The sequence below is a fragment of the Bacillus sp. F56 genome (assembly GCF_001748205.1).
Classification (GTDB): Bacteria; Bacillota; Bacilli; order Bacillales; family Bacillaceae; genus Bacillus; species Bacillus stercoris.
Genome location: NZ_BDFC01000009.1, coordinates 230,685 through 288,355, shown reverse-complemented (window position 1 = coordinate 288,355; position 57,671 = coordinate 230,685). Strand labels below are relative to the sequence as shown.

General features: G+C 45.1%; 43 protein-coding genes and 2 riboswitches (2 of these 45 cut by a window edge). Of the genes, 40 read left to right on the top strand and 3 right to left on the bottom strand.

The features are described from left to right. From BFW96_RS16770 to purD, 21 genes are all read left to right on the top strand, one after another. Nucleotides 1–1,570, top strand: the 3' portion of a protein-coding gene (locus BFW96_RS16770) for a transglutaminase TgpA family protein (protein WP_069840072.1). 644 nt of this gene lie to the left of the window's left edge; the window shows 1,570 of its 2,214 coding nt (coding positions 645–2,214); its start codon lies beyond the left edge, outside the window; it ends in the stop codon at nucleotides 1,568–1,570. 162 nt (nucleotides 1,571–1,732) lie between these two features. Then, nucleotides 1,733–3,274: a glutamine-hydrolyzing GMP synthase gene (gene guaA, locus BFW96_RS16765; RefSeq protein WP_069840071.1), complete on the top strand. Its 1,542-nt coding sequence runs from the start codon at nucleotides 1,733–1,735 to the stop codon at nucleotides 3,272–3,274. A gap of 108 nt (nucleotides 3,275–3,382) precedes the next feature. Then, a complete protein-coding gene (locus BFW96_RS16760) occupies nucleotides 3,383–3,916 on the top strand; it encodes a sigma-70 family RNA polymerase sigma factor (protein WP_017695646.1) in 534 nt (177 codons plus the stop codon). Continuing rightward, on the top strand, nucleotides 3,898–5,364 hold the full coding sequence (locus tag BFW96_RS16755) for a DUF4179 domain-containing protein (protein WP_069840070.1): 1,467 nt from the start codon (nucleotides 3,898–3,900) through the stop codon (nucleotides 5,362–5,364). The genes BFW96_RS16760 and BFW96_RS16755 overlap by 19 nt, the downstream gene beginning before the upstream one ends. 147 nt (nucleotides 5,365–5,511) lie before the next feature. Further along, nucleotides 5,512–5,613, top strand: a riboswitch (purine riboswitch). Nucleotides 5,614–5,747: 134 nt separating this feature from the next. Next, the gene (pbuG, locus tag BFW96_RS16750) at nucleotides 5,748–7,070 is read left to right on the top strand and encodes a hypoxanthine/guanine permease PbuG (RefSeq protein ID WP_040083966.1); all 1,323 of its coding nucleotides are present in this window, start codon (nucleotides 5,748–5,750) and stop codon (nucleotides 7,068–7,070) included. A gap of 210 nt (nucleotides 7,071–7,280) precedes the next feature. After that, on the top strand, nucleotides 7,281–8,084 hold the full coding sequence (locus tag BFW96_RS16745; protein WP_069840069.1) for a hypothetical protein: 804 nt from the start codon (nucleotides 7,281–7,283) through the stop codon (nucleotides 8,082–8,084). A 158-nt stretch (nucleotides 8,085–8,242) separates the two neighbouring features. Beyond that, nucleotides 8,243–8,410 carry a Fur-regulated basic protein FbpA gene (locus BFW96_RS16740; RefSeq protein WP_014663056.1) on the top strand — a complete coding sequence of 56 codons (168 nt, stop codon included), beginning with the start codon at nucleotides 8,243–8,245 and terminating at the stop codon, nucleotides 8,408–8,410. Between the two features lie 210 nt (nucleotides 8,411–8,620). Further along, nucleotides 8,621–9,175, top strand: coding sequence for a DUF2179 domain-containing protein (locus tag BFW96_RS16735; RefSeq protein WP_009966729.1), 555 nt, complete (start codon nucleotides 8,621–8,623; stop codon nucleotides 9,173–9,175). Beyond that, on the top strand, nucleotides 9,175–9,372 hold the full coding sequence (locus BFW96_RS16730; RefSeq protein ID WP_003219403.1) for an NETI motif-containing protein: 198 nt from the start codon (nucleotides 9,175–9,177) through the stop codon (nucleotides 9,370–9,372). Before BFW96_RS16735 ends, BFW96_RS16730 begins: the two co-directional genes overlap by 1 nt. A 79-nt stretch (nucleotides 9,373–9,451) precedes the next feature. Beyond that, nucleotides 9,452–9,553: riboswitch (purine riboswitch) on the top strand. A 141-nt stretch (nucleotides 9,554–9,694) separates the two neighbouring features. Then, nucleotides 9,695–10,183 carry a 5-(carboxyamino)imidazole ribonucleotide mutase gene (gene purE / locus BFW96_RS16725; RefSeq protein WP_014663058.1) on the top strand — a complete coding sequence of 163 codons (489 nt, stop codon included), beginning with the start codon at nucleotides 9,695–9,697 and terminating at the stop codon, nucleotides 10,181–10,183. Then, nucleotides 10,176–11,318: a 5-(carboxyamino)imidazole ribonucleotide synthase gene (gene purK / locus BFW96_RS16720; protein WP_069840068.1), complete on the top strand. Its 1,143-nt coding sequence runs from the start codon at nucleotides 10,176–10,178 to the stop codon at nucleotides 11,316–11,318. Before purE ends, purK begins: the two co-directional genes overlap by 8 nt. Beyond that, entirely contained in the window at nucleotides 11,315–12,610 is a 1,296-nt protein-coding gene (gene purB / locus BFW96_RS16715) for an adenylosuccinate lyase (RefSeq protein WP_003233955.1), read from the top strand. The genes purK and purB overlap by 4 nt, the downstream gene beginning before the upstream one ends. 73 nt (nucleotides 12,611–12,683) lie before the next feature. After that, nucleotides 12,684–13,409, top strand: a complete 726-nt coding sequence (purC, locus tag BFW96_RS16710) for a phosphoribosylaminoimidazolesuccinocarboxamide synthase (RefSeq protein WP_014663061.1) — start codon at nucleotides 12,684–12,686, stop codon at nucleotides 13,407–13,409. Further along, a complete protein-coding gene (gene purS, locus BFW96_RS16705) occupies nucleotides 13,402–13,656 on the top strand; it encodes a phosphoribosylformylglycinamidine synthase subunit PurS (protein WP_003219409.1) in 255 nt (84 codons plus the stop codon). The genes purC and purS overlap by 8 nt, the downstream gene beginning before the upstream one ends. Further along, nucleotides 13,653–14,336 (top strand): phosphoribosylformylglycinamidine synthase subunit PurQ, encoded by a 684-nt coding sequence (gene purQ / locus BFW96_RS16700; protein WP_014663062.1) that lies wholly within the window; start codon nucleotides 13,653–13,655, stop codon nucleotides 14,334–14,336. The genes purS and purQ overlap by 4 nt, the downstream gene beginning before the upstream one ends. Continuing rightward, nucleotides 14,320–16,548: a phosphoribosylformylglycinamidine synthase subunit PurL gene (purL, locus tag BFW96_RS16695; protein ID WP_069149093.1), complete on the top strand. Its 2,229-nt coding sequence runs from the start codon at nucleotides 14,320–14,322 to the stop codon at nucleotides 16,546–16,548. Before purQ ends, purL begins: the two co-directional genes overlap by 17 nt. After that, nucleotides 16,524–17,954 carry an amidophosphoribosyltransferase gene (gene purF / locus BFW96_RS16690; RefSeq protein ID WP_003233947.1) on the top strand — a complete coding sequence of 477 codons (1,431 nt, stop codon included), beginning with the start codon at nucleotides 16,524–16,526 and terminating at the stop codon, nucleotides 17,952–17,954. Before purL ends, purF begins: the two co-directional genes overlap by 25 nt. Nucleotides 17,955–18,054: 100 nt before the next feature. Then, nucleotides 18,055–19,095, top strand: a complete 1,041-nt coding sequence (purM, locus tag BFW96_RS16685) for a phosphoribosylformylglycinamidine cyclo-ligase (RefSeq protein ID WP_069840067.1) — start codon at nucleotides 18,055–18,057, stop codon at nucleotides 19,093–19,095. Then, entirely contained in the window at nucleotides 19,092–19,679 is a 588-nt protein-coding gene (gene purN, locus BFW96_RS16680) for a phosphoribosylglycinamide formyltransferase (protein WP_069840066.1), read from the top strand. Before purM ends, purN begins: the two co-directional genes overlap by 4 nt. After that, entirely contained in the window at nucleotides 19,676–21,214 is a 1,539-nt protein-coding gene (purH, locus tag BFW96_RS16675; RefSeq protein WP_069840065.1) for a bifunctional phosphoribosylaminoimidazolecarboxamide formyltransferase/IMP cyclohydrolase, read from the top strand. The genes purN and purH overlap by 4 nt, the downstream gene beginning before the upstream one ends. Nucleotides 21,215–21,229: 15 nt before the next feature. After that, nucleotides 21,230–22,498, top strand: a complete 1,269-nt coding sequence (gene purD, locus BFW96_RS16670; protein ID WP_069840064.1) for a phosphoribosylamine--glycine ligase — start codon at nucleotides 21,230–21,232, stop codon at nucleotides 22,496–22,498. A gap of 37 nt (nucleotides 22,499–22,535) precedes the next feature. Here purD and BFW96_RS16665 read toward each other — a convergent pair whose 3' ends face one another. Next, a complete protein-coding gene (locus BFW96_RS16665) occupies nucleotides 22,536–22,958 on the bottom strand; it encodes an Lrp/AsnC family transcriptional regulator (RefSeq protein WP_069840063.1) in 423 nt (140 codons plus the stop codon). Between the two features lie 143 nt (nucleotides 22,959–23,101). Here BFW96_RS16665 and BFW96_RS16660 point away from each other — a divergent pair, with 143 nt between their 5' ends. Continuing rightward, nucleotides 23,102–24,376, top strand: a complete 1,275-nt coding sequence (locus BFW96_RS16660; protein WP_069840062.1) for an APC family permease — start codon at nucleotides 23,102–23,104, stop codon at nucleotides 24,374–24,376. 14 nt (nucleotides 24,377–24,390) lie between these two features. On the opposite strand, the gene BFW96_RS16655 is transcribed toward BFW96_RS16660, so the two are convergent. Next, nucleotides 24,391–24,618 carry a YgaP family membrane protein gene (locus BFW96_RS16655; protein ID WP_040083954.1) on the bottom strand — a complete coding sequence of 76 codons (228 nt, stop codon included), beginning with the start codon at nucleotides 24,616–24,618 and terminating at the stop codon, nucleotides 24,391–24,393. Between the two features lie 129 nt (nucleotides 24,619–24,747). Here BFW96_RS16655 and BFW96_RS16650 point away from each other — a divergent pair, with 129 nt between their 5' ends. Genes BFW96_RS16650 through BFW96_RS16640 form a run of 3 tightly spaced genes read left to right on the top strand, consistent with a single transcriptional unit; the run spans nucleotide 24,748 to nucleotide 27,829 of the window. Next, the gene (locus BFW96_RS16650; protein WP_069840061.1) at nucleotides 24,748–26,490 is read left to right on the top strand and encodes an adenine deaminase; all 1,743 of its coding nucleotides are present in this window, start codon (nucleotides 24,748–24,750) and stop codon (nucleotides 26,488–26,490) included. 26 nt (nucleotides 26,491–26,516) lie between these two features. Further along, a complete protein-coding gene (locus BFW96_RS16645; RefSeq protein ID WP_069840060.1) occupies nucleotides 26,517–27,512 on the top strand; it encodes a DUF3048 domain-containing protein in 996 nt (331 codons plus the stop codon). A 2-nt stretch (nucleotides 27,513–27,514) separates the two neighbouring features. Then, entirely contained in the window at nucleotides 27,515–27,829 is a 315-nt protein-coding gene (locus BFW96_RS16640; RefSeq protein WP_003219429.1) for a YerC/YecD family TrpR-related protein, read from the top strand. Nucleotides 27,830–27,866: 37 nt separating this feature from the next. Here BFW96_RS16640 and BFW96_RS16635 read toward each other — a convergent pair whose 3' ends face one another. Next, complete coding sequence (locus tag BFW96_RS16635; RefSeq protein WP_040083950.1) at nucleotides 27,867–29,444, bottom strand: FMN-binding glutamate synthase family protein; 1,578 nt, start codon at nucleotides 29,442–29,444, stop codon at nucleotides 27,867–27,869. A 264-nt stretch (nucleotides 29,445–29,708) separates the two neighbouring features. On the opposite strand from BFW96_RS16635, the gene pcrB reads away from it, so the two are divergent. From pcrB to BFW96_RS16560, 15 genes are all read left to right on the top strand, one after another. Continuing rightward, nucleotides 29,709–30,395, top strand: a complete 687-nt coding sequence (gene pcrB, locus BFW96_RS16630) for a heptaprenylglyceryl phosphate synthase (protein ID WP_040083949.1) — start codon at nucleotides 29,709–29,711, stop codon at nucleotides 30,393–30,395. 61 nt (nucleotides 30,396–30,456) lie between these two features. Then, on the top strand, nucleotides 30,457–32,676 hold the full coding sequence (gene pcrA, locus BFW96_RS16625; RefSeq protein ID WP_069840059.1) for a DNA helicase PcrA: 2,220 nt from the start codon (nucleotides 30,457–30,459) through the stop codon (nucleotides 32,674–32,676). A gap of 23 nt (nucleotides 32,677–32,699) precedes the next feature. Continuing rightward, complete coding sequence (gene ligA, locus BFW96_RS16620) at nucleotides 32,700–34,706, top strand: NAD-dependent DNA ligase LigA (protein WP_069840058.1); 2,007 nt, start codon at nucleotides 32,700–32,702, stop codon at nucleotides 34,704–34,706. A gap of 15 nt (nucleotides 34,707–34,721) precedes the next feature. Then, nucleotides 34,722–35,912, top strand: coding sequence for a CamS family sex pheromone protein (locus BFW96_RS16615; protein ID WP_014663077.1), 1,191 nt, complete (start codon nucleotides 34,722–34,724; stop codon nucleotides 35,910–35,912). A gap of 125 nt (nucleotides 35,913–36,037) precedes the next feature. Continuing rightward, nucleotides 36,038–37,231 carry an MFS transporter gene (locus tag BFW96_RS16610; protein WP_069840057.1) on the top strand — a complete coding sequence of 398 codons (1,194 nt, stop codon included), beginning with the start codon at nucleotides 36,038–36,040 and terminating at the stop codon, nucleotides 37,229–37,231. An 81-nt stretch (nucleotides 37,232–37,312) separates the two neighbouring features. Next, nucleotides 37,313–41,809 (top strand): non-ribosomal peptide synthetase, encoded by a 4,497-nt coding sequence (locus BFW96_RS16605; protein ID WP_069840056.1) that lies wholly within the window; start codon nucleotides 37,313–37,315, stop codon nucleotides 41,807–41,809. After that, nucleotides 41,806–43,311 (top strand): serine hydrolase domain-containing protein, encoded by a 1,506-nt coding sequence (locus tag BFW96_RS16600; RefSeq protein ID WP_069840055.1) that lies wholly within the window; start codon nucleotides 41,806–41,808, stop codon nucleotides 43,309–43,311. Before BFW96_RS16605 ends, BFW96_RS16600 begins: the two co-directional genes overlap by 4 nt. Continuing rightward, nucleotides 43,301–44,284, top strand: coding sequence for a cysteine peptidase family C39 domain-containing protein (locus tag BFW96_RS16595; RefSeq protein ID WP_069840054.1), 984 nt, complete (start codon nucleotides 43,301–43,303; stop codon nucleotides 44,282–44,284). Before BFW96_RS16600 ends, BFW96_RS16595 begins: the two co-directional genes overlap by 11 nt. Further along, entirely contained in the window at nucleotides 44,281–44,982 is a 702-nt protein-coding gene (locus BFW96_RS16590) for a thioesterase II family protein (RefSeq protein ID WP_014663082.1), read from the top strand. Before BFW96_RS16595 ends, BFW96_RS16590 begins: the two co-directional genes overlap by 4 nt. A gap of 1 nt (nucleotide 44,983) precedes the next feature. Next, nucleotides 44,984–45,838 carry a 3-hydroxyacyl-CoA dehydrogenase family protein gene (locus BFW96_RS16585; protein ID WP_069840053.1) on the top strand — a complete coding sequence of 285 codons (855 nt, stop codon included), beginning with the start codon at nucleotides 44,984–44,986 and terminating at the stop codon, nucleotides 45,836–45,838. A gap of 15 nt (nucleotides 45,839–45,853) precedes the next feature. Beyond that, nucleotides 45,854–46,915 (top strand): HAD-IIIC family phosphatase, encoded by a 1,062-nt coding sequence (locus BFW96_RS16580; protein WP_014663084.1) that lies wholly within the window; start codon nucleotides 45,854–45,856, stop codon nucleotides 46,913–46,915. Nucleotides 46,916–46,940: 25 nt separating this feature from the next. After that, nucleotides 46,941–47,210: an acyl carrier protein gene (locus BFW96_RS16575; RefSeq protein ID WP_003240117.1), complete on the top strand. Its 270-nt coding sequence runs from the start codon at nucleotides 46,941–46,943 to the stop codon at nucleotides 47,208–47,210. After that, the gene (locus BFW96_RS16570; protein WP_069840052.1) at nucleotides 47,197–48,339 is read left to right on the top strand and encodes an acyl-CoA dehydrogenase family protein; all 1,143 of its coding nucleotides are present in this window, start codon (nucleotides 47,197–47,199) and stop codon (nucleotides 48,337–48,339) included. Before BFW96_RS16575 ends, BFW96_RS16570 begins: the two co-directional genes overlap by 14 nt. A 21-nt stretch (nucleotides 48,340–48,360) precedes the next feature. Then, the gene (locus BFW96_RS16565; protein WP_069840051.1) at nucleotides 48,361–57,459 is read left to right on the top strand and encodes a hybrid non-ribosomal peptide synthetase/type I polyketide synthase; all 9,099 of its coding nucleotides are present in this window, start codon (nucleotides 48,361–48,363) and stop codon (nucleotides 57,457–57,459) included. Between the two features lie 19 nt (nucleotides 57,460–57,478). Beyond that, nucleotides 57,479–57,671: the 5' portion of a non-ribosomal peptide synthetase gene (locus BFW96_RS16560; protein ID WP_069840050.1), read on the top strand. It continues 2,477 nt past the right edge of the window; only the first 193 of its 2,670 coding nucleotides appear in the window; it begins with the start codon at nucleotides 57,479–57,481; its stop codon lies beyond the right edge, outside the window.

Sequence of the window (57,671 nt, the reverse complement as noted above, 5' to 3'; positions counted from 1 at the left end):
GGGATTCGGGCTCGCCGCTCCAAAATCAGATCCGGCCTGGCCTGATCCGGTGCCTTTTCTTAAAAAAATCACTCATCAAGACCGGGTGTCTGCAGGGGAAAGCAAAATCGGATACGGGAATCATGATGAATCACTCGGCGGCCCGTTCCAGCAGGATGCTACACCCGTTTTTACATGGCAGGGAAAAGAGCGGACGTATTTCCGTGTGGAAACGAAGGATACGTATACCGGGAAAGGCTGGGTTGAAACAGACACAGGCATGTCATATCAGCTTAGCGGAGGAAAAGTGGAAAATCTGTGGTTTGACCATAAAGTGGCAACAGAGCGCCGCACAGTCCGTGTAAAGGTTGATAAGCACTATGGGTACAACCATTTGATGTATCCGATTGGTGCGGTCACCATTCAGCCAAAGCAGGCTGTCTCACTTGAAATGAACGGCAACACGGAGCAAATTTCTCCGATCAGTGAACAAGCCGGTGAAATCAGAAATATGGGGAATTATAAAGTAGCGTACAATTCCCCGGTCTATAAGCTGGATGAACTGAGAAAGGTAAAAGTGAGAAAAAACAGTGAGGAGTACACATTCAGCGATCGCTACATGCAGCTTCCAGATTCACTGCCAGAGCGGGTGAGAACCCTTGCGATCAAACTGACTCAGGATCACGACAATATGTTTGATAAGGTGAAAGCGGTTGAGGACTATTTAGGGTCAAATGCGTTCACATATGAAACAGAAAACGTGACCATTCCTAAGAATGATGAGGATTATGTCGATCAATTTCTGTTTGAAACGAAAATGGGTTATTGTGATAACTTTTCTTCCGCCATGGTGGTGCTCTTGCGCTCGGCCGGCATTCCGGCCCGCTGGGTAAAGGGTTATACGTCCGGCGAATACAAAGAAGCAGGAAACAAAAATGGCAGCATCTACGAAGTGACAAATAACAATGCCCATTCCTGGGTAGAGGTGTATTTCCCGGAACAGGGCTGGGTTACATTTGAGCCGACTAAAGGGTTTACAAATCCGGCCCAATTTACTTCTTCTGAAACAAAGGACTCCGGCAGCGATAACAGCAGCTCGCTGAAGAAAACAAAAGAGAAACAGAAAGAAGAGAAAAAACAGCCGCAAAAAGAGGTAAACCAAAAGGAAAAGCGGGAGTCGGCTGTTTCTAAAAAGCCGTCCGCTTCGCATACAAATGCCGGTGCAGGCTGGTATGCAGCGCTTGTGGTTCTTGCAGTCCTCCTGGTGGCAGCGGTATTGCTGTATGCTTTCCGTTCGTTATGGATTCCTGTTTTCGCTGTGAGGAAATTGAAGCGGCGCAGCGATCAGCACGCGTTTTTTGAGGCATATGGCGCACTGCTGAAACAACTGAAGAGAAAAGGACTGCCGAAACGAGACAGTGAAACGCTGCGTGATTATGCGAAAAGAATCGATGAAAAATACGACATAGAAGACATGTCAAAGCTGACATTAAGCTATGAAAGGGCGCTTTACAGAAATGAAGATTCTTCGGCGCTATGGAATGATTCGAGAGAGTTATGGGAAAATTTAATTAAAAGAAGATGGTCTTGACCACTTATCGACGTGTTGTTAGAATTAGTGAATATTATCGGAGTCTGGGAGCGAGTTGGCCTGACTCCGGCAAACGGCCTTGCCAAAGAGGGCGGAGCGAGCTTCATATCTGTCCTCGTTTTTTTCTGTGTCAAAAAACTTAGAGGAGATTAGGTGACAACCATGACAAAGTTAGTGAATGAAATGATTCTTGTCCTTGATTTCGGCAGTCAGTATAACCAGCTGATTACACGCCGTATCCGTGAATTCGGTGTATACAGCGAGCTGCATCCACATACATTGACGGCTGAAGAAATTAAAAAAATGAATCCAAAAGGAATTATTTTATCCGGCGGTCCAAACAGTGTGTATGATGAAAACTCTTTCCGCTGTGACGAGAAAATCTTCGAGCTTGATATTCCTGTATTGGGAATTTGCTACGGCATGCAGCTGATGACTCATTACCTTGGCGGTAAAGTTGAAGCGGCAAGCCAGCGTGAATACGGAAAAGCAAACATCCACATCGAAGGCACACCTGATTTGTTCAGAGATCTTCCGAATGAACAAGTGGTTTGGATGAGCCACGGCGATTTGGTTGTAGAAGTTCCTGAAGGCTTCACTGTTGACGCGACAAGCCATCACTGCCCGAACTCAGCAATGAGCAAAGTAGACAAAAAATGGTACGGCGTTCAGTTCCACCCGGAAGTGCGCCACTCTGAATACGGCAATGATCTTCTGAAAAACTTTGTATTCGGTGTTTGCGAATGCGAAGGCGAATGGTCAATGGAGAACTTTATCGAAATCGAAATGCAAAAAATCCGTGAAACGGTCGGAGACAAACAGGTTCTTTGCGCGCTAAGCGGCGGCGTTGATTCCTCTGTTGTTGCTGTTTTGATTCATAAAGCGATCGGCGACCAGCTGACTTGTATCTTTGTAGACCATGGTCTTCTCCGTAAAGGCGAAGCTGAGGGTGTTATGAAAACATTCAGCGAAGGCTTTAACATGAACGTGATTAAAGTAGACGCACAAGATCGATTCTTAAATAAACTAAAAGGCGTTTCTGATCCTGAGCAAAAACGCAAAATCATCGGTAATGAATTCATTTACGTATTCGATGATGAAGCGGACAAGCTCAAAGGCATCGACTACCTTGCACAAGGTACGCTTTACACAGATATCATCGAGAGCGGTACCGCAACGGCGCAAACGATCAAATCTCACCACAATGTCGGCGGGCTTCCTGAAGACATGCAGTTTGAGCTGATCGAGCCGTTAAACACGCTCTTCAAAGACGAAGTGCGCGCGCTTGGCACAGAGCTCGGCATTCCGGATGAAATCGTGTGGCGCCAGCCGTTCCCAGGACCGGGACTCGGAATCCGCGTTCTTGGCGAAGTAACAGAAGAAAAACTAGAAATCGTTCGTGAATCAGATGCAATCTTGCGTGAAGAAATTGCAAATCACGGCTTAGAGCGTGATATCTGGCAATACTTCACTGTTCTTCCTGACATCCGCAGCGTTGGTGTTATGGGTGACGCAAGAACATATGATTACACAATCGGAATCCGCGCCGTTACATCAATCGACGGCATGACATCTGACTGGGCGCGTATCCCGTGGGATGTGCTTGAAGTCATTTCGACACGTATCGTAAACGAAGTGAAGCACATTAACCGCGTGGTGTACGATATTACAAGCAAGCCGCCTGCGACGATTGAGTGGGAATAAGTAAATAACAATGAGAAAAACGTCCCTTTTTCAAAAGGGGCGTTTTTTGTTAACTTTTTGAAACCGTTTCGGCAGTTTTCGTATCTAACAACATAGGAGGTGGATAAGGTGAAGGAAGAAAGATTGATTACAAAGGCGAGAAAAGGAAATGCTCGGGCCTTTGAAAAGCTTATGCTGGCACATCAGGAAACTTTATATAAAACCGCTTATCTTTATTTAAGAAATAAAGAAGATGCACTTGATGCTGTACAGGAAACAGCTTATAAAGCTTTTATCAGTATAGAAAAACTAAAAGAGCCAAAGTATTTTTTAACGTGGCTTACTCGAATATTGATTCATACCATTTTTGCCATGAATAAAAAGAAAGGAGATTTGGTTCCATTTGAGAAACATCATGATGCTGGAACCAATCAAGCAAATATTGAGGAATACATAGACTTGCGAAATGCGATTGATTTACTTGATGAACATGTTCAGCTCACGATACAGCTCTATTATTTTCAAGATTATTCGATTTCAATGATAGCTGAACAAACAGGAATGGCAGAAGGCACAATTAAAACCCATTTACATAGAGCGAGAAAAGCATTGAAACAGGAGCTGGAAAAGGAGGATCAAAACAAATGGACAAACACCAAATGAAGCAGATATTTGATGACATTGAAGTGCCTAAGACAGCGCTAAAAAAAGCAATACATCAAGCTGTTGTTCGTGCTGAAAATGTGAGTAACACAAGGCGCCGTTTTAAATGGGCACGAACTATTACAAATGGAATCGCTGTTGCTGCTGTGGTAGGTATACTGTATTTAACGTCCGGTCTTTTTCTGCCTTCTGTAAACAAAGCGATGGGGAGCATACCCATTGTCGGCCAAATTTATAAGGAGTTTCAAGATAAAGTTGGCCTATCATTGTTTAAAAGCAATCTGGTCACAGCTTTGAATGAAAAAGCTGAGTCAAGGGGAATCACTGTTTCGGTAAACAGCTCGTATTACGATGCCGGGCAGCTTGTGTATAACTTTACTGTTGATAACCTCCAGTCTGATGAAAAAGAGCTCAGTTATAATGTGAGTAAAGCGAGTTTTAACAATAATTTTTCAATTAACTACGATTCCTTAATGCTCAAAAAATTAAATAACAAACAATATGCTGGTCAATTAAGGCTTTATACAAAAGGGACAGAAATAAATAATGGGGATACCGTGCCTTTTGTGATTACTCACATCAATGAAATACAGGGAAATTGGAGATTCAAACTGCCTATTACCAAAAAGAATGCTAGTTATTTAGAAAGCTCGAAAGTGGTATCAGTGCAACACAATCGTTATCAATTTTCCAATATTCAAGTGGAGAACGGAAAGCTCGGATCTGTCCTTCAATTTACAATCGATTATCAAGGCGTAGCAAAGCATGATACGGTTGAAATTAACGAAGTCAAAGATGATTTAGGGAACACATATGAGATGACAGCGTCAAACATCCAACTTGGAGACCGCAAAAAAGTAAACGAGAGAACGGTAAGAGCAAAAGGACAAACACAGTTAGAATCACCAATTAATCCAAAGGCAAAAAAGCTAACATTAATAGCAAATATTAAATCTGAGGCAGAGGACAGTGAAATCGTCCCGCTAAATGCAGAGATGCCGTTTCATATTTCAGAAACAAACCATCAAAACATAGGGATTGAAATCAATAACATTAACCAAAAAGGGAGGAAAGTATTGGTTCATTATCGCTTCACTGGAATTGATACCTCAAGCATGAATGAAAATGACTTAGTGAATATCGGTGAAACGATTGGCCTTGGTGATTCGAAAAAAATGCAATCTTGGCCTGATCCAGTGGGTGATTATGAAGAAGGTTATTATTTGAAAGCAAATATAGCTAAAGTGAAAAATATGAACAAAGCGGAAATGGTATCTACTTTTGAACTTGATGATGATTATAATGATAAGCTGTCTTTAAAGCATTTTGAGTTTAATGAGTACGGCTTGTATATTGATAAGAGCGTTTTAAATCACCTGATTCAACAAAAGCCAATCTCGTTTACTGTACCAGTTCATCAGGTGAGTCAGCCTACCGAAAAAAAATAATCATAAGTCGAAAAGCCGTATGTTGTCATACATACGGTTTTTATCATTGTTGCCCATTTAGTCAATAGACGAATAAACCAATTTTTTTAATAAGTAATGTTCGTTATTTATATTGTCATTTCAAAATGAACTTGGTACAATAGACACAGAAATCAAATAAGATGAATTCGTATAATCGCGGGGATATGGCTCGCAAGTTTCTACCAAGCTACCGTAAATGGCTTGACTACGTAAACATTTCTTTCGTTTGATATAAATAAAACACGTTTATTTATTCGAACTGAAATCCGTCTGTAGTCAAGCGTCCCAAAATTATTGGGGCGTTTTTTATTTGGCGATTTCAGGGCAGGATAAATAGCAAAGAGTGAAGGGAGTCAAATAGCTTGAAAAAGTATTTTCAGTTTGATGAGCTGGGCACCAGCTATCGCAATGAAATCATTGGCGGATTAACGACTTTTTTGTCTATGGCATATATTTTGTTCGTCAATCCGATTACGCTTGCTTTGGACAGCGTGAAAGATTTTCCGGAGGCGCTGAGAATTGACCAAGGTGCGGTCTTTACGGCGACAGCGCTGGCGTCTGCAGCAGGATGTATCTTAATGGGATTAATAGCGAGATATCCGATCGCCATCGCGCCCGGTATGGGGCTGAATGCGTTTTTTGCGTTTTCTGTTGTCCTTGGTATGGGCATTTCATGGCAGGCAGCTTTGTCTGGTGTTTTTATTTCAGGTCTTATTTTCGTTGCTCTTTCTTTAACAGGTTTTCGTGAAAAAATCATCAACGCCATTCCGCCTGAGCTGAAATTAGCAGTCGGTGCGGGGATCGGCCTGTTTATTACATTCGTTGGCCTACAAGGATCAGGAATCATTACTGCAAATCCTTCTACGCTCGTCACGATCGGAAACATTCACAGCGGTCCTGTGCTGTTAACCATTTTCGGTGTGATTGTAACAGTTATTTTAATGGTGCTTCGCGTGAACGCAGGCGTGTTTATCGGGATGCTGTTAACAGCGGTTGCCGGCATGATTTTCGGTTTGGTTCCGGTTCCGACTCAGATTATCGGCAGTGTGCCGAGCCTTGCGCCGACTTTCGGACAAGCGTGGATTCACCTTCCTGATATTTTCTCCGTACAAATGCTGATCGTTATTTTAACATTCTTGTTTGTCGGATTTTTTGATACAGCTGGTACACTTGTTGCTGTGGCAACACAAGCTGGTTTAATGAAGGAAAACAAATTGCCGCGAGCGGGCCGTGCGCTTTTAGCTGATTCATCTTCGATTGTGATCGGTGCTGTGCTTGGTACGTCTACAACAACTTCTTACGTGGAATCAAGCTCAGGTGTCGCTGCGGGTGCCCGTTCAGGATTTGCCGCAATTGTAACAGGGATTCTCTTTTTACTGGCCACGTTTTTCTCGCCGCTCCTATCGGTCGTCACGTCAAATGTAACAGCGCCGGCGCTTATTATTGTTGGTGCATTGATGGTGGCGCCGCTTGGCAAAATCGCTTGGGATAAGTTCGAGGTGGCCGTTCCTGCTTTCCTTACCATGATCATGATGCCGTTAACGTACAGCATTGCAACTGGTATTGCCATCGGATTTATTTTCTATCCGATTACGATGGTGTGCAAAGGAAAAGCCAAAGAGGTTCATCCAATCATGTACGGGCTGTTTGTTGTATTTGTCCTGTACTTTATCTTCTTAAAATAAGGAATGAAAAACCAGCTGCCGGTGCAGCTGGTTTTTTTGTTGCAAAAGATAAAACCATTTCATACGATATACCGTCATGTAGATGTGAAGCCATGCTTTACTTAAATGGAAATGACTTGACTGTTCAGGAAGGCTTCGGTACCTTATATAAGTGTTTTATTTTCTTGCTGAATGGTATTCCGCCGTATTTTTTTGATAGGAGTTGCTGACATGACGGAAGAAAGAAAAGAAACGTTTGAAGAAGAAATTAACCAGAGTGAAAGAATAGATGCAGATGAAGAACCGCTATCGAGAATGTCTAGAAAGGCAAGCCGCCAAAGCAAGCAGAAGCAAAAACAAAAGCAGAAACCGCGCCAGGAACGCGGTGAATCGGCTGTTAAAGACAAGCTTGCGTCTGTATGGGCAGCCATCAACAGATACTGCGGTTTTGCATTCTCGATTTTAAAATCACCGGCGAAAACCGTCATAGCGGATGGTTTTTCTCATTATAAGTACGGTCTGATTTCAATGCTTATATTCAGTGTGATCTTTTCAATTGGGAACTGGTTTCAGTTAAAGGCGAGCTGGAACCGGCCGCTCGGTTTCGGAGAACGCCATCATGCTTTCTATGACGGGTTTTTAGTTGTTCTAGTGTATTTGCTGATCTTTTTCGCGGTAATGGTCTTTGCTATATGGGCTGTCTCCCGCTACATGATGAAGCAGAAGGTGACGTTCAGAGAAGCGGCTGCCGTATTGGGTTCATTGCTTGTACCGGTGATAGCTGTTTCAATTATATGGCTGATCTTTGCGATCGTGAATATCCCGATGCTGACAGTTCTGTTTACGGTGCTGATCCTGTTTTCCATCTTTTTTATCATCGCGCTGTATGTACAGCGGGTGTACCAGGCGGCAGAAGATGCGCCGATTGATTATATCTATTGTGTATTGGCGGTGGTGGCGGTAGCCCTGCTGTTTACGGCAGTGACTTGGCCGTTTATTTCTGAATATTTCACAGCATCGCTGATTCCGCTTTAATGAAAAAACCGGCTCAAAGCAGCCGGTTTTTTCATGTCACACTTTTTACAAATATATCTAAAAAACATAGTTGATTTGTAGGATTAACCCGTGTATGATGGGGAAAATGCTGTAAACGTCCAGCGCAAAAACCTTTATATTGAAGGAGGATGATGGACATGGCTGAAGTACTTCGCCGCGCAATTAATCAAAAGAAGCAATTTTTAAAAACCAAATTACTGCTCTCGGAATTTTATCAGGGAAGAGGGGAACAGCTGGCTCACTACACGCTTAGTGAGCTTGAGAAAGAATACAAGTCCCTTCTGAAAATGAAAAAAGAGATCTGACAATAGATGAGAAGAGGTGAGTCTGCTGAAAAGCGGGCTTTTTTTGATTTTGAAAAGGTGAGAAAGCGGGTAAACTACTACTGTTTAACCTCATAAAGCGTGTCGAAATATTTTCCTTAGGCTTTGGGCCTCGGCTCATTGTAAACGACTCATTTCTCTAGTAGAATATGAATGCTTTATGCAAGCTGAAGAGTAGGGGGATGAAATAAAATGATGCAAACCATCTTATCAAATGGGATAGCCATGGTTCTCATAATTCTCATTATTAATATTGTCTATGTGTCATTTTTTACGATAAGAATGATATTAACGCTGAAAGGACAGCGTTATTTAGCGGCCGGCATCAGCACGATTGAAATACTGGTTTATGTGACAGGGCTGAGTCTTGTGCTTGACAACCTAGACCAGATTCAAAACGTGATCGCGTACGCGCTCGGTTACGGTCTTGGCGTGATTGTCGGCATGAAAATAGAAGAAAAATTGGCGCTTGGCTATATTATGGTCAACGTCATTACGAAGGAGCTCGATCTTGATCTTCCGAAGCAGCTCCGTGAAAAAGGCTACGGCGTGACAAACTGGGTGGCCGGCGGACTTGAAGGTGACCGTACAGCCCTTCAGATTCTGACGCCGAGAAGATATGAACTCCAGCTATATGATACGATTAAAACACTTGATTCAAAGGCCTTTATTATTGCGTACGAACCAAAAACAATCCACGGGGGCTTCTGGGTCAAAGCGGTTAAGAAGAGGAGAATTAAAGAATAATGGCAAAGCCGAAGAAGAAAAAGTTTGAAGTGACAGAGCAGCAAACGATTGATGCGGTGCTTCAGCAAATGAAAGAAGAAGGTTATCTGCCTGTAAGGCGAATGGAAGAGCCTATTTTTATGGAAAAAAAGGAAAATGGGTCAATTCAGATCGTTCCGTGCGGGAAAAAAATCGTATTTGAAGGGAAATTGATCTAAAACACGAACATTATTAGAATGAATTTTTGTATCGTTCGATAATATCGTTGACATTATCCATGTCCGTTGTTAAGATAAACATGAAATCAAAACACGACCTCATATAATCTTGGGAATATGGCCCATAAGTTTCTACCCGGCAACCGTAAATTGCCGGACTATGCAGGAAAGTGATCGATAAAACTGACATGGATATATCGCAGAAGCGAACGACTGACGATACATGTACCATGCCCGGTTTGTATTGCTTCCTCATAAGTGCAATGCAAATTCGGGTATTTTTTATTTTCTGAAAACTAAAGCATTAGAAGGTGGGAACAGAATGCAGCCGCTAGTAGGAATCATCATGGGAAGCACTTCCGATTGGGAGACAATGAAACACGCATGCGACATACTTGACGAACTTAATGTTCCATACGAAAAAAAGGTCGTTTCCGCTCACAGGACGCCTGATTTCATGTTTGAATACGCTGAAACCGCCAGAGAAAGAGGCATCAAGGTGATTATCGCCGGTGCCGGAGGAGCGGCGCATCTGCCGGGGATGACGGCGGCGAAAACAACGCTTCCGGTCATTGGAGTGCCGGTTCAGTCCAAGGCGCTGAACGGCATGGATTCACTGCTATCCATCGTCCAAATGCCTGGAGGCGTACCTGTTGCGACGACAGCCATAGGCAAAGCTGGCGCAGTGAACGCAGGCCTGTTAGCGGCGCAAATTTTGTCAGCTTTTGACGAAGATCTTGCCCGTAAGCTGGATGAGAGAAGAGAAAATACAAAACAGACGGTGTTAGAAAGCAGTGATCAGCTTGTCTAAACAAATCATCTATCCGGGAGCTGTAATCGGCATAATTGGCGGCGGCCAGCTTGGGAAAATGATGGCTGTATCCGCCAAACAAATGGGGTATAAAGTCGCGGTCGTTGATCCTGTGAAAGATTCGCCGTGCGGGCAGGTTGCGGATGTCGAAATTACCGCTCATTATAATGACCGTGAAGCGATTCGACAATTGGCTGAAATCAGCGATATCATCACATATGAGTTTGAAAACATTGACTATGATGCGCTGCATTGGCTGAAAGACCATGCGTATCTCCCGCAAGGAAGTGAGCTGCTGCTCATTACCCAAAACCGTGAAACAGAGAAAAAAGCAATTCAAGCCGCGGGCTGTGAAGTCGCCCCGTACAGCATAGTCAAAACACAGAAGGAATTGAAACAGGCGGTACAGGAGCTCGGGTTACCCGCAGTGCTGAAAACATGCCGCGGCGGGTACGACGGCAAAGGCCAATTTGTGATAAAAAAAGAGGCGCAAATGGAGCAGGCAGCCGCTCTTTTAGAACACGGAACCTGTATTCTTGAAAGCTGGGTTTCTTTTAAAATGGAATTGTCAGTGATTGTCGTCAGATCGGTAAACGGAGAAGTTTCAACATTTCCGGCAGCTGAAAACATTCACCACAACAATATTCTTTTCCAAAGCATTGTGCCTGCACGGGTCGGGGAAGAGATTCAGCAGAAGGCTGCTGAGCTGGCCGTTAAGCTTGCTGATGAGCTCAATCTTGTTGGGCCGCTTGCTGTTGAGATGTTCCTGACAGAGGACGGAGAGCTTTTGGTTAATGAACTGGCGCCAAGACCGCACAATTCTGGGCATTATACGCTGGACCTTTGCGAGACGAGCCAGTTTGAACAGCATATCAGAGCGGTATGCGGGCTCCCGCTTGGCAAGACAGATTTGCTGAAGCCGGGCATGATGGTGAATCTTCTCGGCAATGAAGTAAAGCTTGTTGAGGAAGACCCGGATCTTTTAAAAGAGGCAAAGCTATATATATATGGAAAACATGAAATCAAAAAAGGCCGCAAAATGGGGCATATTACATTTATGAAGCAGCCTGAAGACGAATGGATTCAGGAGATCACAAATAAATGGATGAATAGAGACGGAGGACAAGCAGAATGATCGAACGTTATTCAAGACCTGAAATGTCTGCGATTTGGACGGACGAAAACAGATTTCAAGCATGGCTGGAGGTAGAGATTCTTGCCTGTGAAGCGTGGGCAGAGCTTGGCGTCATTCCGAAAGAAGATGTAAAAGTTATGCGCGAGAACGCGTCATTTGACATCAACCGCATTTTAGAAATCGAAAAGGACACGCGCCATGACGTTGTCGCTTTTACACGCGCCGTTTCCGAATCACTGGGCGAAGAAAGAAAATGGGTGCACTACGGCTTAACGTCAACTGATGTTGTTGATACGGCTCTTTCCTACTTATTAAAACAGGCAAACGATATTCTGCTCAAGGATCTTGAGAGATTTGTTGACATTATTAAAGAAAAAGCAAAAGAACATAAATACACAGTCATGATGGGGCGCACACACGGCGTACACGCTGAGCCTACAACATTCGGCTTAAAACTTGCGCTTTGGCATGAAGAAATGAAACGTAATCTTGAGCGTTTTAAACAAGCCAAAGCAGGCATCGAGGTTGGAAAGATTTCCGGCGCTGTCGGCACATATGCGAACATTGATCCATTTGTTGAGCAATATGTCTGTGAGAAGCTCGGATTGAAAGCAGCACCAATTTCAACTCAAACCCTTCAGCGTGACCGTCATGCTGACTATATGGCAACACTTGCTTTAATCGCGACAAGCATCGAGAAATTCGCTGTGGAAATCCGCGGATTGCAAAAGAGTGAAACACGTGAAGTTGAGGAATTTTTCGCGAAAGGGCAAAAGGGTTCATCTGCAATGCCGCATAAACGAAATCCGATCGGCTCTGAAAACATGACAGGCATGGCGCGCGTGATCCGCGGCTACATGATGACAGCTTACGAAAATGTTCCATTATGGCATGAGCGCGATATTTCTCATTCTTCAGCAGAACGGATTATTCTTCCGGATGCGACAATTGCGCTGAACTATATGCTGAACCGCTTCTCCAACATCGTGAAAAACTTAACGGTCTTCCCGGAAAACATGAAGCGCAACATGGACCGCACTCTAGGCCTTATCTATTCTCAGCGTGTGCTGCTTGCTTTGATCGACACAGGCCTGACACGTGAAGAAGCCTATGATACTGTTCAGCCGAAAGCAATGGAAGCGTGGGAAAAACAAGTGCCGTTCCGTGAGCTTGTGGAAGCGGAAGAGAAAATTACGTCACGTCTTTCTCCGGAAAAAATTGCTGACTGCTTTGATTACAACTACCATCTGAAAAATGTTGATCTGATCTTTGAACGTTTAGGTTTAGCATAGAAGAAGCTTTTAGCGGCTTCTTCTAAGCTGCCGCAGTTTGAAAATTCCCAACATTCGGGTTAGGAGGCCTTCCGTGAATATTGTGAAGAATGAACTTTTATATGAAGGAAAAGCAAAAAAGATTTACAAAACCGATGACGAAAACACGCTGTATGTTGTGTATAAAGACTCCGCCACTGCCTTTAACGGCGAGAAAAAAGCAGAAATCAGCGGAAAAGGACGCTTAAATAACGAGATTTCAAGCTTGATTTTCAAACATCTTCATACAAAGGGCATTAACAATCACTTTATCGAGCGCATTTCGGAAACGGAGCAGCTCATTCAAAAGGTAACGATCGTGCCGCTTGAAGTCGTCGTCAGAAATGTTGTGGCAGGAAGCATGTCCAAACGTCTCGGCATTCCAGAAGGCACGGAACTTGAACAGCCGATTATCGAGTTTTACTACAAGGATGACGCGCTGGGTGATCCGCTCATCACCGAAGATCATATTTGGCTTTTGAAGGCGGCGACTCCTGAGCAGGTAGAGACCATTAAGTCCATTACAAAAACAGTAAATGAAGAGCTTCAAAGCATTTTCGACGATTGTCATGTCAGATTAATAGATTTCAAGCTTGAATTCGGTTTAGATGCAGAAGGGCAAGTGCTTTTGGCGGATGAAATTTCTCCTGACACATGCCGCTTGTGGGATAAAGAAACGAACGAAAAGCTTGACAAAGATTTATTCAGACGCAATCTGGGAAGCTTAACCGACGCATACGAAGAGATTTTCAAAAGACTGGGAGGCATTCATCATGTATAAAGTAAAAGTTTATGTCAGCTTAAAAGAAAGTGTACTAGATCCACAAGGGAGCGCTGTCCAGCATGCCTTGCACAGTATGACTTACAACGAAGTTCAAGATGTGCGCATCGGGAAATACATGGAGCTTACCATTGAAAAATCTGACCGTGATCTTGACGTGCTAGTGAAAGAAATGTGCGAAAAACTTCTTGCAAATACAGTGATTGAAGATTACAGATATGAAGTTGAGGAGGTAGTCGCACAGTGAAATTTGCGGTGATTGTGTTACCCGGCTCCAACTGTGATATCGATATGTATCATGCTGTAAAGGATGAGCTCGGCCATGAAGTGGAATACGTCTGGCATGAGGAAACAAGTCTTGACGGCTTCGACGGCGTGTTAATTCCGGGAGGATTTTCTTACGGCGATTACTTAAGATGCGGCGCCATCGCCCGATTTGCGAATATTATGCCAGCTGTCAAACAGGCGGCGGCTGAAGGAAAACCTGTTCTTGGCGTCTGCAACGGATTCCAGATTTTACAGGAGCTTGGGCTTCTGCCAGGCGCAATGAGACGCAACAAAGATTTGAAGTTCATTTGCCGTCCGGTTGAATTGATTGTGCAGAACGACGAAACATTATTCACAGCTTCCTACGAAAAGGGACAATCGATTACAATCCCGGTTGCCCATGGTGAAGGGAATTTCTACTGTGATGACGAGACGCTTGCTTCATTAAAGGAAAACAATCAAATTGCTTTCACATACGGCTCTAATATTAATGGAAGTGTCAGCGACATTGCCGGTGTCGTGAATGAGAAAGGCAATGTATTAGGCATGATGCCTCACCCTGAACGCGCGGTCGATGAACTGCTTGGAAGCGCCGACGGTCTTAAATTGTTCCAGTCTATCGTGAAAAATTGGAGGGAAACTCATGTCACTACTGCTTGAACCAAGTAAAGAACAAATAAAAGAAGAGAAACTATATCAGCAAATGGGTGTCAGTGATGATGAGTTTGCATTGATAGAATCCATTCTTGGAAGATTGCCGAACTACACTGAAATCGGAATTTTTTCTGTCATGTGGTCTGAGCATTGCAGCTACAAAAACTCAAAGCCGATTTTGCGTAAATTCCCGACAAGCGGCGAGCGTGTGCTGCAGGGGCCGGGGGAAGGCGCCGGAATCGTTGATATCGGTGATAACCAAGCGGTTGTCTTCAAAATTGAATCACATAACCACCCATCAGCTCTAGAGCCTTACCAAGGCGCTGCCACTGGCGTAGGCGGAATCATCCGTGACGTATTCTCGATGGGTGCCCGTCCAATCGCTGTATTGAACTCTCTTCGATTTGGTGAACTGACTTCACCGCGAGTGAAGTACTTGTTTGAAGAAGTAGTAGCGGGTATCGCCGGATACGGCAACTGTATCGGCATCCCGACAGTCGGCGGAGAGGTGCAATTTGACAGCAGCTATGAAGGAAATCCGCTTGTCAACGCTATGTGCGTCGGTTTAATCAATCATGAAGACATCAAAAAAGGCCAGGCGAAGGGTGTCGGCAATACCGTAATGTACGTAGGAGCGAAAACCGGGCGTGACGGAATCCACGGCGCTACGTTTGCTTCTGAAGAGATGTCAGACTCATCTGAAGAAAAGCGTTCTGCTGTCCAAGTCGGCGATCCGTTTATGGAGAAGCTTTTGCTTGAAGCATGTCTGGAAGTCATCCAATGCGACGCCTTAGTCGGCATTCAGGATATGGGAGCTGCCGGTTTAACAAGCTCAAGTGCAGAAATGGCAAGTAAAGCCGGCTCTGGTATTGAAATGAACCTTGACCTGATTCCTCAGCGCGAAACAGGCATGAGCGCGTATGAAATGATGCTTTCTGAATCACAGGAACGGATGCTTTTGGTCATCGAGCGCGGACGTGAGCAGGAAATCATCGATATTTTTGACAAGTACGATCTTGAAGCGGTTTCTGTCGGACGTGTGACAGATGATAAAATGCTTCGCCTGACACACAAAGGAGAGGTTGTGTGCGAGCTGCCTGTTGATGCCTTGGCAGAAGAAGCACCGGTTTACCATAAGCCTTCTCAAGAGCCTGCTTACTATCGCGAGTTTTTGGAAACGGACGTTCCCGCCCCGCAAATTGAAGATGCGAATGAAACGCTGAAGGCGCTTCTTCAGCAGCCGACGATTGCGAGCAAAGAGTGGGTTTACGACCAGTATGACTACATGGTGCGCACGAATACAGTTGTCGCTCCCGGGTCTGATGCTGGTGTTCTCAGAATCCGCGGAACGAAAAAGGCGCTGGCGATGACGACAGACTGTAACGCGCGTTATCTCTATCTTGATCCTGAAGTCGGCGGGAAAATTGCTGTCGCTGAAGCGGCACGCAATATCATTTGCTCTGGTGCAGAACCGCTTGCAGTCACAGATAACCTTAACTTCGGAAACCCTGAGAAGCCGGAAATCTTCTGGCAGATCGAAAAAGCGGCTGACGGCATCAGCGAGGCGTGCAATGTTCTCAGCACACCGGTTATCGGCGGTAACGTATCGCTTTATAACGAATCAAACGGCACGGCGATCTATCCGACACCTGTTATCGGCATGGTCGGCTTAATTGAAGATACAGCACACATTACAACACAGCATTTCAAACAAGCGGGCGATCTTGTGTACGTGATCGGCGAAACAAAACCAGAGTTTGCCGGAAGCGAGCTGCAAAAAATGACAGAAGGCCGCATTTACGGCAAAGCGCCGCAAATCAATCTTGATGTCGAACTGTCACGCCAAAGAGCACTGCTTGAAGCGATTAAAAAAGGCTTCGTTCAATCTGCGCATGATGTGTCTGAAGGCGGCCTAGGCGTAGCGATTGCGGAAAGTGTCATGACGACGGAAAACCTTGGCGCTAACGTAACTGTTGCAGGGGAAGCAGCGTTATTATTCTCTGAATCTCAATCCCGCTTCGTTGTTTCAGTGAAAAAAGAACACCAAGCAGCGTTTGAAGCAGCTGTAAAAGATGCGGTTCATATTGGTGAGGTAACGGCTGACGGAATTCTGGCGATTCAAAACCAAGACGGACAACAAATGATTCATGCGCAAACGAAAGAGCTTGAACGCGCATGGAAAGGAGCTATCCCATGCTTGCTGAAATCAAAGGCTTAAATGAAGAATGCGGCGTATTTGGGATTTGGGGGCATGAAGAAGCCCCGCAGATCACATATTACGGTCTCCATAGCCTTCAGCACCGAGGACAGGAAGGTGCGGGCATCGTAGCGACTGATGGTGAAAAACTGACGGCGCACAAAGGCCAAGGGCTGATCACTGAAGTATTTCAAAATGGCGAACTCAGCAAAGTAAAGGGAAAAGGCGCTATCGGGCACGTTCGGTACGCAACGGCTGGAGGCGGCGGATACGAAAATGTTCAGCCGCTCCTCTTCCGTTCCCAAAACAACGGCAGCCTGGCGCTTGCTCATAACGGAAACCTTGTCAACGCCACTCAGCTGAAGCAGCAGCTCGAAAATCAAGGGAGCATCTTCCAAACCTCTTCGGATACAGAGGTTTTGGCCCATCTGATCAAAAGAAGCGGCCACTTCACACTGAAGGATCAAATTAAAAACTCGCTTTCCATGCTGAAAGGCGCCTACGCGTTTCTGATCATGACAGAAACCGAAATGATTGTCGCGCTTGACCCGAACGGGCTTAGACCGCTGTCGATCGGCATGATGGGCGACGCTTATGTGGTCGCATCAGAAACATGCGCATTTGACGTCGTCGGCGCAACGTACCTTCGTGAGGTAGAACCGGGTGAGATGCTGATCATCAATGATGAAGGCATGAAATCAGAGCGTTTTTCCATGAATATCAACCGTTCTATTTGCAGCATGGAGTACATTTATTTCTCCAGACCAGACAGCAATATTGACGGTATTAATGTGCACAGTGCCCGTAAAAACCTTGGAAAAATGCTGGCTCAGGAATCCGCAGTTGAAGCTGACGTCGTAACCGGGGTTCCAGATTCCAGTATTTCAGCGGCAATCGGCTATGCAGAGGCAACAGGCATTCCGTATGAGCTCGGCTTAATCAAAAACCGGTATGTTGGCAGAACGTTTATTCAGCCGTCTCAAGCTCTGCGTGAGCAAGGCGTCAGAATGAAGCTGTCTGCGGTGCGCGGGGTTGTAGAAGGCAAACGCGTCGTGATGGTGGATGATTCGATCGTACGCGGAACAACTAGCCGCCGGATTGTCACGATGCTGAGAGAAGCGGGTGCGACAGAGGTGCATGTGAAAATCAGTTCACCGCCGATCGCCCATCCGTGCTTTTATGGCATTGACACTTCCACACATGAAGAACTGATCGCGTCTTCGCATTCTGTTGAAGAAATCCGTCAGGAAATCGGAGCTGATACCCTCTCATTTTTGAGTGTGGAAGGGCTGCTGAAAGGCATCGGCAGAAAATACGATGACTCGAATTGCGGACAGTGTCTCGCTTGCTTTACAGGAAAATATCCGACTGAAATTTACCAGGATACAGTGCTTCCTCATGTGAAAGAAGCAGTATTAACCAAATAAAACTTGAAAATGACATAAAGGCAGCGCAGTTCGGCTGCCTTTCTCTTTCTGCCCTCTTTAGGGGAGATATTTTGAAAAGCGCCTTAAAGGAGTGAATAGGATGTCTGAAGCATATAAAAACGCAGGAGTTGACATCGAAGCCGGATATGAAGCTGTAAAACGAATGAAAAAACACGTGGAGCGCACGAAACGGCTTGGCGTTATGGGCAGCCTTGGCGGTTTTGGCGGCATGTTTGACCTGTCTGAGCTTTCTTATCAAAAGCCAGTTCTCATTTCGGGAACGGACGGTGTCGGCACAAAATTAAAGCTCGCTTTTTCCATGGATAAGCATGACACGATTGGCGTGGACGCTGTTGCGATGTGCGTCAATGACGTGCTGGCACAAGGTGCAGAGCCGCTGTTTTTCCTCGATTATTTAGCGGTTGGCAAAGCGGACCCTGTGAAAATTGAACAGATTGTACAAGGTGTGGCGGACGGCTGTGAGCAGTCAGGTTCAGCCTTAGTCGGCGGCGAGACGGCTGAAATGCCGGGGCTCTATACAGCTGATGAATACGATATTGCCGGTTTCTCAGTCGGAGTGGCAGAAAAGGACGAAATCGTGACTGGAGATAACATCCAAGAGGGCCATCTCTTGATCGGCCTCAGCTCCAGCGGCCTTCACAGCAACGGATTTTCCCTTGTCAGAAAAGTGCTTCTGGATGATGCGGAGCTGGACCTTGATACAACATATGAGCCGTTTGAACGCCCGCTTGGCGAGGAGTTGCTTGAACCGACAAGAATTTACGTGAAGCCTGTGCTTGCCGCAGTCAAAAGCGGAAAAATTGACGGCATGGCGCACGTCACAGGCGGAGGATTTATCGAAAATATCCCGCGCATGCTTCCAGAAGGCTTAAGTGCGGAAATCGATCACGGTTCATGGCCGATCCCGCCGATTTTCTCTTTCCTGCAAGAGTACGGCAAGCTGAAGGAAGAAGACATGTTTAACGTCTTTAATATGGGGATCGGCTTTGTTTTGGCAGTCAAAGAAGAGCATTTGACAGATGTGATCGGAACGCTTGAAAGCCATGGCGAAAAAGCCTATTTGATCGGGCGTGTGAAAAAAGGCCAAGGCGTCACATTTGGCGGTGCGGCACTTTCATGAAAAAGATTGCGGTATTTGCATCAGGAAACGGTTCAAACTTCGAAGCCATCGTCACGCGTTTGAAGGAGGAGAACTGGGATGCGTCAGTAGCGCTCCTCGTTTGCGACAAACCGCAGGCGAAAGTCATCGAACGGGCGGAAGCATTCCACATTCCATCCTTTGCATTTGAGCCGAAGTCTTATGAAAACAAGGCTGCATTTGAACAAGCCATTATTGAACAGCTTCGTCTTCACGAGGTTGAATTGATTGTTCTTGCCGGTTATATGAGGCTGATCGGTGATACGCTCCTTCAAGCATATGGAGGGAAAATCATTAACATTCACCCGTCGCTTCTTCCCGCGTTTCCTGGAATCGACGCAGTCGGACAGGCGTTCCGAGCGGGTGTGAAGTTGGCCGGAATCACCGTGCATTATGTCGATGAAGGAATGGATACAGGTTCGATCATCGCTCAAAAGGCAATCGAAATTGATGAACATGATACATTGGAAACAATCGAACAGCGAATTCACAAGCTTGAGCATAAATGGTATCCGAGTGTGATTAAACAGCTATTAGGATTAAATAACAGAGGTGAAAAGGCATGACCATTAAACGTGCATTAATCAGTGTTTCAGATAAAACAAATCTCGTTCCTTTCGTAAAAGAACTGACAGAGCTTGGCGTTGAAGTCATCTCCACAGGCGGAACGAAAAAGCTTCTTCAAGAAAACGGCGTGGATGTGATCGGAATTTCTGAAGTGACAGGCTTTCCTGAAATTATGGACGGTCGGTTAAAAACCCTTCACCCGAATATTCACGGCGGTCTTCTGGCGGTTCGCGGCAATGAAGAGCATATGGCGCAGATCAATGAACACGGGATACAGCCGATTGACCTCGTTGTCGTCAACCTCTATCCATTTAAAGAAACGATTTCTAAAGAAGACGTCACGTATGAAGAAGCGATTGAAAATATTGACATCGGCGGACCTGGCATGCTGCGTGCGGCATCAAAGAACCATCAGGATGTGACGGTTATCGTCGATCCGGCCGATTACAGCCCAGTGCTGAAGCAAATCAAAGAAGAAGGCGGCGTATCCCTTCAGAAAAAACGCGAGCTCGCGGCAAAAGTATTCCGTCATACTGCGGCATATGATGCACTGATCGCTGACTATCTGACAAATGTTGTCGGTGAAAAAGAACCAGAGCAATTCACTGTAACATTTGAGAAAAAACAATCGCTTCGCTACGGAGAAAACCCGCATCAGGAAGCAACATTCTATCAAACAGCACTTCCTGTTAAAGGCTCCATTGCGCAAGCAGAACAGCTCCACGGCAAAGAGCTTTCTTACAACAATATTAAAGACGCGGACGCGGCAGTTCAAATCGTACGTGAATTCACTGAGCCGGCTGCGGTTGCCGTGAAGCATATGAATCCGTGCGGCGTAGGAACAGGAAAAACGATCGCAGAAGCGTTTGACAGAGCGTTTGAAGCGGATAAAACATCTATCTTCGGCGGCATTATCGCGCTGAACCGTGAAGTAGACAAGGCAACTGCCGAAGCGCTTCACAACATTTTCTTAGAAATCATCATTGCGCCTTCATTCAGCCAAGAAGCGCTTGACGTCCTGACTGCGAAGAAAAATCTTCGTCTGCTGACGCTTGACGTATCTGCTGCTGTTCAAAAGGAAAAACAGCTGACATCCGTTCAAGGCGGGCTGCTGATTCAAGATTTAGATATGCACGGCTTCGATGATGCGGAGATCAGCATTCCGACAAAAAGAGAGCCGAACGAGCAAGAGTGGGAAGACTTGAAGCTTGCTTGGAAAGTCGTGAAGCATGTGAAATCAAATGCGATCGTTCTCGCGAAGGACAACATGACAGTCGGCGTGGGAGCAGGCCAAATGAACCGCGTCGGATCAGCGAAAATCGCAATCGAGCAAGCAGGAGAAAAAGCGAAGGGCAGCGCGCTCGGCTCTGATGCATATTTCCCAATGCCGGATACTGTCGAAGAAGCGGCAAAAGCGGGCGTTACAGCCATCATTCAGCCAGGCGGATCGATCCGTGATGAGGATTCCATCAAAAAAGCGGATGAATACGGCATTGCCATGGTATTCACCGGCATCAGACACTTCAAACATTAAGGGGATGAAAACGACGTGAATGTATTAATTATCGGTAAAGGCGGAAGAGAGCATACGCTGGCATGGAAGGCAGCGCAAAGCAGCCTCGTCGAGAATGTATTTGCCGCTCCCGGAAATGACGGCATGGCAGCTTCCGCACAGCTTGTAAACATTGAGGAAAGCGACCACGCAGGGCTTGTCTCATTTGCAAAAGAAAATCAGGTCGCCCTGACCATTGTCGGCCCTGAGGTTCCTTTAATTGAAGGTCTGGTGGATGAATTCGAAAAAGCGGGCTTGCGTGTGTTCGGCCCGTCAAAAGCTGCGGCGATCATCGAAGGAAGCAAACAGTTCGCTAAGGATTTAATGAAGAAATACGACATTCCGACCGCAGAATACGACACGTTTACTTCCTTTGAAGAGGCGAAGGCATATGTGCAGGAAAAAGGCGCTCCAATTGTCATAAAAGCTGATGGACTCGCAGCTGGAAAAGGCGTTACTGTTGCTATGACAGAGGAAGAAGCAATTGCATGCCTGCATGATTTTCTTGAGGATGAAAAGTTCGGTGATGCGAGCGCGTCTGTTGTCATTGAAGAATACCTTTCTGGTGAAGAATTTTCTTTAATGGCCTTTGTCAAAGGAGAAAAGGTGTATCCAATGGTGATTGCCCAGGATCACAAGCGTGCGTTTGACGGAGACAAAGGCCCGAATACGGGCGGAATGGGGGCTTACTCTCCAGTTCCGCAAATTTCGGAGGAAACGGTCCGCCATGCTGTAGAAACCATCGTGAAGCCGGCCGCCAAAGCAATGGTACAAGAAGGCCGTTCCTTCACTGGCGTATTGTACGCGGGATTGATGCTCACTGAAAACGGCTCCAAGGTTATCGAATTTAATGCCCGCTTCGGCGATCCGGAAACACAGGTCGTGCTTCCGCGCATGGAATCTGATCTGGTACAGGTGCTTCTTGATCTTTTAGATGATAAGGAAGTTGATTTAAGATGGAAGGATACCGCGGCTGTTAGTGTTGTGCTTGCATCAGAAGGGTATCCGGAAAGCTACGCAAAAGGCACGCCGATCGGCAGCCTTGCTGCGGAAACTGAGCAGGTCGTGGTCTTCCATGCCGGAACGAAAGCAGAGGGCGGAGAGTTCGTTACAAACGGGGGCCGCGTCGCCAATGTGACGGCTTTTGATGAAACGTTTGAAGCGGCTAGAGAACGAGTGTACAAAGCGGTTGATGAAATATTCAAACCGGGACTCTTTTTCAGAAAAGATATTGGGGCACGCGCTTTAAAGGCTGCCCAAAAATAAGTGAGGAAAACCCGCAGATTAATCTGCGGGTTTTTTGTTACATAAAAGCGGGATGGCAGCTGGAAGAAGAAAGCACAACAAGCGTGGTTGGTTTTCCATGGGCCATCGAGGCGTCAATAAAATCTTCAAGCGTATGTACCGATTCTGTCACGACCTTTGTCACATAGCTGTACATACCCGTGATACGGTGGTTTTCTGCTACATCAGGATGCGATGTTGCAAAGGCAGCGTAGTGCTTGCAGCTTTTCGGCTCCATGAGAATAAAAGCGGTGACATGCTTGTTTAGTTTTTCGTAACAGATATTCGCGCTGTAGCCGGTAATCACTCCCTTGTCTTCAAGCTTCCTGACACGCTCCGCCGCGCTTGGTGAGCTGAGTCCGACAAGCTTTCCAAGCTCAACCATCGTTAATCTGCCATTTCGCTGCAAATGCGAGAGAATCTGAAGGTCTGTATCGTCCATTTGTCTGGCTCCTTTACATATTTAGGCGAATGAATGAAAATTCCTTTGATCATAAGGTAATGCTGTTGATTTAGCTTCATTGTAGCATATGGATGCCGTCTTATTTTTTCTATAATAAAGCCATCAATCAGAGAGGAGGCATCATGTTGCCAGAATTACAGCGCTCTATTACTTGGATACAAGGGACGGCGTTAACGATTGGGGCCGTTTTAGGCTGCGGGATATTAATTCTGCCGTCTGTAACAGCTGACGCAGCCGGCCCCGCTTCTTTATTTGTTTGGGTGTTTATGTCCTTCTTATCTTTTTTTCTTGTCGGCACGCTGGCCCGGCTTGTGAAAATAACGCCCAGCGCGGGAGGAATCACGGCTTATGTACAGCTGGCCTTTCAGAAAAAAGCCGGGGCTATTTTGGGCTGGATCATGTTAGGGTCCGTTCCGATCGGCGTTCCCATCATCGCTTTGACTGGCGCGCATTACGTCAGTTACGTCACAGAGGCGGCGGATTGGCAGGTTACATCGATTGCTGGTTGTATGCTGGCTATATCTATTTTGCTTCATATGAGAGGGATTCAACTATCCGCAAACATCAGTACACTCGTTATATGTGTCATTGTGTTTCTGCTTGTCACTTCTATTGCTGTGTCATTGCCACACGTCACGATAGCAGAATTCAAGCCGTTTCTTCCGCATGGCTGGTCTGCCGCGGGATCTGTTTCAGTTATGATTTTTTTCTCTTTTGTAGGCTGGGAAATGATTACCCCGTTGGCTGAGGAATTTCATCGCCCTGAAAAAGATGTCCCGCTCAGCTTGTTTTTGGCAGCGTCTTGTGTGGCAGGGCTGTATATCATGCTGTCATTTGTGACGGTGGGGACTCATTCATATGGAGAGAATGGAGAAATTGCATCGCTTGCCATGCTCATCTCAAAAGGAGCAGGAGAAAGCGGTGTATATGTCACGGTATGTTTAGCGCTCTTTATTACATTCGCCACCATACACGCCAATATTGCTGGTTTTTCAAGAATGGTGTACGCATTGGCGAGAGAGGGGCACATACCCGTATTTTTTGGAAAACTAAGTGCGACAAAACGTACGCCTATCCGTGTTTTGACCGCGATGGCCGCGGTGTTTGGCTTAGTGCTTGCAGCGCATGGCCTGTTTCAAATCGATTTGACGACTCTGTTGAAAGGGCCGAGCGCGGCTTTCATCGCATCTTACATATGTACATTGGCGGCTGCACTGAAACTCCTGAGCTGGAGAGATTCGGGCTGGTGGATGGCGCTCGGGGCATTTGTGGCGTGCGCAGTGATTTACTCATTCAGCGGCTGGGCGCTTCTTTATCCGGCAGTGCTGGCAGCTGCAGGATATTTCTATATGAAAACAAAGGGTGGACATAAAAAAAAGCTCGATCACGTTTCGTGATCAAGCTTTTTCATTTATCCGTTTTGCTGGCCGTTATTTCCAGAATCGCTGTTTTGAAACATGTAGGTCACAGGACAGAATCGCAGGATTCCCGAACCCGCTTTCATGGCCCCCATAAAGATGTAAAAGAGATGCATTCTGCACCAAGGTTTTTTCGTAAACTTTGCGCTCGCGGCTGACATAATCGTCAATCCGCAGGCGATTCTGAAGACGGCATTGATGAGACTGATGTTTGGCTTCATGGAAATCCGCTCCTTTTTACTTGAAAAAGTTTTTTAATTGAACCTTCAAAAATTTGTAACGTTTTTATCGTGCGTGATGAGGAAGGATGTGATACCATGAGTCTAATACATATAAAGGAGAGTATGTGAATGTCCGAACGCACCTTTAACTGGAAAAACAAAGACATCAGGGCACAGGTTGATGTTGTAGACTCAAAGCTGCTTCCAACGCTCCTTTTACGGAATGCTCTCGTCTTAAATCCATATGTAAAACAATGGCTGAAAAAAAACATTTGGATTTATCAGGACCGCATTGTTTATGTGGGTCATGAACTTCCGAATAGAGCCGAAAAAATTCATACGATTGATTGTGAAGGAAAATACATTGTGCCAGGTTATATTGAACCGCACGCACATCCTTTTCAAATATATAATCCCCAAACACTGGCGGAATATGTGTCTCAATACGGAACTACGACATTTGTGAATGATAATTTATTTTTGCTTTTGCAAAGCGGAAAAAAGAAAGCGCTTACGATTTTGAATGAACTCAAAAAGCAGCCTGTCCAGTATTTCTGGTGGTCACGCTATGACCTCCAGACAGAGGTTTTGAACGAGGACCACGTTCTTCCGTTTGATGTCAGAAAACAGTGGATTGAACATCCGGATGTCATTCAAGGCGGAGAAATGACCGGATGGCCTCGCCTTGTAGATGGTGATGATTTAATGCTCCACTGCATGCAAGCTACAAAGAAACAAAGAAAACGCATTGAAGGGCATTTTCCCGGCGCTTCTGATAAAACGCTTACAAAAATGAAGCTGTTCGGAGCGGATTGCGATCATGAAGCGATGACAGGTGATGAAGTGATGAGAAGGCTGGAACTGGGCTATTATGTTTCCCTTCGGAACTCTTCCATTCGCCCTGATGTAAGAAAAATCTTGCAGGAGCTGCATGAGAAGGGCTTCCGCTATTATGACCACTTCTTTTACACGACAGACGGCGCGACGCCGAATTTCTATAAAGGCGGCATGACAAACGAGCTGATCCGCATTGCGTTAGAAGAAGGCGTACCTGCCATTGACGCCTACAATATGGCATCATTTAATATTGCAAAGTATTACCAAATGGATGATTATTTAGGAGTTGTCGGACCTGGCAGACTGGCTTCGCTGAACATACTGGAAGACCCGCTAAATCCAAATCCCGTGACTGTTCTGTCAAAAGGGACCATCCTGCGAGAAGACGGCTGTGATTTGAAGGCGTTTACAAATATGGACTGGAACAAAGGCGGTCTTGTCCCGCTTGAGCTTTCATATGATATGACGATGGATGATTTGCAGTTTTCCATGCCGATGGGCGTGAAAATGCGGAATGCGGTCATTATGGAGCCGTATATGATTGAGATCGACAATTCGATGGAACAGCTCTCATTTGAGCATGATGAAAGTTATTTGACAATGCTTGATAAACATGGAAAATGGCGCGTCAACACAATGATAAAAGGCTTTGCCTCAAGCGTGCAGGGATTTGTTAGCTCCTTTACGACGACTGGCGATACTGTCGCGATTGGTAAAAATAAAGCGGATATGCTGCTCGCTTTCGCCCGCATGAAAGAGATCGGGGGAGGAATCGTTCTGGCGGAAAACGGGAACATTCTGTATGAAATTCCGCTTGCGCTGTGCGGCTGCGCCTCTTCAGAAGCATATGAAGTCGTGCTTGAGAAGGAACAGAAGCTGAGAGATCTTTTGACAGAAAGAGGCTACAAATTTAGTGATCCCGTCTATACGCTGCTCTTTTTGCAAAGTACGCACCTTCCGTATATACGCATTACGCCAAGAGGAATCTTCGACGTCATGAAAAAAACTGTACTCTTTCCATCGATAATGCGTTAAAATATAAAAGAGCGGGGAGCCGACATATGAAAAAATGGATGACAGTTTGCGTGCTGTGTTTCGTGTTTTTTCTGCTTGTATCCTGCCAGCAGAAGGACGCTGTCCCGGATTCCGCAAAGAAGCAGAAAGCTCCTTTGACGGGACTGGAGATAGAACAGAAGGTGACTGAACGCCGGCCTGTTGCTGTTGTGGTGAACAATCACCCGAAGGCGAGGCCGCAGTCTGGACTGTCTAAAGCCGACATTGTCATAGAAGCGCTTGCAGAAGGGCAGATCACACGATTTCTGGCTATTTTCCAAAGCCAGATGCCTGAAACTGTCGGACCTGTGCGGAGCGCGCGGGAATATTTCGTCACTCTCAGCAATGGCTTTGACAGCATATTTGTCCATCACGGCTGGAGTCCCGGCGCCAAAGAGCAGCTAGAATCCGGAGCTGCCGATTATATAAACGGATTGGATTTTGACGGAAGCTTATTTTGGAGAGCTGATTTCAGCAAACCGCCCCATAATTCCTACACGTCTTATGATTACATAAAAAAGGCGGCGGAACAAAAGGGATATAAGCTGAAGCGGGAAACAAATCCGCTGCTGTTTCAAACATCAGAAGCAAAACCTGCAAATGAATCTTACAATGTTCGGGTAGATTATGGAACAAAAAACGTTACAAATCTTGTCGAATACAACTATGATAAAAAAGCTGAATCTTATACAAGAAGCTCTGATGGTGTCATAACGACAGACCGGGAAACCGGAAAGCCGGTTGCAATGCAAAATATTTTCATTGTTGAAGCCAGCCATCATATTATTGATCAAGATGGAAGGCGGGACATCGACTTGGAATCAGGGGGGAAAGGTCTGTTGTTTCAGCACGGAAACGTCATTGAAACAGACTGGAAACAAGTGAATGGCAGAATTGTGCCGATAAAAGACGGCAAGTGGCTTCCGTTTGTGCCAGGAAAGACTTGGATCAATATCGTACCTGATCTTGATGCGGCTTCCATTAGTAAAGGAGAAGGTGTGTAACGATGCAAATCGATAAATTACGCGGCAAAGAGCTGGACCAGTTATTTAACTCGATCTTATCGCTGAAAGACCTGGAGGAATGTTACCGGTTCTTCGATGATCTATGCACAATTAACGAAATTCAATCGCTGGCTCAGCGCCTTGAAGTGGCGCGCATGCTTCGCGAAGGAAACACGTATCATAAGATTGAAACAGAAACAGGCGCTTCCACAGCTACGATTTCCCGTGTGAAACGCTGCTTAAATTACGGAAATGACGCTTATGAAATGGCGCTCGACCGTGTGAAGGAGACGGAAACTGAGTCTTCTTCTAAATAACAAAGAACCGCCCTGCCGTTTGGCAAGGGCGGTTTCTTTATGAAACAAATTGATGGATCAGGTTGTCGATATCGACAATGCTGCCATCCTCTTTTCGATAGACAACATGCTCCTTGGAAAAGTGAACCGGCGAATTGATTCCTGCTGCGGCTGCAAGGTTAAACAGCCCCTCGCGCAGTGAAATAACATAGTTGCAGACACGGTGCTGTTTTTCCTCAATGCTCAATGCTTTTTGCAATTTTGGATCTGTTGTCGCCACGCCTGCTGGACAGGTGTTGTTGTGGCAGACGAGAGCACGGATGCAGCCAACCGAAAACATCATGCCGCGTGCGATGTTGACAAAGTCAGCGCCGAGAGCTAAGGCGACCGCGATTTTATCAGGAGTCAGGAGCTTTCCGGAAGCAAAGATTTTCAGCTGTCTGCGCAACCCGTACTGTCTAAGAAGCGTGTCAACAATAGGGAGCGCTGTCATAATCGGAAGGCCGACTGTATCCGCGAGCTCGTAAAAGGAAGCTCCGGTACCGCCTTCACTTCCGTCGATCGTGATAAAATCCGGATGCTTTCCGCTTTTCTGCATATAAGCGAAAAGCTCATGCAATTCTTCAGGATGCCCTGCGACCAGTTTGATGCCGACTGGCTTTTGCCCGACATCCCTAAGTTTTTCAATAAAGTCGAGCATTTCAGGAGGGTTTGAGAATTCATAAAAGCGGTTCGGGCTGTCAATCGACTTTCCTGGCTCGACATTCCGAATGTCTGCCACTTCCTCTGATACTTTGGCGCCGTCCACGTGGCCGCCCCGGGTTTTTGCTCCTTGTGCCAGCTTTAGCTCAAACGCTTTAATCTGGTCAATTCTGCTTTTTCTTTTAAATTCCTCCCACGAAAATTCTCCATTTCTTTTGCGCACGCCGAATAGGCCCGGTCCGATTTGGCAAATGATATCGGCGCCGCCCTTTAAGTGATACTCAGACAATCCTCCCTCACCTGTATTCATCCAAGTGCCGCCTGCCTGATGGAGCCCTTTTGAGAGCGCCGTAATTGCCCGTTCTCCGAGGGAGCCGTAGCTCATTGCAGACTGGCCGACTAATCCCTTCACGTGAAATGGCTTCTCGCATGTATGCTCGCCAATCACCTGCACATCATCAGGATGAAGAAAATACGGATCTGCCTTGATGCGTTCGGCGTGTTCCTTGCGTTTGAAGAGATTGTTTGCATCCATTTTATAGATTTGGGTTTCAATTTTTGGCGTTTGATTTACGTGCATTTCTTCCCTTTGTTTTGGAAACATAGCGTTACGGATATAATAGCCGGGTTTATCAAAATCTCTTACAGATCCAAAGCCCATCATTCTGCTTTTGTATTTGCCAGAGATAACCGTTTGCTCATATTCCTTTCGTGAAAAAGGCTGCTCTTCATTGTCATTGCTATATAAATACTGTCTGAGCTCCGGCCCGATTTTTTCAAGGATATACCGAAACCTTCCGATGACGGGGTAGTTGCGAAGAATTGAGTGCTCCTGCTGTTTTTCATCCTTTATGTAGATCCAGGCAAATAAGACGATCGGGATAGCGATGATCCCAATGATAAATGCGATGAGTGCAATAATAATGGTTTCCATCTCTCAGCCTCCCTTTTTTATGTAACCATTTCCACAGTTGAACACTTTCCAAACAATAGCAGAGGGAATCTGGTGAAAAATGTGCGCTTTTGCAGAAATAAGACTCACTGCGCAGGTACGTCCGCCTGCTCTCTTTTTTATGAAAAAAGAATCAAAACACCTTTTTCAGTGAATAACGAGATTAACGGCTTTTTCCGTTTTTCCGCGCTATGTGAATTTGTTATAATGTTTAAATGGTAACAAACGAATGGAGGAACGTATGACGTGTACGATGTAACAGAGTGGAAGCATGTCTTTAAACTCGATCCAAATAAAGATTTGCCTGACGAACAGCTGGAGATCCTTTGCGAATCAGGAACGGATGCGGTCATTATCGGAGGAAGCGATGGTGTGACAGAAGATAATGTCCTGCGGATGATGTCTAAGGTCAGACGGTTTTTGGTGCCGTGTGTCCTTGAGGTGTCAGCGATTGAAGCGATCGTTCCCGGCTTTGACTTATATTTTATTCCGAGTGTATTAAACAGCAAAAACACGGATTGGATTGTCGGAATGCACCAGAAAGCCATGAAGGAATATGGAGAACTGATGTCTATGGAAGAAATCGTGGCGGAAGGCTACTGCATCGCAAATCCAGATTGCAAAGCGGCGGCACTGACTGAAGCGGATGCCGAAATGAGTACTGACGATATTGTCGCTTATGCGCGTGTGTCAGAGCTGCTGCAGCTGCCGATTTTTTATTTAGAATACAGCGGCATGCTTGGAGACATAGAAGCTGTCAAGAAAACGAAGGCTGTATTGGAAACGTCCACCTTGTTTTATGGCGGCGGCATCAAGGATGCAGAAACGGCCAAACAGTATGCAGAGCATGCGGACGTGATCGTTGTAGGCAATGCGGTGTATGAAGATTTCGACAAGGCTTTGAAAACAGTAGCGGCTGTGAAAGGCGAGTAGTAAATTGTACGGATTTGGTTTATGATAGAACATATGTTTTGTATAGGCGGGTGAACAAATTTTGAATTATATTAGCAATCAATTACTAAGCGGTTTAAATCCCGTTCAGCAGGAAGCAGTCAAAACAACGGACGGGCCTCTTTTGCTGATGGCGGGAGCGGGAAGCGGAAAGACGCGTGTCCTGACACACAGAATTGCTTATTTAATGGCAGAAAAACATGTGGCGCCGTGGAACATTCTGGCGATCACATTTACCAATAAAGCGGCACGCGAAATGAAAGAACGTGTGGAAAGCATCCTCGGGCCCGGCGCGGACGATATCTGGATTTCCACATTCCACAGCATGTGCGTGCGGATCTTGCGCAGAGATATCGACCGGATTGGGATTAACCGAAATTTCTCCATCCTTGATACGGCGGACCAGCTTTCAGTAATCAAGGGGATTTTGAAGGAGCGCAATCTTGATCCGAAGAAGTTTGACCCGAGAAGCATCCTTGGCACGATCAGCAGTGCGAAAAACGAATTAACCGAACCGGAGGAATTCTCTAAGGTTGCAGGCGGCTACTACGATCAGGTGGTCAGCGACGTATATGCTGATTATCAGAAGAAGCTTTTGAAAAACCAGTCGCTCGATTTCGACGATTTAATTATGACGACGATTAAACTGTTTGACAGAGTGTCTGAAGTGCTTGAATTTTATCAGCGCAAATTCCAGTACATCCACGTTGATGAGTATCAGGATACGAACAGGGCACAATACATGCTCGTTAAGCAGCTTGCCGAGCGTTTCCAGAACCTTTGCGTTGTCGGGGACTCTGATCAGTCGATCTACAGATGGCGCGGCGCGGATATCACCAACATTCTTTCATTTGAAAAAGATTATCCGAATGCAAGCGTGATTTTGCTAGAACAAAACTATCGTTCAACGAAACGGATTTTGCGCGCGGCTAACGAGGTCATCAAAAATAACTCTAACCGCAAACCGAAAAATTTGTGGACGGAAAACGATGAAGGCATCAAGATTTCTTATTATCGCGGTGATAATGAGTTCGGTGAAGGACAGTTTGTGGCCGGCAAAATTCATCAGCTTCACAGTTCAGGCAAGCGGAAGCTGTCGGATATCGCCATTTTATACCGGACAAACGCGCAGTCCCGTGTGATTGAGGAAACGCTTCTCAAAGCGGGCTTGAACTATAACATTGTCGGCGGCACAAAGTTCTATGACAGAAAAGAAATTAAAGACATTCTTGCGTACCTGCGCCTCGTATCCAATCCGGATGACGATATCAGTTTCACGCGCATTGTCAATGTGCCAAAGCGCGGAGTTGGCGCGACATCACTTGAGAAAATCGCTTCGTATGCGGCCATAAACGGTTTGTCATTTTTCCAAGCGATTCAGCAGGTTGATTTTATCGGCGTCAGTGCCAAAGCAGCCAACGCGCTTGACGGCTTCAGACAGATGATTGAGAACCTGACCAATATGCAGGATTACTTATCCATTACAGAGCTGACAGAAGAAATTCTTGATAAGACCGAATACAGAGAAATGCTGAAGGCTGAGAAATCGATCGAAGCCCAAAGCCGTTTAGAAAACATCGACGAGTTCCTGTCTGTTACGAAAAACTTTGAACAGAAAAGTGAGGACAAGACACTCGTTGCGTTCCTGACAGACTTGGCGCTGATTGCAGATATCGATCAGCTCGACCAGAAGGAGGAAGAGTCAGGCGGCAAGGATGCAATCACCTTGATGACACTGCACGCCGCAAAAGGGCTGGAGTTCCCGGTTGTTTTCTTGATGGGGCTTGAAGAAGGCGTCTTCCCGCACAGCCGTTCATTAATGGAGGAAGCGGAAATGGAAGAAGAACGCCGCCTTGCTTACGTTGGGATTACAAGGGCGGAGCAGGAGCTCTATCTGACCAACGCCAAAATGCGCACCTTGTTTGGCCGAACGAATATGAATCCGGAATCTCGCTTTATTGCTGAAATACCGGATGATTTATTGGAAAACCTAAATGAGAAAAAAGAAACGAGAGCGCCGTCTGCGAGAAAAATGCAGCCGAGACGCGGCCCTGTTTCACGTCCGGTATCCTACGCCAGCAAAACAGGCGGCGACACCTTGAACTGGGCAGTCGGAGATAAGGCGGGCCATAAAAAATGGGGAACAGGAACTGTCGTCAGTGTGAAAGGCGAAGGAGAAGGGACGGAGCTCGATATTGCCTTCCCGAGTCCTGTCGGCGTGAAACGCCTGTTAGCAGCATTTGCTCCTATTGAAAAGCAGTAATTGAAGAGGAAAGGAAGAAGCAGATGGACAAAGAAACAGCCAAGCAGCGGGCAGACGAACTGCGCCGCACCATCAACAAGTATAGCTATGAATATTACACCCTAGATGAACCGAGCGTCCCTGATGCCGAATACGACAGATTGATGCAGGAGCTGATTGCGATCGAGGAGGAGCATCCAGACCTCAGAACGCCTGACTCTCCTACGCAGCGCGTCGGCGGAGCCGTGCTTGAAGCGTTTCAAAAGGTCACCCACGGCACACCGATGCTCAGTCTGGGCAACGCCTTTAATGCTGATGATCTCCGTGATTTCGACCGCCGTGTGCGCCAAGCCGTCGGTGACGATGTGGCGTATAATGTGGAGCTGAAAATAGACGGTCTTGCTGTTTCTCTCCGTTATGAAGACGGCTATTTTGTCAGAGGAGCCACACGAGGTGACGGAACGACGGGAGAGGATATTACTGAGAATCTGAAGACGATTCGCAATATCCCGCTCAAAATGAACCGTGAGCTGTCGATCGAAGTGCGCGGCGAGGCGTATATGCCGAAGCGTTCGTTTGAAGCACTCAATGAAGAACGAATTAAAAATGAAGAAGAACCGTTCGCTAATCCGCGAAATGCCGCGGCAGGATCACTTAGACAGCTCGATCCGAAAATTGCAGCGAAACGAAACCTCGATATCTTCGTCTACAGTATAGCGGAGCTTGACGAGATGGGTGTGGAGACGCAAAGCCAAGGGCTTGATTTTCTCGACGAACTCGGATTTAAAACGAATCAGGAACGAAAAAAATGCGGCGACATAGAAGAAGTCATTACGCTGATCGATGAGCTTCAGGCGAAGCGCGCTGACCTGCCGTACGAAATAGACGGCATTGTCATTAAAGTCGATTCTCTCGATCAGCAGGAGGAGCTCGGTTTTACGGCGAAAAGCCCGCGCTGGGCCATCGCGTATAAGTTTCCTGCTGAAGAGGTCGTGACGAAGCTTCTCGATATCGAATTAAATGTCGGCAGAACGGGTGTGATCACGCCGACCGCGATTCTTGAGCCGGTAAAAGTTGCCGGCACAACGGTCTCAAGAGCATCCCTTCATAACGAAGATTTAATTAAAGAGAAGGACATTCGGATTTTGGATAAGGTCGTCATCAAAAAAGCGGGCGATATCATTCCGGAAGTCGTGAACGTCCTTGTTGAACAGCGCACAGGAGAAGAAAAGGAATTCAGCATGCCGACGGAATGTCCTGAATGCGGGAGCGAACTTGTCCGGATCGAAGGAGAAGTAGCGCTTCGCTGCATTAACCCTGAATGTCCGGCGCAAATCCGGGAAGGGCTGATCCATTTTGTTTCTCGCAATGCCATGAACATTGACGGGCTCGGCGAACGAGTGATCACACAGCTGTTTGAGGAAAACCTTGTCCGCAATGTGGCAGATTTATATAAGCTGACGAAGGAACAAGTCATCCAGCTCGAACGCATGGGTGAAAAGTCCACTGAAAACCTGATCAGCTCCATCCAAAAATCAAAAGAAAATTCGTTAGAGCGCCTGCTGTTTGGGCTTGGCATCCGCTTTATCGGATCAAAGGCTGCAAAGACGCTCGCCATGCAGTTTGAAAGCTTGGAGAACCTGAAAAAAGCCTCTAAAGATGAACTTCTCGCGGTTGATGAAATCGGTGAGAAAATGGCTGACGCGGTCATCACCTATTTTCATAAAGAAGAAATGCTTGAACTCTTGAATGAACTTCAGGAGCTGGGCGTAAACACGCTTTACAAAGGCCCGAAAAAAGTAAAGGCAGAGGACAGTGATTCTTACTTTGCCGGTAAAACAATTGTTCTGACAGGAAAGCTGGAAGAGCTGTCAAGAAACGAAGCCAAAGCGCAAATCGAAGCGCTGGGCGGAAAAATGACGGGAAGCGTCAGCAAAAACACAGACTTGGTCATCGCCGGAGAAGCGGCGGGAAGCAAGCTGACAAAAGCACAAGAGCTGAACATTGAAGTGTGGAATGAAGGACAGTTAATGGAAGAGCTAAAGAAATAAGAGGAGTGTTTTCTATTGAAAAAGACGTTGGCATTGGCGGCAACGGCGGCAGTATTAATGCTGTCTGCCTGCTCGTCAGGTTTTGGGGGGGAGAAGGAGGAAGAGATTACGCAAAAGACGGCGAAATCGTCAGAAAAAGCGATTGTCCCGAAATATAATATCTCTGACTCCTATTACAAAATGGTGCTGCCGTTTAAGGCAGGCAAAGCGCGCGGCTTAACAACGGAACAGCTGAATACTAGGCTGGACATTGACGAGTTTGAAACAGGGCTGATGCGTCTTGCCCAAGATTCTTTCTCGACTGACGATTATCTGTTCCAAGAAGGACAATATTTAGATGAGGATACAGTATTAAGCTGGCTGGCACGGAAAAAAACGGGCTCTGATTTGAAAAAAGCCGAAAAAGAAGATAAAAACTTCAAAAATGAAGGCTTGAACCCAGCGCTCCCGAGCTCTGGTTCAACAGAAGAAAAGAACGAAAGCAGCCCGATTTATTTAGCATCCATGCTTGAGCACGATTATTTAGTCAGAAAGGACAAGAATTCTATCCAGCTTGGCGGCGTCATGATCGGACTGGCGTTAAACTCAGTGTATTACTATCGTGAAAAAACGGGCGACCCGCAAAAAGAAGTGGAGATTAAGGACAGCACGCTCCGCCAGCAAGGAGAAAAAATCGCACAGGAGGTTATTAACCGCCTCCGTAAAAAAGATAACTTGAAGAATGTGCCGATTACCGTCGCGCTTTATAAGCAGGCGTCGAAAACATCGATTGTGCCGGGGAACTTCATCGCCAAAACAGAGGTCAAAGCAGGCTCTACTGATATCTCAAATTGGGATGACATCAATGAAAAATACGTATTCTATCCAGCGGATACAACCACAGCAGAAAAGTACCCGGATGACACCGAGGTCTTTAAGCGGTTTAAAAATTCAATTGAAGAATATTTCCCGAACTATACAGGCGTTGTCGGTACAGCGCTGTATGATAATGATGAAATGAAGAAAATAAAGATTGACATACCAATGCAATTCTACGGAAAAAGTGAAGTTGTCGCGTTTACCCAGTTCCTAACGGGTGAAGTGATGGACTACTACTCTAAAGGCTCAATTGATGTCGAAGTCAATATCACGTCCTCAGACGGACAAGAAGCGGTCATTATCCGCAATGCCGGAGATAAAGAGCCGACTGTTCACATTTATGACTAATATTGGATGACCCCTTGTGCCGCTGCGGCGCAGGGGTTTTTTGCGTTTTTTTTGAAGGCTAAGTAGCATTGGAGAGGGTGTTTATTTATGTTATGATGTTCTAAAAATAGAAAAGGGTTGAAATTATGAAAAATAAATCCTTTTATTTTATATGGGCGGGCCAGTCAATTGCCAATTTAGGAGATTCTTTATACGTGCTGGTACTGACTCTATTTACGTATCAAGTCACAGACTCGGCCTTCTTGGCATCGCTGGTAGCCATGATGCAGTTCGTGGGTCAGTCATTAAGCGCAGTATTTATACCGATTTTCATTCATAAATACAGACTAAAGCACATTTTGATTTTTTTACAGTTAACGCAAACCATTCTGTTATCTTTGTTGCTTCTCATATTTATGATAGATTTTAAATCTATTTTTATTTTTTTCTTTATCGTATTTTTAATGTCGCTGTTAGACGGAGGAACGATTCCAGTCAGAAATTCAATGATTCCCCGCTTTGTTCCAAAATCCATGTTGTTGAAAGCAAACAGCTTGGTGCTGACCTCTGACCAAATCGTGCTCCTGCTTGGATGGATGCTCGGCGGTATTTTGATCAAATGGCTCGGGCCGCAATTGCTGCTATTGTTGACTTTTGCGCTTTATGGCACCTCTACAGTCTCTTTATTTTTTGTCAAGGATGCGGGAAAAGGAGATGCAGAAAAGGAAGAAACCGAGTCCTTTATGGATAAAATTTCTTCTGGGTGGAAAGCGATTTATCGCATGCCTGTTATCAGAATGCTGACTGTTCTTGAGCTTTTATCCATGTTCGGCAGAAGTATTTGGACAGGAGCCATTATCCTTGTTTATGTCGATGAAGTGCTGCATAAAAGCGAAACATGGTGGGGGTTTATTAACGCAAGCTATTTCGCCGGCACCATTACAGGCGGTTTAATCGTTTGGAAACTTTCAAAAATAATGAATGGAAAACTGTTCTCGATGATTTTATGGACATCACTTGCCATCGGCGCTTGCACACTATGCCTTGCGCTTAATAAGTATGCGTTGGCATCGCTGCTTTTTGTCTTTATTTTAGGACCTTCATTTCAGCTCCGCGGAATTGCGATCAGAACCTATGTGCAGGAGAGCATAAATGAAACTTTGCTTCCGAAAATACTGTCGGCTCAGCATACAATAAGTACATTTGTATACGGTGCATCGATCTTAATTATGAGCAGTCTTACTGATTGGCTGGGTGTCCAATATGTATTTTTCTTAAATTTTATTATTTTTACTGTTTCAGCGCTTTTATCTTTAAAACTAAAAAATGAACAAATATAGACAATCTTTTATAAATATTTACAAATTATTTGTTATGTGTTTAAATTGGTGATGTAAAATACTATTTGTAAAGAGGTGGAAATGTTGAGTGGTAACTTGAATTTATTTCCTCTTTCTCATCATCAAAAAAGAGTTTTAAATATTGAAAATTTATACCCCGAAACAGCTATTAATCATATTGGCGGCCTTATCCAAATCAACGGAAAACTTCATCTTGAGACATTAAAAAAAGCCATTCAGCATTGCATCAGACAGACAGAATCCCTCAGAATACGGCTCGTAAAGCAGGAAGGATCAGTTCTTCAATACATAGACGAAAAAGTGCAGGCCCATGTGCCATCAGTCGATTTTACTTCAACCGACCATCCATATGAAAGAATGCTAGATTGGGCCGAACGGGAATTTAAAATCCCTTTCTCTTTGTTTGATGGCGCGCTTGTTCAATTTTATGTTTTCCAAACAGATGAAGCAACATGCGGGTATTTAATAAAATGCCATCACATTGTTGCTGACGGCTGGTCTATGAAAATCATCATTGATAAGATTAAGGATCTGTACATGCTTCTGGCAAAAGGAGAACTGCCTGAAGAAGCCGCTGATGACTATTCAATTCTCATAGAAAAAGAGAAAAAATACCTTTCTTCGCCACGATATCAAAAAGATGCCGCATTTTGGAAAGGAGAATTTTCTCATTTGCCGGACAGCTTCTTGTCAAAAAGTTCAGCGAACATTGCTGGTAAACGCAAACGATTTAAACTAGACCAAGAACATTCTGCTGCTGTTTATGAATTTATTCAAAAGCAAGGCTCTTCGTTAAACGCATTGTTTACCGCATCGCTGTTTTGGTATGTAAGCAAAGCAACGGGAGAGACTGATTTGATAATCGGCACGCCGGTGCTAAACAGGTCTGGAAAGAAGGAAAAAAGCACGGCGGGGATGACTGTCAGTACGATGCCGTTCAGAAAGAAAACAGACCTTGACCAGCGTTTCTCAGATTTTTTACAAGAAGTCAATTCAGACTATCTGAAATACTTTCTCCACCAACGGTACCCCTATGACGAACTGATAAAGGAATTACAGCTGGCAAAACAGGGATATGACCAGCTCTTCCAAATGTATATCAATTCATACAACACCGACCTTGCTTCTGATATAGATGGATGCCATGTCGAATATGATGAATTATATAACGGATCACAGCCTTATTCCCTTCAAATTGCGGTTAAAGAATGGGATGAAGGCGGGGCAATCGAATTGCAGTTCGACTACAAGGTAGCGGATTACAGCGAAACGCAAATTCAGCAATTGAAAGACCGTTTACTTCGCCTGATTTTATTGCTTATCGAGGACCCAGATATTCAATTCAGACATTTGTCTATATTAACTGAACAAGAAAAAAGGGACGAGATATTTAAGTGGAATCAGACGCAGGCCGACTATTCGAAAGAACAGACAATCAATCAATTAATTCAAGCAACAGCCTCACAGCATCCGTTTCGGACAGCGATAGAGGATGGGGGCAGACATGTTACTTATCAGGAACTGGATGAACGCTCCAACCAAATTGCCCGCTGCCTAATACATAAAGGAATAAGCCGCGGTGATTTTGTTGCCGTGAGCATGAAACACTCACCGGAGTTGATTGCTGTTTTACTGGGCATTTTAAAAACAGGCAGCGCTTATGTGCCGATCGACCCCGAGTATCCCGCGGAACGAATCAAGTATATTTTAGAAAATAGTGAAGCGGCGTTTTTGATTACAGACCCTCTTTTTAAAATAGACTGCCGTTTGCCAAGGCACGTGAAAAAAATCAGTATTGACTGCACCATGTTCAACGATTTAGATACGGGACAGTTAGACATCAGGAACGATCCTTCCGACATCGCATACATGATTTACACTTCTGGATCAACAGGGCAGCCGAAAGGCGTGATGATCGAACATCAAAGCCTTGTGAACTACATAACATCAGCCTCTCAGAATTATACTTCTTCCCAAGAGGACAGCTTTGCGCTTTACTCATCCATAGCTTTCGATTTAACCGTTACATCCATTTACACCCCATTAGTGACAGGAAATAAGATTGTCATTTACAGACAAGAAGATATCCCGGAATTTATACTTCATCAAATCGTAAAAGAAAAGAAAACAGCTGTCATCAAGCTGACACCAGCGCATTTAGCGTTGCTGAAAGATGCAAACTTAAAAGATTCCTCTATTAAAAGAATGATTGTTGGCGGTGAGCAGCTGTCTGTTTCTTTAGCACGCCAAATAACAGAAGCATCGGATCACCGCATCGAGATCTTTAATGAATACGGGCCGACAGAAGCGACCGTTGGGTGTATGATCCACAAGTATGACCGAGAACAGGATCAGCAAGCCTCGGTTCCAATTGGGGTTCCGCTGCAGAATACTGAAATTTATTTATTAGATGAACAGCTGCAGCCGGTATTGCCGGGAACTCAAGGCGAAATGTATATATCAGGCGATAATGTCGCCAGAGGATATTGGAAGCGTCCGGATTTGCAAACCGAGCGTTTTCTGGATAACCCTTTCATAAAGGGCAGAAAAATGTATAAGACAGGAGATCTGGCGAAGAGAACGAATAGTGGATTGCTTGAATATGCAGGGCGTAAAGACCATCAAATCAAATTAAGAGGCTACCGTATAGAACTGGGAGAAATTGAATTAGCCCTGCTTTCTCTCGCGGAAATAGAAGAAGCGGTTGTCATTGATTTTGATGATTCACAGGGCGGAAAGCAATTGGCGGCATATGTAGTGAGCTCTGCACCTGTGCCAGTGCTGGAGCTTAGGAAAAAGCTTTCTGGCAAACTGCCCGTTTTTATGGTCCCGGCCTACTTTATCAAGATGGATCATATTCCGCTTACGCAAAATGGAAAAACAGACAAAGAAGCGCTCCCTGATCCTTTACTTTATCAAGAGCAGACAGATTACGGATTGTTAAATGAAGAGCAGAAAGAAGCTGAGGCGGTTCTTTTGGAAACCGCGAAGGAGATTCTCGGCCAGACAGACATTTGCCCAGAGGACCATTTTTATCAGCTTGGCGGAGATTCTATCAAAGCTATTCAATTCGTTTCGAAAATGAAAGAAAAAGGTCTTTTTATCAAGACTCAGGATATTATGACATATCCCGTATTTAGAGAACTTGTCAGTGCTGTGACCAGCAAACAATCGCCTGCAATTTCTCAACAACAGGCTGAAGGCAGAGTGATGGGCACACCGATTACCCAATGGTTCTGGTCTTTGGATTTAAAGTGCGCTCATTTCTGGCATCAATCGGTAATGCTAACTGCTGAAAAAGAGATTTACCTTGAAGACGTTAAGACGGTTCTGTCTCTTTTAATCAATCATCATGACAGCTTGCGAATGAATGTAGAAAAAGAGACGAATGCCTTGGTCTATCACAATACAGATATCGAACCTTATATTGAATACTGGGATCTGTCTACTTTTTCCGAGGAAGAGCAAACCAAACAAATTGCGGTAATCGGGCAGGAAATGAGAAAAAGCACGGACTTATACAATGGAGTGCTTTTTAAAACCGGCATGATCAAAGCAAACGAAAAAACGCATTTGTTATTTACAGCCCACCACTTAATCGCGGACGGTGTATCATGGCAAATCCTGATTGATGATTTTCTTGCTCTTTTAGATTCATTAGATAAGAAGGAAGAGAAGAGACTCCCTTTAAAGACACATTCTTATCAGGAATTTTCACATTCGATCCATGAATACGCTTATTCACGTGAAGCGGAGGAAGAATGCAGTTATTGGAATGAAAAAGTGAAAAAAATTGAGCCGCTCTATGGGATTTGTTCGGAAAATTCCAAAGTTGAAAATAGCATAAAACTGAAACGGGTTTTGACAAGCCAGTTGACCCAAAAACTGCTCAGTGAAGCAAATGAGGCGTATCAAACCAAAACAAATGATTTGATTATCACTGCATTAATCCGGGCTTGCCGTCATTGCACAGGCAAAGAGGTTATTTCTTTGGAGTTAGAAGGTCATGGAAGAGAGCCATTAAAGGAAGACTTAGATTTTTCAAGGACGTTCGGGTGGTTTACAGCAATGTATCCCGCAGTATTTCAGGCAGAGGCTGATCTGCCGGCGCAAATCCGTTCAGTGAAAGAAAACCTGCGCAATATCCCCAATAAGGGAATTGGCTACGGCGCTCTCACCTATTTGAATAAACGAATGCCGGATCACAAGAAGCCTGAGCTGCGCTTTAATTATCTAGGAGAAGTTGACCGTTTTTTAGCAGATAAATCAGAATACCGCATGACTTATTTAAATTCAGGCGCTGAGTCATCGCCTGAAAATGATCTGACAGTCAGTCTTGATTTGACAGCGGGAATCTATGGCGGACAGCTAACGTTGGATTTAATCTGCAGCAATCTTTATCAGACAGAGGATATGGAACAGCTTTTAGATGAATTTTCTGTACAGCTGGAAGAGCTGACTGAACATTGCTGTAAACAAGAGTCTGTCAAATATACGCCATCAGATTTCGAAACCGCCTCATTATCTATTGAAGAATTGGATTCCTTGTTCAAATGATGAGAAACGTATGGCTGGTTTTCTGTCTTTGTATCTTGTCGGTTCAAATCTGGAGCGGCGGACACGCAAGCGCTCAGACGCCAGTTGATAAGCGCATTGACGCTCTGATCGAAAAGCAAATGAAGGAAAGCGGAATACCGGGGATCTCAGTGACAGTGGTAAAAGGAAATGCTGCGGTTTACGAAAAGGGGTTTGGTTATGCCGGCGACAGGCATAACCGCCCTGTAACCGCCTCGACATTGTTTGAGTTGGGCTCAACCTCTAAAGCGTTTACTGGACTAGGCGTACTTAAGCTTGTCCATTCGGGGGCAATCAGTCTAAATGACCCTGTCAGCCGGTATATCAGCGGATTTTATGCAGTTTACAACGGAAAGAAAACAGATATCACAGTTCATCAGCTGCTGCATCATACAAGCGGAATTCCATTTTTATCAATAGCGGATATCAAGATTGATTCAAAGGAAGATGCTTTGGAAAAAACAGCGAAGGGGCTAAAGGGAGTTGAACTTAGTCATAAGCCGGGAAGCACATTTGAATATGCCACAATCAATTATGATGTACTGGGATATATCATTGAACAGGCATCAGGCCAGCCGTACGAGCAATATATGGCTGAGCACGTTTTTAAGCAGTTAGGTATGTCAAACACGTATGCTGGGCGGCACGCTGGTAATGACGGAGATGTATCATCAGGTTTTAAAATTGGGTTTTTAAAGGCGAGAGTCTATGACGCGCCTGAGTATCGGGGAAACACGCCTGCCGGATATATTATCACGAACGCAAAGGATGTATCCAAATGGCTTCGATCTCAGCTGAATCACAGTGACGGTGATATAAGCCGTTTGATTGAGCAAAGCCACCTGCCTGATAAAAGCGTAAAAACGGACGAGCCTGGCGTGTATTACGGTGCGGGATGGTCAATTTTTGAAAAAAAGGGCAGAGTCAAAGAATTGTTCCATGCCGGCTCCAACCCGAACTTTTCTTCGTTTATTATCATCAGCCCTGACGATAATGCGGCTGTAGGGGTTTTGGCCAATATGAACAGCGCGTACCCTGAGAAAATCGCTCGTTCTGTTTTACAAGTGATTGCCGATCAAAACCAAAAGCAGGACGGTTCTGTCACTGATCCGTTTCAGGTCATTGATAAAGCTGCGGCTGCCTTGCTGGTTTTATTCAGTTTATTGCTTATTGTTCTGGTGTGGAGGGTTTATATTTTTGTAAAAAACGTTAAAACGAAAAATGTTCCCGTTCAGCAGCGAACAAGAATAAAGGCGCTGCTTTGGGGAGGGTTGCTGGCAGCCGGAATAGTGGTGCCGAAGCTTATTTCACTCTTTGCCTTTAATGGCTTGCCTTGGAGCATGATATTTATTTGGGGGCCCGGATCTCTTCGTTATTTGGCGGCGGTTTATGGTTTGCTGCTCCTTGCCTCCTGTCTATTCGGTTTAACCGCTTGTTTTTTCAATCACCGTGCCGCAAGAAGGAGTGAGACGCATGAAATGTGAAACATCCATCCTTGGTATTCAGCCGTTTAACGACCTATTTTATCGCAGCTGTTTTTTTAACTGTTATTTTTCCGTGGTTCGCTCGTTTCAGCAAGAAATCTATCCTTATCTTTTAAATGACATGTATTCGTATCAATTGGATGAAGACGGTTATCCAATGGTTGATCGGACAGAAGTTTATGATCCTGAGTATGTCATGAATCAGCAGGGAATCATCGCGGATAAGCAATCGGTCAGCAGCAGTCTCATAGCTGATGTGAAACGCGATGTTCTTAAACATAAACCCGTCATCATTTGGTTGGATACATATGCGCAGCCTTATAGACAGGAATATATGTCTAAGCATAACCGGAACAACATACTGATTTATGGCTTTCATGATGTAGATCAGTCTGTTCTTGCCATTGAAAACCGTTATCCCGATAACTTGTCATATGAAGCCAGAAATATTTCATATCAGCATTTGGCCAAAGCCTATCAAGGCTTTCACAGTTATTTTCAGCCTCCTGCCGCTTTTCATTCTTATGCCTCCTTTTCTTATGATCCGGGCAGGGACCGCTCAGGGCAAAGCATTTTCAAGGATGCGGCTGCCTTCTTTGCTCAGAACATCACCGGGCATGTAGATCGGATGTTATCCGGTTTGGCGTCCTTCAGCCGGTTTACTGAGCAATTTCACAGCATAAGAGACAGCGAAAAGCTCCTTCATTCATTTAATGGAATTTTAAATGTGAAAAAAACAGAGCAATACCGCCTCGCATTTCTTCCGGATTTTCAACAGCTTGCCGCTGTGACATCTGACATTATTGATGAGTGGGAAGCAGCGCGGCATCTTGCGGCTAAGCTTTATTTTTCGGGAGGATCTTCTTCTGGTTATGAAGAGCGAATCAAAGATTCACTGAAAAAAGTGCTGGAGCTTGAAGCAGCCCATATTGAATGCCTGAAGGATATAGGAAAAGAGGAGAGGGTCAAATGATCAAATTATTCTGTCTGCCGTATGCAGGGGGTTCGAGCACCATCTTCAGCGGATGGAAAAGGTTTCTTGATGCGTCAGTTGAATTGGTGGCCCTAGAGCTTCCGGGACATGGAACGAGAATGTCTGAGCCATTGCTCAATCGTGCAGAATCCGTGACGGAAGATCTGTTTATGCAAGCAAAATCTCATTTGGGTGATTCGGATTATGCCATTTTTGGGCACAGCATGGGATCGCTGCTTGCATACGAATTGCAAAGGAAATTAACCATGGAAAATAAACAGCCGATCCATATGTTTTTTTCCGGGCGTTTCCCGCCTCATATCCCGGAAAAGAAAGTGCTTCATCAGCTTTCAAATTCCGCTTTAAAACAAGCGATTATTGAGATGGGGGGTGTACCGGAAGAATTCAGCAAAAATGAGCAGGTGCTTGACTTTTTCCTTCCTATTTTAAGAGCTGACTTTGAGTTGCTGGAAACATACAGGAATACAGCAGTTGCTCCATTATCCTGCGATATTTCGGTTTTTTACGGAAAACGTGATCTGCCGTCAGTGCTGTTTGATTTATCTGATTGGAGTCAGTACACCGATCAGACATGCAGATTTTACGAATTTGAAGGAGATCATTTTTTCATTAATCAGAAGACAGAAGAAGTGACAGCTAAAATCAATCATATTTTGAATCAGACAGGAGTGGTATGAAATGGATTTCAGAACTGCCGGTGTTATCGGAGGAGGCGTCATGGGGGCCGATATGGCTCTTGATTTATCTGCGAATGGGTATCAAGTGATTTTGCTGGATATCAGTGATGAAAAACTGAAAGCCGCAGAGGAAAACATTAAAAAGACATTCAGGCTTGTTCAACTGATGCGGAAAGAAAAATTCAGCATGTCATTGGAAGATGTGCTTAATAACATTCAATTCACAACTGAGCCGCACAATGTGGAGCCGGCTGATATCATCATTGAAAACGTAACAGAAGATTGGGAGATCAAAAAACAAGTGTATTTACAGTTAAAGGATATCTGCCGAGAGGATGCCGTCTACCTTGTCAATACAAGCTGCATCTCAATTACGAAGGTCGGTTCACTGATGCATCGTCCGGAAAAGGTAATCGGAGCACATTTTATGAATCCTGTTCCTCTGAAAGAACTTGTAGAGGTGATACGGGGCGATGCCACCTCTGACGAGACTGTCAATGCAACCGTTGAGTTTTTGAAATCTTTCGACAAAAACCCTGTCGTCGTTCATGATTTGCCTGGCTTTGTGTCAAATCGTGTGTTAATGCTGACCATTAATGAAAGCATTTGGACGGTACAAGATCAAGTGGCGACACCTGCCAATGTGGATAAAATTTTCCGCGGCGGGTTCGGGCATAAAATGGGTCCGCTCGCGACTGCGGATTTAATAGGTCTCGATACAATCCTTAACTCCTTGCTGGTTCTATATGAAAGCTACAAAGATTCAAAGTTCAGGCCGTGTCCGCTGCTCGTGAAAATGGTAGACGCAGGAAAGTTAGGGAGAAAGTCAGGACAAGGATTCTTTCAATACAGTTAAAGGAGGGGCAGGCCATTGAAAAAGGGAGTTAAGTGTGTTGTCTGGGATTTAGATCATACGCTATGGGATGGTATTCTGCTTGAATCAGATGATGTAAAGCTGAAGGAACATATCAAAGAGATTCTGACTGAGCTTGATGAACGCGGCATATTGCTGTCTGTCGCCAGCAGAAATGACGAAGCTGCTGCTATGGAAAAATTAAAGGAATTTGGAATAGACCATTTCTTTTTATATCCGGAAATCAGCTGGAATGCCAAATCGGTCTCTTTGGAAAAAATCAGCAAAAACCTCAATATTCATAAGGATACGCTTCTCTTTATTGACGACCAAGCGTTTGAAAGGGAAGAAGTGAAAAATGCCCATCCGGAGATTTCGTGCTGGGATGCCGTTCGGTATAAGGATCTAATCGTCGACCCGTTGCTGAAGCCTGCATTTGTAACAGAGGATGCCAAAAGACGCCGGCAGATGTATCTGGAGGATGATCGCAGAAAAGAGGATGAAGAGCAGTTTGAAGGACCGTCCGAACAATTTCTTGCCACTCTGAATATGAAGTTTACGATCAGCCATGCGCAAGAAAGCGACTTGCAGCGGGCAGAAGAGCTTACGGTGCGTACAAACCAGCTGAATGCAAGCGGAAAAACATACGATTATCAGGAATTAAATTATTTCCGAGAATCAGACTCTCATATGCTGCTAGTCTGCGAACTTGAGGACAAGTACGGCTCTTATGGAAAGATCGGACTCTCTTTAATAGAAGAAAAGGGAGATGAATGGCATATTAATCTTCTTTTAATGTCATGCCGGGTTATGTCCCGCGGTGTCGGTACCATATTACTGACAGCTATTTTAAATGAAGCGAAACAAAAAGGGAAAAAACTGTTTGCCGATTTTAAACAAACAGATCGCAACAGAGTCATGTATATCACCTATAAATTTGCCAATTTCAAAGAACATACGAAGGGCCCGGACGGCTACATTCTATTTGAAAATGACCTGAGCCAGATTCAGCCATATCCTGCGTATGTCGAGGTCAAAACGGAATTCAGCCAATCACCTGTTGCGGGAAGCAGCAATTAATCTAAATAGCGGGGAGAGCAAATAGATGAATCTTCATGAACAAATTAGAGAATATATTGAACAAAATTTGGTGGTCTTTGACGATGAAATCGAATTAACCAATGATGATCACATTTTTGAAATGGGATTTGTAAATTCTTTATTTGCGATGAAGCTTGTAACATTTCTTGAGCAAAACTTTGGGTTTCAGCTTGATAACGAAGATTTAGATATTGCCAACTTCAGCACAGTAAACCGAATCGTCAGCCTAATTGAAAAGAAACAGAACGGAGCGCTTGCTAATGAAAACAGCTGAGATGAAAGCCGACATCATTCAAGATTTCCGGGATTACTGCGATGAAAAAATCAGACCTTTTGCAGGCGAGTTTGATGAGAAGGAATGCATCCCGGCAGAATTAATAAAAGAGTTAGGGAGCAAGTCTTATTTTGCTGCGGGGATTCCGGAAGTTTATCACGGATTGGGATTGAACCCTGTCGAGTACGGTTTGTTCACTGAACAAGCAGGAAAAGCGTGCTGTAATATTCGAACCCTTTTGACTGTAAATTCGTTAGTCGGTGAATCTCTGCTGCGGTACGGTACAGAGCGCCAAAAAGAAGAATGGCTTGTCCCCATCGGAAAAGGAGAGAAAATCGGAGCGTTTGCATTGTCTGAACCAAACATTGGTTCAGACGCAAACCACATTGAAACATCGTATACAAAAAACGGAAGCAGCTATGTCATCAACGGCAGAAAAAAATGGATTTCCTTTGGCGCCATTGCTGACTTTTTTCTGGTTATAGCCCGGGATGGAGAAGTGGTTACAGCCTTTATTGTAGACAGCCGCCAGAGCGGAGTAACGGTAAAAAAAATGGAAGGCATGATGGCCAATAGAGCTTCTTATCTTGCGGAAATAGAGTTTGACAGCGTCGAGGTTTCTGATGACCAAATATTAGGGCCAATCGGGGGCGGTTTTAATTACATCGTTAACTTGGCTTTGGATCATGGCAGATACAGTGTGGCATGGGCCGGATTGGCGATTGCGCAGGAAGCCGTCGATTCTTTAGTCACATACTCACGGAAGAGAAGCCAATTCGGAGAGAAGCTCTACAAACATCAAATGATTAAAGGAATGATCGGTGATGCCGTAACACAGCTGCATGCAGCCCGCGCCTTATGCATGAAAGCCGGCGAAATGCGGATGAAACAAGATCCAGAGGCCGTGACGGAAACGTCTGTCGCGAAATATTTCACTTCAAAGGTTGCTGTTGAGATTACCAATTCAAATGTGCAAATCCATGGAGGAAGCGGCTTCAGCAGAGATCATTCAGCAGCCCGCCTGTACAGAGAAGCCAAAGTATTGGAGATCATTGAAGGAACTTCTCAAATTCAGCAGCAAGTTATAGCGAATTATGGATTGAGACGATATTTTGTCAAACATATATAGGCAGAGGATGGAGAGGATTCTGTGAGTGAGCAAATGAAGAAAATAGATAAAAATAACATAGCCAACATTCTCGGACTGACAACCATTCAGGAAGGTCTGCTTTTTCATCATTTAATGGAGCCGGAAGGTAATGCCTATTTTGAACAAATGCTGATAAAACTAGAGAGTGAACCAGCACGTGATCTTTTTGAAAAAGCATGGCAGCAAACGGTTCAGCAAAATGAAATGCTGCGGACGGTGTTTAGGTGGAAGGAAACAGCTAAGCCAATTCAAGTGATATTACAGCATCATAATATAGATATCCGTTATCAGAGCATGCCGTTCGAGAAAGGGATTTCTCAGGATAAGCTGAAGGAGGAGCTTGCGGCCCGTGATCGGAAAGAGCCGTTTCAGCTTCAGGAAGTCCCTTTTCGTGTCACACTTTATCAAACAGAAGAAAACGGGATCTGGATGATGATCAGCTTTCATCATATCTTGATGGACGGCTGGAGCATGGGGATTGTCCTCAAAGAGTGGATGGAGTCATATCAAGCGTTATCCATGGGTCAAACACCTGTTGTTTCTCAAAAACCGTCATATCAAGCATTTGTGAAATGGCAGCAGGAACAGCAGCGTAAAACAAAAGACAGCCAGGCGTCATTTTGGAAAGGGTTATTGAAAGACTGGGAGCCTGTGCAATTGCTGCCGAATACAGAAAGGCCAGGGAAGCGAAATGCTATTTTTTCTAAACATGAGATACAGCTTCCGGTTTCAGCAGGAAAGGCTCTGCGCTCACTCGCTGCTGAACGGCAAGTTACGCTTGCTTCCATTTTATATAGTGTGTGGGGGCTGCTGCTAAAGAAGTATTCTGATCAAGAAGAAGTGGTGTTCGGAACAACTGTTTCAGGAAGAAGCGCGGATGTACCGGGAATAGAACAAATGACGGGGCTGTTTATTAACACCATTCCGCTTCGTCTTCGCTTTGCGCCTCAATCCACGCCTTTAGATGTGATTCAGCTTGCGCATGAGCAGATTGCCAAAAGAAGTGAATATGAACATACACCGCTGTCTGATTTAAAAACATATGCGGGTCTGACGGCTGAGCAGTCATTATTTGACACGATTGTCGTGATTGAAAATTATCCGCTTGATCAAATGCTTAAGTCAAACAGTCTTCCTCTTTCAATCGAACAATATGACATGTTTGAGCAAACTGAGTTTGATTTGACATTAAGTGTACAAGCTTTTGATGAACATATTCATTTTTCATTTATCTACAATCCTGGTGCTATGTCTGCTCTTCAAGTGAAGCAGCTTGGGGATCATTTTCTCAACCTGTTATCGGAAGTGATTGACAATCCGGCAGATAGATCTGTGCACCGCTTGAATATGCTTTCTGAAGATGAAGTGTATTATCAGCTTGAAGAGTTTTGCAACTATAAAGGTATGTCCGGCAACGAACATGAGTCTGTTATTGATTTGTTTGAGCGGCAGACAGCAAAGACGCCGGACGCTCTTGCTGTGGAGTTTCGCTCGGAATCCCTGACCTATGATCAATTAAATAAAAAAGTGAATCAGCTCGCCCGTTTTTTAGAAGGTCAGGGAGTCAGACCTGCACAAAGAGTCGGTATTTTAACAGAACATTCAATTGAAATGGTGATCGCTTGTCTCGCTGTATTAAAAGCGGGCGGCGCTTATGTTCCGGTTGATCCCGATTATCCGCCGGAAAGAATTGAATATCTTCTTCAGGACAGCGGGATAAACCTGCTGCTGACAGAGGATATCGATGGGCTGGTTTACTCGTACGACGGTGTGAAAATAGATATTACCGATCAGAACCTTTATCAAGGAAACGACAGCAATCTGGTGAAACAATACGGTCCGCAAGACATTGCGTATTGCATATATACCTCTGGAACAACAGGCAGGCCAAAAGGGGTGCTTGTTAAGCATCTGGGTCTTGAAAATTATGTTTCCTGGGCCGCCGAGCAATATGTAAGAGGCCATAAAAGAGATTTTGCCCTTTATACGTCTTTATCTTTTGATTTAACAGTAACTTCTATCTTTACCCCGCTTATAACCGGAAACGCAATTATTGTGTACCAGGATAAAAACAAGCAGCTTCTTGTGGAACAAATACTGAAAGATAATCGGGCCCACGTTATGAAGTTAACGCCGTCCCATCTTCATTTCATTTCCGAGATGCCGTTTCAGGACAGTGTCATGGAGTGCCTGATACTGGGGGGAGAGCAATTAGAAACCTCCCTTGCGGCGAAAATTGAACAAAACTTCGATGGGAAAATTGAAATTTTCAACGAATACGGACCGACAGAAACGGTAGTCGGCTGCATGATTCACCGCTACTCATCTGAAATGGATAAGGATCTGTATGTGCCGATCGGCCGGCCTGCAGCACATACTGATATATACATTCTTGATTCACATATGAATCTGCTGCCCCGAGGAGCAGCGGGAGAACTCTATATTGCCGGAAAAGGAGTAGCAGAAGGCTACTTGGGCCGGAAGGAACTGACGGCAGAGCGATTTGTGGCGCATCCTTTTAAGCCCGGAGAAAAAATGTATAAAACAGGAGACGCAGCCCGCTTTTTACCAGATGGAACCATTCAATTTTTAGGCAGAAATGATGACCAAATCAAACTTCGGGGTTATCGGATTGAGAGCGGGGAGATTGAACATTGGCTCTGCCGGTACGGACGGATCAAAGGGGCGGCGGCTGTCGTGAAGAAGGACGCGTCCCAGACACCGTGCCTGGCTGCTTATCTATTCACTGATGAGACGATTGATGAAAAGCAGCTGCGTGAATACCTGCGCCGTCATGTGCCGGAATATATGATTCCATCCCGATTTATTGTGATGGATGAGATGCCGCTGACGGCTAATGGAAAACTGGATAAAAAAGCACTGCCCGAGCTTGCCGCAGAGACAAAACGGAAGGTGCTTGCGGAGGCCCCCGCTTCTGAAACAGAAAAGATGGTGCTGGAGGTTTGGAAACGTGTACTTGGTCAAGACAGCATCAATGTTCACGATAAATTTTTTGAAATCGGCGGCACTTCCCTGCATTTGATCCAAGTCAATCAGCAGCTTTCTAAGGAAACGGGAAAAAGTATTCCGATGGTTGAGATGTTCCGCCGTCCAACAGTTCAGTTGCTTGCTGAATTCTTATCAGGCCAGGATGAAGGGCAATCAAAAAAGAAAGCACCATTCATATCAAAACGGAAGGCTCCTTCAAATGACAGCATCGCCATCATCGGGATGGCCGGGCGTTTCCCCGGTGCTAAAAACATAGATGAATTTTGGCATAATCTGAAAAACGGCAAGGAATCCATCTCTTTTTTCACTGATGAAGAGCTGTTTGCGGCGGGCATTGATGAACAAACATTTACAAGAGGTGATTATGTAAGGGCGAAAGGAATCATCGACGGCCCTGATTTATTTGATGCCTCTTTCTTTGGCTATTCACCGGGGCAGGCAGAGGTCATGGACCCGCAAATCCGCCTTCTTCATGAGTATGTATGGAAAACGCTGGAGGACGCAGGATGTGTTTCAGCTGAATATGAAGGGAAAATCGGTTTGTTTACAGGAACAACCTCAAATTTTCAATGGCTCCAGCATTTCGCTGACTCATTAGACGGCAGGATGTCAGAGCTGTTTGAAATCGGCTCTTTAAATGATACTTATACAATCAGCACGCGGGTTGCTCATAAACTTAATCTGAAAGCTCCAGCCATTACCCTGCAGACCGCTTGTTCAACCTCCTTGGTCGCGCTGCATTTGGCTTGCAAATCAGTGCTGAATGGAGAATCCGATATCGCTCTCGCAGGAGGTGTGTCCATTCTCCATCCGGTTAAGTCAGGCTACATCTATCAAGAGAATATGGTGAAATCGCCAGACGGCCATTGCCGAGCCTTTGATAAAGACGCGAAAGGCACTGTAGGAGGCGACGGAGTCGGATTTGTCGCAGTGAAATCGTTGAGCCGCGCGTTGGCTGACGGCGATAGGATCTACGCGGTTGTAAAAGGATCTGCGGTCAACAATGACGGTGACCAAAAGGTAGGCTTTAATGCGCCGAGTGTGGAAGGCCAGACAGAGGTTATAAGAGAGGCGATTGCTGATGCGGGGATTGAGCCGGAAACCATCAGCTATGTGGAAACCCACGGGACAGGTACAGCTCTCGGAGATCCAATTGAAATTGAGGCCTTAACTAAAGCATTTCAAACGAATAAAACCGCGTTTTGCCGGATTGGTTCCGTAAAAACCAATATCGGACACCTTGATGCTGCTGCAGGCGCGGCGGGTCTCATTAAAACAGTTCTATCTTTGAAGCATCAACAACTTGTGCCTAGTCTTCATTTTAAAGAAGCAAATCCGAATATTGATTTTGAAAACAGTCCTTTCCTTGTCAATGACACGCTCCGGACGTGGAAGAAAACAAATGCTCCGAGACGTGCAGGCGTGAGCTCATTCGGTATGGGCGGCACCAATGCCCATGTGATTCTGGAGGAAGCGCCTGTCAGTGAACGTGAAAAACATTCGCGTTCGTATCAGCTGTTTCCTCTTTCAGCAAAAACGATGAATGCTTTAGAAAAAACGAAAGACCTTTTGCTCGAACACATGGAAAGGAACTCTGAACTTAATGCAGCAGACGCCGCCTATACACTTCAGGCTGGAAGACAGCACTTTGATTATAGGCAAATGTTTGTGGCAAAGGACAGGCAGGATGTCATCCGACTGCTTTCCGAGAAAAAGGACAGAGGACTCAGTCGAATGTCGCGGATTCAGGAAAAAAAGGAGAAAAAATTGATCTTCATGTTCACAGGCCAAGGCAGTCAATACGTGAACATGGGCAGGGATTTATACACGGAGGAGCCGTTTTTCAAAGAGACGATGGATCACTGTTTTCAAGAATTTTATGAAGCAACTGGTGAGAGGCTTGAGGATATTCTATACCCTGATCAGCAGGATGAAGAAGCTGCCGCGATAAAGCTTCAAGAGACGAAATATGCCCAGCCGGCTATTTTTATGCTGGAATATGCGCTGTCACTTTTATTGATGAAGTGGGGGCTGCGGCCATGGGCTATGATCGGCTACAGCTTTGGTGAACTAACGGCTGCCGCGGTATCGGGAGTGTTTACGCTCAGTGATGCCATCAAGCTGATCAGCTTGCGTGGACAAGTGATGCACGAAGCGCCGTCAGGCATCATGTTAAGCGTGCCAATGCCAGAGGAAGAACTGAAAGCGATTCTCCCCGATTGCATTTCATTGGCTGTTGTGAATGACGCTTCTTGCATTGTGTCGGGGCTAGAGTCTGACATTTCAGCGTTTGAAGAACAGTTAAAAGCCAAAAAAGTGCTTTGTATGAGAGTAAAAGGTTCAATTGCTGCCCACTCGCACGTCATGGCTTCCGCCGCTGAACGATTTGGAAACACGGCTAAGAACATTTCTTATCAAAAACCGGGTGTTCCATTCTTCTCGAATTTAACGGGAGACTGGATAGCGGATGAAGAAGCTGCGGACTATGACTATTGGAAGCGGCACATGACTGAGACTGTTCGTTTTGCTGAGGGGATTGGCGTGTTAACGAAGCAGGAGCATGCTATTTTTATCGAAATCGGCCCGGGACAAGATTTAAGTGTGCTTGTGAAGAGATCGATTAACGATGAGATGCGCCAGCATGTTTGCAATGTGCTGAAACACAGCAGGCAGAATATGTCGGATGTCCAATTTTTACTCAGCAGAATTGGCACGCTGTGGATGTATGGCGCAGTCATTGATTGGCGCGGGCTGCATGAGGGCGGAAATCCTGAAAAAATTACTATGCCGCAATATCCTTTTGAAAAGGAATCCTTCTGGCCCAAACGGAAGCATACTGCCAGCGGAAAAGGCAATAAACATTCCGGAGGAAAGCTCCCGCTTCAGGAGTGGTTTTATCTGCCGCAATGGGAAAAAGAAATCCTGCCAATTTCCCGAGAGATTGAAGCGGCGGAACAACGTTTGCTTGTCTTCATGGAGGATGGCGATTTTTCACATAAGCTTATTCAGGGGCTGCAATCTGCCTGTGCTTCTTGTGTCATCGTTAAAAAAGGGCATAACTTTCAGCAGGTTGAAAAAGGAGTGTACACACTTCGCCCAGACTCTGCGGAAGATTACTGCCGTCTCTTTGAAGTGTTGGAGAAGGAAAAGATTCAGTACAGCCGGATTTTGCACCTCTGGGGGCTGGCGGAGAAGAATGAAACCGCTGCTGCCGAGTGGATTGAGCAGATGCAAAACGAATCCTATTACTCGTTGCTTTACTTAGGGCAAGCATTGAAAAAGAAAGGAACAAACCAGGAAATTTCGATCTTTGTATTATCGTCCCTTACGTATCAGCTTGATGGAGAAGAAACGTTATATCCAGAGAAAGCCGTACATCTGGGGCCGAGTATGGTCATATCTCAGGAAACACCGTTCCTTCGCTATCGAGTGATTGATATAGACAGGCAGAAAGAAGATTCCTGGAAAGAAGACAAGCTGCTGGGACTCATCAGATCTGAGCTGATGACCGAATCAGGCAATCTCCTAACGGTTTACAGAAATAATAAAAGGTACACCAGGAATTTTATTCACAAAGCAGTGCCTGCAGAATCATCGCAAGGGCACCTTCGTCCCGGAGGCGTATATATTCTGATTGGCGGGCTGGGCTTCATCGGTTTACATGCTGCAAAAACCATTGCTGAGAAAACAAAAGGAAAACTTATTCTGACAAGCCGTTCCGGCCTTCCGCCGCGGAGTGAATGGGAGTCCTTAATCAGCACGCATGTTGAGGATGATCCAACTGTTAAAAAAATAAAATCAATATATGAGATAGAACAAACAGGCGCGGAAGTTATTGCTGTTGCTGCTGATGCAAGCTGTGAAGCGGATATGTCTGAATTGGTTCATGCGGCTGAACATAAGTACGGCTCCATACATGGCGTAATTTATGCAGCTGGAATAACAGGCGAACAATCATTCAGGATGATGGAGCAAACGGATAGAAGTTTTTCGAATGCTCACATTCAAGCAAAAATGACGGGCGTTGCGGTATTAGAAAAAGTGTTGGACGATCGGCCGCTTGATTTCTGCTTTTTGATTTCGTCCTTGTCTCCGATATTGGGAGGACTTGGATTTACCGCCTATACTGCAGTTAACCATTTTGTTGATGCCTTTGTATATCAACATAATGCGCAGCATCCTGTTCAGTGGACAGCCATAAATTTAGACGGCTGGGAATTTGAAGACGGCAAAAAACCGGATATTCCAGTCGGAGGGGATTTAGAAAATACCCTGATTCGTGCGCATGAGGGCAGAGAGGTTTTCGAGAGAATTTTCACATTTGATCATATGGATCAGATTGTCGTGTCTGCCACGGATCTGCAGGAGAGGATACAAAAATATGTGAATCGTCTGCACCAGCCTAGCGATGAACAGCAAGAAGAGGACGTTTCGCTGTACGGGCGGCCAGAGCTTACCGCTGAATATGTTGAACCAGTAACTGATATGGAGAAAGAACTTCTTGTTTATTGGCAGTCATTTTTCAAAATTGATCAAATCGGCATAGACGATGATTTCTTTGAGATGGGCGGTGATTCTTTAAAGGCGATTACTTTCATTTCCATTATTCATCAAGCGTTCAATGTGGAAATTGCGCTGCCGGATTTCTTTAACATTCCGACGATCAGGCAGATGGCCGAATTTATCAGCCAAGCCGACAAGAAGATTTACAGAAAGATAGAAAAAGCTGAAAAACAGGATTATTATCCGCTGAGCTCAGCGCAAAAACGGCTTTATCTTGTTCAGCAGTTAGATCAAACAAGCACTGGCTACAATGAGTTCACTGCCGGCCGGATTGCAGGAAAGCTTGATATGCAAAGGCTGGAGAATGCGTTCCGGCAATTGATTCATCGTCATGAGAGTTTAAGAACATCCTTTAAAGCAATAGACGGTGTTCCTATGCAGTGTATAGCTGAGCATGCGGAATTTCATGCAGACTTTTTTGACCTATCCCATTTGGCAGGCCAGGAAGGGCAAAACGAAAAAGAACAAGAAGTCATCAGCAGCTTTTTAAAGCCGTTCCAGCTTGATCAGGCACCCTTGATGAGAGCTGGTGTGATGAAGAACTCTGAAAACGAGTATATTCTGATGCTCGATATGCACCATATTATTTCTGACGGTCTATCTCAGGATATCTTGGTCAGCGAGTTTATGGATCTATATGACGGCAAAGAGCTTGCACCGCTTGAACTGCAATATAAAGATTTCTCAGAATGGCAGAATCAGATGCTTCAGTCTGATGACCTGAATGAGGTGAAAACATATTGGCTGAAACGGCTTGACGGCTTCAGTGAGCTTCAGCTGCCGGCTGATTACCGGAGACCTGATGTCAAAAGCTTTGCCGGCGCCCATTATCGTTTTGATGTAAGCAAAAAAGAGCTTGAGGCGTTTAAAGCCATTATGGCCGATGAAGACGCCACGCTGTTTATGGGACTTTTATCAATCTATCAAGTCCTGTTGCACAAGCTCACTGGACAGTCCGACATTGTAGTCGGCGTTCCGGTTGCGGGGAGAAGGCAGGAGGAGCTGCAGCGGATCATCGGTATCTTCGTTAACATGCTTCCGCTTCGGTTTTATCCGGAAAAAGAGATGACGTTCACTCAATTTCTGCACCATGTCAAGCAGCTGGTGATTGATGACTTTGATCATCAAGATTATCAGTATGAACATATGGTTCAAGACTTGAAGTTAGATAGGACGTTAAATAGGAATCATATTTTTGATACCGTTTTTGCTCTGCAAAATCTAAGCCAGCCTTCTTTAGAGGTAGACGGGATCACACTAACCGACTATGAATATGAAACAGCAGTTTCCCGGTTTGATTTGCTTTGGATCGCTTCAGAAGACGAAAACGGTTTATCTTCTGTCATTGAATACAGCACTGAGCTGTTTACAAGAGAAACGATTGAAGGCATTGCGAAAGGGATTAAAAAGGTGCTGTCAGCCGTAATTGATTGTAAGCAAACCGCTCTCAAGGATATTGACCTGACTTCAGGCATCAATGATTTAGAAAAGGTATCGTTGCTGGAACTAGACGATCTGAAAATCTAGCAGAAATAGGTGAATAACAATGAACCAAACCGATGTCTTTCAATTAAAAACCGCAGCTCTTGAAAAAGTGAAGGAGCGGCAATATTGGACTTCTGTATTAACTCAAATCCCGTCGGACTGCCGTTTTCCTTATGATTCACAGCTTCTTGATCAAAACGATGAAGAAGCTTCAATACCTTTTTCATTCTCGGCTCAGCTGGAAAAGGCCATCT

What these genes read in the sequence shown, in the direction of transcription:
- guaA (WP_069840071.1), top strand. Translation starts at nt 1,733, where the DNA reads ATGACAAAGTTAGTGAATGAAATGATTCTTGTCCTTGATTTCGGCAGT.
- BFW96_RS16755 (WP_069840070.1), top strand. Translation starts at nt 3,898, where the DNA reads ATGGACAAACACCAAATGAAGCAGATATTTGATGACATTGAAGTGCCT.
- BFW96_RS16745 (WP_069840069.1), top strand. Translation starts at nt 7,281, where the DNA reads ATGACGGAAGAAAGAAAAGAAACGTTTGAAGAAGAAATTAACCAGAGT.
- BFW96_RS16740 (WP_014663056.1), top strand. Translation starts at nt 8,243, where the DNA reads ATGGCTGAAGTACTTCGCCGCGCAATTAATCAAAAGAAGCAATTTTTA.
- BFW96_RS16735 (WP_009966729.1), top strand. Translation starts at nt 8,621, where the DNA reads ATGATGCAAACCATCTTATCAAATGGGATAGCCATGGTTCTCATAATT.
- BFW96_RS16730 (WP_003219403.1), top strand. Translation starts at nt 9,175, where the DNA reads ATGGCAAAGCCGAAGAAGAAAAAGTTTGAAGTGACAGAGCAGCAAACG.
- purE (WP_014663058.1), top strand. Translation starts at nt 9,695, where the DNA reads ATGCAGCCGCTAGTAGGAATCATCATGGGAAGCACTTCCGATTGGGAG.
- purB (WP_003233955.1), top strand. Translation starts at nt 11,315, where the DNA reads ATGATCGAACGTTATTCAAGACCTGAAATGTCTGCGATTTGGACGGAC.
- purS (WP_003219409.1), top strand. Translation starts at nt 13,402, where the DNA reads ATGTATAAAGTAAAAGTTTATGTCAGCTTAAAAGAAAGTGTACTAGAT.
- purL (WP_069149093.1), top strand. Translation starts at nt 14,320, where the DNA reads ATGTCACTACTGCTTGAACCAAGTAAAGAACAAATAAAAGAAGAGAAA.
- purF (WP_003233947.1), top strand. Translation starts at nt 16,524, where the DNA reads ATGCTTGCTGAAATCAAAGGCTTAAATGAAGAATGCGGCGTATTTGGG.
- purM (WP_069840067.1), top strand. Translation starts at nt 18,055, where the DNA reads ATGTCTGAAGCATATAAAAACGCAGGAGTTGACATCGAAGCCGGATAT.
- purN (WP_069840066.1), top strand. Translation starts at nt 19,092, where the DNA reads ATGAAAAAGATTGCGGTATTTGCATCAGGAAACGGTTCAAACTTCGAA.
- purH (WP_069840065.1), top strand. Translation starts at nt 19,676, where the DNA reads ATGACCATTAAACGTGCATTAATCAGTGTTTCAGATAAAACAAATCTC.
- BFW96_RS16665 (WP_069840063.1), bottom strand. Translation starts at nt 22,958, where the DNA reads ATGGACGATACAGACCTTCAGATTCTCTCGCATTTGCAGCGAAATGGC.
- BFW96_RS16660 (WP_069840062.1), top strand. Translation starts at nt 23,102, where the DNA reads ATGTTGCCAGAATTACAGCGCTCTATTACTTGGATACAAGGGACGGCG.
- BFW96_RS16655 (WP_040083954.1), bottom strand. Translation starts at nt 24,618, where the DNA reads ATGAAGCCAAACATCAGTCTCATCAATGCCGTCTTCAGAATCGCCTGC.
- BFW96_RS16650 (WP_069840061.1), top strand. Translation starts at nt 24,748, where the DNA reads ATGTCCGAACGCACCTTTAACTGGAAAAACAAAGACATCAGGGCACAG.
- BFW96_RS16645 (WP_069840060.1), top strand. Translation starts at nt 26,517, where the DNA reads ATGAAAAAATGGATGACAGTTTGCGTGCTGTGTTTCGTGTTTTTTCTG.
- BFW96_RS16640 (WP_003219429.1), top strand. Translation starts at nt 27,515, where the DNA reads ATGCAAATCGATAAATTACGCGGCAAAGAGCTGGACCAGTTATTTAAC.
- BFW96_RS16635 (WP_040083950.1), bottom strand. Translation starts at nt 29,444, where the DNA reads ATGGAAACCATTATTATTGCACTCATCGCATTTATCATTGGGATCATC.
- ligA (WP_069840058.1), top strand. Translation starts at nt 32,700, where the DNA reads ATGGACAAAGAAACAGCCAAGCAGCGGGCAGACGAACTGCGCCGCACC.
- BFW96_RS16610 (WP_069840057.1), top strand. Translation starts at nt 36,038, where the DNA reads ATGAAAAATAAATCCTTTTATTTTATATGGGCGGGCCAGTCAATTGCC.
- BFW96_RS16605 (WP_069840056.1), top strand. Translation starts at nt 37,313, where the DNA reads ATGTTGAGTGGTAACTTGAATTTATTTCCTCTTTCTCATCATCAAAAA.
- BFW96_RS16600 (WP_069840055.1), top strand. Translation starts at nt 41,806, where the DNA reads ATGATGAGAAACGTATGGCTGGTTTTCTGTCTTTGTATCTTGTCGGTT.
- BFW96_RS16595 (WP_069840054.1), top strand. Translation starts at nt 43,301, where the DNA reads ATGAAATGTGAAACATCCATCCTTGGTATTCAGCCGTTTAACGACCTA.
- BFW96_RS16590 (WP_014663082.1), top strand. Translation starts at nt 44,281, where the DNA reads ATGATCAAATTATTCTGTCTGCCGTATGCAGGGGGTTCGAGCACCATC.
- BFW96_RS16585 (WP_069840053.1), top strand. Translation starts at nt 44,984, where the DNA reads ATGGATTTCAGAACTGCCGGTGTTATCGGAGGAGGCGTCATGGGGGCC.
- BFW96_RS16575 (WP_003240117.1), top strand. Translation starts at nt 46,941, where the DNA reads ATGAATCTTCATGAACAAATTAGAGAATATATTGAACAAAATTTGGTG.
- BFW96_RS16570 (WP_069840052.1), top strand. Translation starts at nt 47,197, where the DNA reads ATGAAAACAGCTGAGATGAAAGCCGACATCATTCAAGATTTCCGGGAT.